The sequence below is a fragment of the Tuberibacillus sp. Marseille-P3662 genome, from assembly GCF_900178005.1.
GTDB lineage: Bacteria > Bacillota > Bacilli > Bacillales > Sporolactobacillaceae > Marseille-P3662.
This window is the reverse complement of record NZ_FXBS01000002.1, coordinates 55,869-113,539: the sequence shown is the minus strand read 5'-3', so window position 1 is coordinate 113,539 and position 57,671 is coordinate 55,869. Positions and strand designations below refer to the sequence as shown.

General features: G+C 41.6%; 63 protein-coding genes, 1 tRNA gene, 2 pseudogenes and 1 other annotated feature (2 of these 67 cut by a window edge). Of the genes and pseudogenes, 43 read left to right on the top strand and 23 right to left on the bottom strand.

From position 1 onward, the window contains the following. The 4 genes from phnD to B9Y89_RS18875 all read right to left on the bottom strand — a co-directional run. Positions 1-687, bottom strand: the 5' portion of a protein-coding gene (phnD, locus tag B9Y89_RS00745) for a phosphate/phosphite/phosphonate ABC transporter substrate-binding protein (RefSeq protein WP_085520654.1). 231 nt of this gene lie to the left of the window's left edge; only the first 687 of its 918 coding nucleotides appear in the window; it begins with the start codon at positions 685-687; its stop codon lies beyond the left edge, outside the window. Between the two features lie 364 nt (positions 688-1,051). Continuing rightward, positions 1,052-2,098, bottom strand: a complete 1,047-nt coding sequence (gene selD / locus B9Y89_RS00740) for a selenide, water dikinase SelD (RefSeq protein WP_441351458.1) — start codon at positions 2,096-2,098, stop codon at positions 1,052-1,054. Between the two features lie 20 nt (positions 2,099-2,118). Beyond that, on the bottom strand, positions 2,119-3,117 hold the full coding sequence (locus B9Y89_RS00735) for a glycosyltransferase (protein WP_176222052.1): 999 nt from the start codon (positions 3,115-3,117) through the stop codon (positions 2,119-2,121). 25 nt (positions 3,118-3,142) lie between these two features. Then, positions 3,143-3,239, bottom strand: a tRNA-Sec gene (locus B9Y89_RS18875). Between the two features lie 278 nt (positions 3,240-3,517). Here B9Y89_RS18875 and selB point away from each other — a divergent pair. The 6 genes and pseudogenes from selB to B9Y89_RS00705 all read left to right on the top strand — a co-directional run bounded on the left by selB (position 3,518) and on the right by B9Y89_RS00705 (position 8,443). Beyond that, entirely contained in the window at positions 3,518-5,413 is a 1,896-nt protein-coding gene (gene selB / locus B9Y89_RS00730; RefSeq protein WP_085520650.1) for a selenocysteine-specific translation elongation factor, read from the top strand. Between the two features lie 171 nt (positions 5,414-5,584). Beyond that, a pseudogene (locus B9Y89_RS18870) lies at positions 5,585-5,773 on the top strand (Rdx family protein); the annotation flags it as partial. An 88-nt stretch (positions 5,774-5,861) separates the two neighbouring features. After that, positions 5,862-7,283 (top strand): L-seryl-tRNA(Sec) selenium transferase, encoded by a 1,422-nt coding sequence (gene selA, locus B9Y89_RS00720; RefSeq protein WP_085520647.1) that lies wholly within the window; start codon positions 5,862-5,864, stop codon positions 7,281-7,283. 36 nt (positions 7,284-7,319) lie between these two features. After that, positions 7,320-7,433, top strand: coding sequence for a peroxiredoxin family protein (locus B9Y89_RS00715; protein ID WP_085520646.1), 114 nt, complete (start codon positions 7,320-7,322; stop codon positions 7,431-7,433). 36 nt (positions 7,434-7,469) lie between these two features. Continuing rightward, a complete protein-coding gene (locus B9Y89_RS00710) occupies positions 7,470-8,069 on the top strand; it encodes a thioredoxin family protein (RefSeq protein ID WP_254901146.1) in 600 nt (199 codons plus the stop codon). A gap of 146 nt (positions 8,070-8,215) precedes the next feature. Beyond that, on the top strand, positions 8,216-8,443 hold the full coding sequence (locus B9Y89_RS00705) for a hypothetical protein (RefSeq protein WP_085520644.1): 228 nt from the start codon (positions 8,216-8,218) through the stop codon (positions 8,441-8,443). Positions 8,444-8,537: 94 nt separating this feature from the next. On the opposite strand, the gene B9Y89_RS00700 is transcribed toward B9Y89_RS00705, so the two are convergent. After that, positions 8,538-9,602, bottom strand: a complete 1,065-nt coding sequence (locus B9Y89_RS00700) for a sulfotransferase (RefSeq protein WP_085520643.1) — start codon at positions 9,600-9,602, stop codon at positions 8,538-8,540. A gap of 163 nt (positions 9,603-9,765) precedes the next feature. On the opposite strand from B9Y89_RS00700, the gene B9Y89_RS00695 reads away from it, so the two are divergent. Continuing rightward, a complete protein-coding gene (locus B9Y89_RS00695; RefSeq protein ID WP_085520641.1) occupies positions 9,766-10,488 on the top strand; it encodes a 3-ketoacyl-ACP reductase in 723 nt (240 codons plus the stop codon). 57 nt (positions 10,489-10,545) lie between these two features. Here B9Y89_RS00695 and B9Y89_RS00690 read toward each other — a convergent pair whose 3' ends face one another. From B9Y89_RS00690 to B9Y89_RS00680, 3 genes are all read right to left on the bottom strand, one after another. Beyond that, positions 10,546-11,097, bottom strand: a complete 552-nt coding sequence (locus B9Y89_RS00690; RefSeq protein ID WP_085520640.1) for an NUDIX hydrolase — start codon at positions 11,095-11,097, stop codon at positions 10,546-10,548. Positions 11,098-11,150: 53 nt separating this feature from the next. Beyond that, the gene (locus B9Y89_RS00685) at positions 11,151-11,738 is read right to left on the bottom strand and encodes a YdeI/OmpD-associated family protein (protein WP_085520638.1); all 588 of its coding nucleotides are present in this window, start codon (positions 11,736-11,738) and stop codon (positions 11,151-11,153) included. Between the two features lie 252 nt (positions 11,739-11,990). Next, complete coding sequence (locus tag B9Y89_RS00680) at positions 11,991-12,953, bottom strand: helix-turn-helix transcriptional regulator (RefSeq protein WP_085520636.1); 963 nt, start codon at positions 12,951-12,953, stop codon at positions 11,991-11,993. 112 nt (positions 12,954-13,065) lie between these two features. On the opposite strand from B9Y89_RS00680, the gene B9Y89_RS00675 reads away from it, so the two are divergent. Beyond that, entirely contained in the window at positions 13,066-13,545 is a 480-nt protein-coding gene (locus B9Y89_RS00675; protein ID WP_085520635.1) for a GyrI-like domain-containing protein, read from the top strand. A gap of 333 nt (positions 13,546-13,878) precedes the next feature. On the opposite strand, the gene glmS is transcribed toward B9Y89_RS00675, so the two are convergent. From glmS to mnmH, 3 genes are all read right to left on the bottom strand, one after another. Next, positions 13,879-15,714: a glutamine--fructose-6-phosphate transaminase (isomerizing) gene (gene glmS, locus B9Y89_RS00670; protein WP_085520633.1), complete on the bottom strand. Its 1,836-nt coding sequence runs from the start codon at positions 15,712-15,714 to the stop codon at positions 13,879-13,881. A gap of 139 nt (positions 15,715-15,853) precedes the next feature. Continuing rightward, complete coding sequence (locus tag B9Y89_RS00665; RefSeq protein ID WP_085520631.1) at positions 15,854-16,861, bottom strand: zinc-dependent alcohol dehydrogenase family protein; 1,008 nt, start codon at positions 16,859-16,861, stop codon at positions 15,854-15,856. A gap of 63 nt (positions 16,862-16,924) precedes the next feature. Then, entirely contained in the window at positions 16,925-17,974 is a 1,050-nt protein-coding gene (gene mnmH, locus B9Y89_RS00660) for a tRNA 2-selenouridine(34) synthase MnmH (protein WP_085520630.1), read from the bottom strand. 235 nt (positions 17,975-18,209) lie between these two features. Here mnmH and B9Y89_RS00655 point away from each other — a divergent pair, with 235 nt between their 5' ends. From B9Y89_RS00655 to B9Y89_RS00575, 16 genes are all read left to right on the top strand, one after another. Next, the gene (locus tag B9Y89_RS00655) at positions 18,210-18,593 is read left to right on the top strand and encodes a hypothetical protein (protein ID WP_085520628.1); all 384 of its coding nucleotides are present in this window, start codon (positions 18,210-18,212) and stop codon (positions 18,591-18,593) included. A 200-nt stretch (positions 18,594-18,793) separates the two neighbouring features. Next, positions 18,794-19,543 carry an SDR family NAD(P)-dependent oxidoreductase gene (locus B9Y89_RS00650; RefSeq protein WP_085520626.1) on the top strand — a complete coding sequence of 250 codons (750 nt, stop codon included), beginning with the start codon at positions 18,794-18,796 and terminating at the stop codon, positions 19,541-19,543. A gap of 55 nt (positions 19,544-19,598) precedes the next feature. After that, on the top strand, positions 19,599-20,183 hold the full coding sequence (locus B9Y89_RS00645) for a TetR/AcrR family transcriptional regulator (RefSeq protein WP_176222051.1): 585 nt from the start codon (positions 19,599-19,601) through the stop codon (positions 20,181-20,183). Between the two features lie 19 nt (positions 20,184-20,202). Continuing rightward, positions 20,203-20,511, top strand: a complete 309-nt coding sequence (locus B9Y89_RS00640) for a putative quinol monooxygenase (RefSeq protein WP_176222050.1) — start codon at positions 20,203-20,205, stop codon at positions 20,509-20,511. A 233-nt stretch (positions 20,512-20,744) separates the two neighbouring features. Beyond that, positions 20,745-21,890: an NAD-dependent epimerase/dehydratase family protein gene (locus B9Y89_RS00635; protein ID WP_085520621.1), complete on the top strand. Its 1,146-nt coding sequence runs from the start codon at positions 20,745-20,747 to the stop codon at positions 21,888-21,890. Positions 21,891-21,922: 32 nt separating this feature from the next. Then, positions 21,923-23,080 carry a glycosyltransferase family 4 protein gene (locus B9Y89_RS00630; protein ID WP_085520619.1) on the top strand — a complete coding sequence of 386 codons (1,158 nt, stop codon included), beginning with the start codon at positions 21,923-21,925 and terminating at the stop codon, positions 23,078-23,080. Positions 23,081-23,137: 57 nt separating this feature from the next. Continuing rightward, the gene (locus B9Y89_RS00625) at positions 23,138-23,560 is read left to right on the top strand and encodes a GtrA family protein (RefSeq protein WP_254901145.1); all 423 of its coding nucleotides are present in this window, start codon (positions 23,138-23,140) and stop codon (positions 23,558-23,560) included. A 248-nt stretch (positions 23,561-23,808) separates the two neighbouring features. Further along, entirely contained in the window at positions 23,809-25,014 is a 1,206-nt protein-coding gene (locus B9Y89_RS00620) for a M20 family metallopeptidase (protein ID WP_085520615.1), read from the top strand. 57 nt (positions 25,015-25,071) lie between these two features. Next, a complete protein-coding gene (locus B9Y89_RS00615; protein ID WP_085520614.1) occupies positions 25,072-25,890 on the top strand; it encodes a DUF3100 domain-containing protein in 819 nt (272 codons plus the stop codon). Between the two features lie 2 nt (positions 25,891-25,892). Then, the gene (locus B9Y89_RS00610; protein WP_085520612.1) at positions 25,893-26,348 is read left to right on the top strand and encodes a hypothetical protein; all 456 of its coding nucleotides are present in this window, start codon (positions 25,893-25,895) and stop codon (positions 26,346-26,348) included. Positions 26,349-26,491: 143 nt separating this feature from the next. Beyond that, on the top strand, positions 26,492-27,316 hold the full coding sequence (locus B9Y89_RS00605; protein ID WP_085520610.1) for a DUF4037 domain-containing protein: 825 nt from the start codon (positions 26,492-26,494) through the stop codon (positions 27,314-27,316). Positions 27,317-27,465: 149 nt separating this feature from the next. Beyond that, positions 27,466-27,975: a GrpB family protein gene (locus B9Y89_RS00600; protein WP_085520609.1), complete on the top strand. Its 510-nt coding sequence runs from the start codon at positions 27,466-27,468 to the stop codon at positions 27,973-27,975. 571 nt (positions 27,976-28,546) lie between these two features. Continuing rightward, positions 28,547-28,897 (top strand): DUF2200 domain-containing protein, encoded by a 351-nt coding sequence (locus tag B9Y89_RS00590; protein ID WP_085520605.1) that lies wholly within the window; start codon positions 28,547-28,549, stop codon positions 28,895-28,897. Between the two features lie 225 nt (positions 28,898-29,122). After that, on the top strand, positions 29,123-29,668 hold the full coding sequence (locus B9Y89_RS00585; RefSeq protein WP_085520603.1) for a hypothetical protein: 546 nt from the start codon (positions 29,123-29,125) through the stop codon (positions 29,666-29,668). 106 nt (positions 29,669-29,774) lie between these two features. Then, a complete protein-coding gene (locus tag B9Y89_RS00580) occupies positions 29,775-30,269 on the top strand; it encodes an Lrp/AsnC family transcriptional regulator (protein WP_085520602.1) in 495 nt (164 codons plus the stop codon). Next, positions 30,266-31,441 (top strand): aminotransferase, encoded by a 1,176-nt coding sequence (locus B9Y89_RS00575; protein ID WP_085520600.1) that lies wholly within the window; start codon positions 30,266-30,268, stop codon positions 31,439-31,441. The genes B9Y89_RS00580 and B9Y89_RS00575 overlap by 4 nt, the downstream gene beginning before the upstream one ends. A 95-nt stretch (positions 31,442-31,536) precedes the next feature. On the opposite strand, the gene B9Y89_RS00570 is transcribed toward B9Y89_RS00575, so the two are convergent. Continuing rightward, positions 31,537-32,325, bottom strand: a complete 789-nt coding sequence (locus B9Y89_RS00570) for a DeoR/GlpR family DNA-binding transcription regulator (RefSeq protein ID WP_085520598.1) — start codon at positions 32,323-32,325, stop codon at positions 31,537-31,539. 184 nt (positions 32,326-32,509) lie between these two features. Here B9Y89_RS00570 and yfkAB point away from each other — a divergent pair, with 184 nt between their 5' ends. Beyond that, positions 32,510-33,631: a radical SAM/CxCxxxxC motif protein YfkAB gene (gene yfkAB, locus B9Y89_RS00565; protein WP_085520596.1), complete on the top strand. Its 1,122-nt coding sequence runs from the start codon at positions 32,510-32,512 to the stop codon at positions 33,629-33,631. 40 nt (positions 33,632-33,671) lie between these two features. On the opposite strand, the gene B9Y89_RS00560 is transcribed toward yfkAB, so the two are convergent. Beyond that, positions 33,672-34,934: a glycosyl hydrolase family 18 protein gene (locus B9Y89_RS00560; RefSeq protein ID WP_085520594.1), complete on the bottom strand. Its 1,263-nt coding sequence runs from the start codon at positions 34,932-34,934 to the stop codon at positions 33,672-33,674. 93 nt (positions 34,935-35,027) lie between these two features. Next, positions 35,028-35,471, bottom strand: a complete 444-nt coding sequence (locus B9Y89_RS00555; protein ID WP_085520593.1) for a DinB family protein — start codon at positions 35,469-35,471, stop codon at positions 35,028-35,030. Positions 35,472-35,633: 162 nt separating this feature from the next. On the opposite strand from B9Y89_RS00555, the gene B9Y89_RS00550 reads away from it, so the two are divergent. The 9 genes from B9Y89_RS00550 (at position 35,634) to B9Y89_RS00510 (ending at position 43,158) form a co-directional block, all read left to right on the top strand. After that, positions 35,634-36,350, top strand: a complete 717-nt coding sequence (locus B9Y89_RS00550) for an ABC transporter ATP-binding protein (protein ID WP_176222049.1) — start codon at positions 35,634-35,636, stop codon at positions 36,348-36,350. Further along, positions 36,340-37,470: an ABC transporter permease gene (locus B9Y89_RS00545; protein WP_085520592.1), complete on the top strand. Its 1,131-nt coding sequence runs from the start codon at positions 36,340-36,342 to the stop codon at positions 37,468-37,470. Before B9Y89_RS00550 ends, B9Y89_RS00545 begins: the two co-directional genes overlap by 11 nt. 171 nt (positions 37,471-37,641) lie before the next feature. Beyond that, a complete protein-coding gene (locus B9Y89_RS00540) occupies positions 37,642-37,971 on the top strand; it encodes a Rossmann-fold NAD(P)-binding domain-containing protein (protein WP_085520591.1) in 330 nt (109 codons plus the stop codon). A 194-nt stretch (positions 37,972-38,165) separates the two neighbouring features. After that, a complete protein-coding gene (locus tag B9Y89_RS00535; RefSeq protein WP_176222048.1) occupies positions 38,166-38,540 on the top strand; it encodes a VOC family protein in 375 nt (124 codons plus the stop codon). A 318-nt stretch (positions 38,541-38,858) separates the two neighbouring features. Beyond that, positions 38,859-39,059, top strand: coding sequence for a helix-turn-helix transcriptional regulator (locus B9Y89_RS00530; RefSeq protein WP_085520589.1), 201 nt, complete (start codon positions 38,859-38,861; stop codon positions 39,057-39,059). Continuing rightward, positions 39,043-39,624 (top strand): peptide deformylase, encoded by a 582-nt coding sequence (gene def, locus B9Y89_RS00525; RefSeq protein WP_085520847.1) that lies wholly within the window; start codon positions 39,043-39,045, stop codon positions 39,622-39,624. Before B9Y89_RS00530 ends, def begins: the two co-directional genes overlap by 17 nt. Positions 39,625-39,788: 164 nt before the next feature. Then, a complete protein-coding gene (locus tag B9Y89_RS00520) occupies positions 39,789-40,541 on the top strand; it encodes a (S)-benzoin forming benzil reductase (RefSeq protein ID WP_176222047.1) in 753 nt (250 codons plus the stop codon). Positions 40,542-40,667: 126 nt separating this feature from the next. Next, positions 40,668-41,651, top strand: a complete 984-nt coding sequence (locus B9Y89_RS00515; protein ID WP_085520587.1) for an ABC transporter ATP-binding protein — start codon at positions 40,668-40,670, stop codon at positions 41,649-41,651. Beyond that, positions 41,644-43,158, top strand: a complete 1,515-nt coding sequence (locus tag B9Y89_RS00510) for an ABC transporter permease/substrate-binding protein (RefSeq protein ID WP_085520586.1) — start codon at positions 41,644-41,646, stop codon at positions 43,156-43,158. The genes B9Y89_RS00515 and B9Y89_RS00510 overlap by 8 nt, the downstream gene beginning before the upstream one ends. Positions 43,159-43,214: 56 nt before the next feature. On the opposite strand, the gene B9Y89_RS00505 is transcribed toward B9Y89_RS00510, so the two are convergent. Continuing rightward, entirely contained in the window at positions 43,215-43,598 is a 384-nt protein-coding gene (locus B9Y89_RS00505; protein ID WP_085520585.1) for a DUF4183 domain-containing protein, read from the bottom strand. A gap of 114 nt (positions 43,599-43,712) precedes the next feature. Beyond that, on the bottom strand, positions 43,713-44,093 hold the full coding sequence (locus tag B9Y89_RS00500; protein WP_085520583.1) for a DUF4183 domain-containing protein: 381 nt from the start codon (positions 44,091-44,093) through the stop codon (positions 43,713-43,715). A 196-nt stretch (positions 44,094-44,289) separates the two neighbouring features. Beyond that, positions 44,290-44,513: a binding site (T-box leader), on the top strand. Positions 44,514-44,570: 57 nt separating this feature from the next. Here B9Y89_RS00500 and proC point away from each other — a divergent pair. Next, a complete protein-coding gene (gene proC, locus B9Y89_RS00495; RefSeq protein ID WP_085520581.1) occupies positions 44,571-45,395 on the top strand; it encodes a pyrroline-5-carboxylate reductase in 825 nt (274 codons plus the stop codon). 86 nt (positions 45,396-45,481) lie between these two features. Here the strand turns inward: proC and B9Y89_RS00490 are convergent, their stop codons facing one another. Next, positions 45,482-47,152 (bottom strand): ABC1 kinase family protein, encoded by a 1,671-nt coding sequence (locus tag B9Y89_RS00490; protein ID WP_085520580.1) that lies wholly within the window; start codon positions 47,150-47,152, stop codon positions 45,482-45,484. A gap of 21 nt (positions 47,153-47,173) precedes the next feature. Continuing rightward, a complete protein-coding gene (locus B9Y89_RS00485; protein ID WP_085520578.1) occupies positions 47,174-47,488 on the bottom strand; it encodes a phasin family protein in 315 nt (104 codons plus the stop codon). Positions 47,489-47,687: 199 nt separating this feature from the next. Between B9Y89_RS00485 and B9Y89_RS00480 the strand changes: the two genes are divergently transcribed. The 3 genes from B9Y89_RS00480 (at position 47,688) to abc-f (ending at position 51,161) form a co-directional block, all read left to right on the top strand. After that, positions 47,688-48,353, top strand: coding sequence for a type 1 glutamine amidotransferase domain-containing protein (locus B9Y89_RS00480; RefSeq protein ID WP_085520576.1), 666 nt, complete (start codon positions 47,688-47,690; stop codon positions 48,351-48,353). A gap of 204 nt (positions 48,354-48,557) precedes the next feature. Next, positions 48,558-48,977 (top strand): organic hydroperoxide resistance protein, encoded by a 420-nt coding sequence (locus B9Y89_RS00475; RefSeq protein ID WP_085520575.1) that lies wholly within the window; start codon positions 48,558-48,560, stop codon positions 48,975-48,977. A 351-nt stretch (positions 48,978-49,328) separates the two neighbouring features. Further along, positions 49,329-51,161 (top strand): ribosomal protection-like ABC-F family protein, encoded by a 1,833-nt coding sequence (gene abc-f, locus B9Y89_RS00470; RefSeq protein WP_085520573.1) that lies wholly within the window; start codon positions 49,329-49,331, stop codon positions 51,159-51,161. 82 nt (positions 51,162-51,243) lie between these two features. Here the strand turns inward: abc-f and B9Y89_RS00465 are convergent, their stop codons facing one another. Together B9Y89_RS00465 and cudC are read right to left on the bottom strand one after the other, a co-directional pair. Next, positions 51,244-52,161: a glycine betaine ABC transporter substrate-binding protein gene (locus tag B9Y89_RS00465; protein ID WP_085520571.1), complete on the bottom strand. Its 918-nt coding sequence runs from the start codon at positions 52,159-52,161 to the stop codon at positions 51,244-51,246. Between the two features lie 51 nt (positions 52,162-52,212). After that, positions 52,213-52,776 carry a choline uptake/conversion transcriptional regulator CudC gene (gene cudC / locus B9Y89_RS00460; RefSeq protein ID WP_085520570.1) on the bottom strand — a complete coding sequence of 188 codons (564 nt, stop codon included), beginning with the start codon at positions 52,774-52,776 and terminating at the stop codon, positions 52,213-52,215. A gap of 159 nt (positions 52,777-52,935) precedes the next feature. Here cudC and B9Y89_RS19240 point away from each other — a divergent pair. Next, a pseudogene (locus B9Y89_RS19240) lies at positions 52,936-53,022 on the top strand (hypothetical protein); the annotation flags it as partial. A gap of 128 nt (positions 53,023-53,150) precedes the next feature. On the opposite strand, the gene B9Y89_RS00450 reads toward B9Y89_RS19240, so the two are convergent. Continuing rightward, on the bottom strand, positions 53,151-54,098 hold the full coding sequence (locus B9Y89_RS00450; RefSeq protein WP_085520566.1) for a D-alanyl-D-alanine carboxypeptidase family protein: 948 nt from the start codon (positions 54,096-54,098) through the stop codon (positions 53,151-53,153). A 222-nt stretch (positions 54,099-54,320) separates the two neighbouring features. Here B9Y89_RS00450 and B9Y89_RS00445 point away from each other — a divergent pair, with 222 nt between their 5' ends. Both B9Y89_RS00445 and B9Y89_RS00440 read left to right on the top strand, forming a co-directional pair. Further along, positions 54,321-55,004, top strand: a complete 684-nt coding sequence (locus tag B9Y89_RS00445) for a response regulator transcription factor (protein WP_176222057.1) — start codon at positions 54,321-54,323, stop codon at positions 55,002-55,004. Further along, positions 54,994-56,094, top strand: coding sequence for a sensor histidine kinase (locus B9Y89_RS00440; RefSeq protein WP_085520562.1), 1,101 nt, complete (start codon positions 54,994-54,996; stop codon positions 56,092-56,094). The genes B9Y89_RS00445 and B9Y89_RS00440 overlap by 11 nt, the downstream gene beginning before the upstream one ends. Before the next feature lie 35 nt (positions 56,095-56,129). On the opposite strand, the gene B9Y89_RS00435 is transcribed toward B9Y89_RS00440, so the two are convergent. Then, on the bottom strand, positions 56,130-56,327 hold the full coding sequence (locus B9Y89_RS00435; protein ID WP_085520560.1) for a DUF5370 family protein: 198 nt from the start codon (positions 56,325-56,327) through the stop codon (positions 56,130-56,132). Positions 56,328-56,536: 209 nt separating this feature from the next. Here B9Y89_RS00435 and B9Y89_RS00430 point away from each other — a divergent pair, with 209 nt between their 5' ends. Together B9Y89_RS00430 and B9Y89_RS00425 are read left to right on the top strand one after the other, a co-directional pair. After that, the gene (locus B9Y89_RS00430; RefSeq protein WP_085520559.1) at positions 56,537-57,031 is read left to right on the top strand and encodes a GNAT family N-acetyltransferase; all 495 of its coding nucleotides are present in this window, start codon (positions 56,537-56,539) and stop codon (positions 57,029-57,031) included. A gap of 114 nt (positions 57,032-57,145) precedes the next feature. Then, complete coding sequence (locus tag B9Y89_RS00425) at positions 57,146-57,499, top strand: hypothetical protein (RefSeq protein ID WP_085520558.1); 354 nt, start codon at positions 57,146-57,148, stop codon at positions 57,497-57,499. A gap of 65 nt (positions 57,500-57,564) precedes the next feature. Here the strand turns inward: B9Y89_RS00425 and B9Y89_RS00420 are convergent, their stop codons facing one another. After that, positions 57,565-57,671, bottom strand: the final stretch of a protein-coding gene (locus B9Y89_RS00420; protein WP_254901144.1) for a hypothetical protein. The gene runs 193 nt beyond the window's last position; only the last 107 of its 300 coding nucleotides appear in the window; the start codon falls outside the window, past its right edge; its stop codon occupies positions 57,565-57,567.

The window sequence follows — 57,671 nt, the reverse complement described above, 5'->3', positions numbered from 1 at the left end:
ATCGATCTTACCTGCTTCGACGAGTTGATTGAAAATGGCACTGTCGATCGCTCCAGCATCAACTTGCTTGTTTTGGACAGCTAAGGCTGTTGCGTTATGCGATCCTGTAAATCGAACGGAATTAAATTTGTGATTTTGTTCTGACGTATATACACCGCGTTCTTCCAGTTCGATCGAAGGAATTAATGAACCTGAAGTCGAGTTAGGATCACCGAATGCAAAATCAATGTTTCCCGGATTTTTTAGTAATTCATCTAGTGAGTCCCACTGATTATCACTGTTTGTAATAATATAAGAATGGTAAAAAGGTTCTCCGTCGATTAACTGGGTAATAATGGCCTTGGCACCACTCTTTTCGTGAGCAATCACATAGGTTAACGGTCCGAAATAAGCCATATCAATTTTATCATAGTTCATGGCTTCAACGACGCCGTTATAATCCGGATAGACTTTCACTTTCACTTCACGGTCTAACTTATCATTTAAAATCGATTGTAATTTGTCCATAGCATCACTCATGGCACCTTCAGTCTGAGCTGGAATCACGCCAATTGTGAAGGTCCCGCTTGATTGCTCGTTTCCTTCGCTCGAATTTGAAGATTGATCATCGTTCCCGCTTCCTTGGCCGCATGCAGCAAGAAACATGGTTAAGCAAAGAATTAGACCAATGGACATCCATTTTTTCATTCATCACACCTCATTTTCTTTGGCTGTTTTGGTAAACTTTGTTGCTATTTGAGAGGAGGGAGTTGATGTCCGCTCCAGGATGCTCGCTTTCCGCGGGGCGGGCGGTGAGCCTCCTCGGCGCTCTGCGCCTGTGGGGTCTCACCTGTCCCGCTCATCCCGCAGGACTCTAGTAAAGGCATCTTGAGTAAGCGGCGCTGAGGAACACACTAAGTTTAAGTGTTCCGAACCTCAACCACCTTCCGCTCCCATCAGCGATTTTTTGACACTATAGGTTTTATCAATCCTATTTAAAAAATAATCTTTTAGAAAGGAGCCTTTTCTTATAATTGCTCAAGTGTAAAAAAGGACTCAAGTGAGAGTCCTTTTAGATGACTTTAATACGTCCTGAATGTTCGCTGGTGACTTCACCGATAATAGCTGATTGAACGTTGTTTTCTCGTAGTTCATGTTGCAGGGATTCTGCTTGTGCTTCAGGTACGGAGATAAGGAGACCTCCCGATGTGACGGCATCACACAGGATCAGCTGATCGATGTCACTAATGGCATCGTCGTAGTCAATACTCTCAGACAGCCATTGATGATTGCCACGTGTGCCGCCTGGAATGACGTTTTGTTCGGCAAGCTCTCTTGTCTTGGTCAAGACAGGAACGTCCTTGCTAGATATGGTGATCCCCACTTGACCTCCCTGAGCAATTTCAAGGCTGTGACCAAGAAGGCCAAAGCCGGTGACATCCGTACAAGCATTGACGGAATAATTGGCCATAGTTTCGGCGGCATATTTATTTAATGTGGCCATGGTGTCCATCACTTCGTTCAATTCATCCTTAGCCAGTAGATCTCTTTTAATGGCAGTTGTTAAAATGCCAACGCCGATCGGTTTAGTTAAGATCAATCGATCGCCTGGTTTCGCACCGGCGTTCGATATAATCCGCTCGGGATGAACCGTTCCAGTGACAGATTGTCCAAATTTAGGTTCTTGATCGTCAATGGAGTGTCCGCCGACTAAAGCAGCCCCTGACTCAGCAACTTTGTCGGAGGCGCCGGATAAGATATCTGCTAATACACTTTGATCGAGTGTGTTAATCGGAAAGCCAACGATATTCATCACCGTTATCGGCTTGCCACCCATGGCGTATACATCACTTAATGAATTGGCGGCTCCGATTTGACCGAACATATAGGGGTCATCCACAATTGGAGTAAAATAATCCAACGTTTGAACGAGAGCAGTATCATCATTAATTTTATAAACACCAGCGTCATCGGACGTATCTAAGCCGACAAGCAGGTTGGGATCAGGTACAGATTGTGGTAGATGACGCAAAACTTGCGTCAGGTCTTCAGGACCAATTTTGCATCCTCAGCCACCTTTGCTAGATAAAGACGTTAATTTAATTTCTTCTCTAGACATCATATTCACCCCTTTGTCTCTCATGAAATTATAAGCGAATGATAAATATTTAACAAAGATTCAGCTTCATATCGGCTCGAATGGTGGCCGGTAATATATTGTTGAGCTGATTGGCCAATGGTTTGTCTTAATTCGTTATTATTTATGAGTTCTTCTGCATGATCAAGAAATTCGCTGGATTCGTCATACAATAGACCCGTTTCTTGGTGAGAGATAATATTACGATTCCCTAGATTATTAGAAGCTATGACAGGGAGGCCATAACTCATGGCTTCCAAGATTGAAGAAGGTTGTCCTTCTGAATGCGACGTGTTGAGAATAACATCCGCTTGCTGATACATTCCGCCCATTTTGTTATGAGGAACTTGACCTATATATTGAACCCAGTCTGAATTTTGTTCCGCGAGTATTTTAACCATGTTTCCTTCCTCGTCTTCAATAATAGGGCCGACTAACCAGAGGCGAATGTTCGGCCTTTTTTCATGAAGGGTGCTCAGCATCTGAATCGCAAACGGGATGTTTTTTACTTTTCTAATTCCCGCAGGAAGCACAAATAAAAATGTATTTGGCTCTTTTTTTATGTTTAAGTTCGTATCAGGGAAATCACGGGTTCCCTGATGAATGGTGAAAGTTTTATGGTCTATATTAGGAACTTCCTTGAGTAAAACGTGTCTTGCTTCATCATCAAACACATGGATAGCTTTAGCACCGGTTAGACAACGCAGGACGTCTTCGCGTCTGTTTTGATCAAACAAATCGTGATTTAAATCTGTTCCTGTTAAAGTGACAATATAAGGTTTTAATGGCTTATTTAACGTCTGCATGAATTGATAAAAACGGTAGGCATGAAATCCATGGACAACATCCGCTGATGGAAGCGAAGGTGAGGGTGTGTCTTCTGTGATTGAAATAATCTTCGTTTCAACACCTAAGTTTTCTAATCCTTCCGATATTCGTCGAACGGTCACGGTATTGCCACGGGGTTGATGAAAATTAGGGGCTGCCAATACAACTTTCAATGCGCGTCATCCTTTAGATCTTGTATGGCGGGACTGTGTGGGAATCGAACCCACCGGAGACGGCACGCGCCTCCCTCAGGGTTTTGAAGACCCAGGAGGACACCAGTCACTCATCCAGCCCCATGAAAAGCACATTTCACATTATACACAGAACGAAATTTTTAATTCAAGTTATGAAGACTATCGTTGTCACTGCTCGCACTTAGAAAGATAGCGAGTACGGGACAAGCGCGTTCCAGAAATACTGTTTTATTGGACACGTTTGTTAAGTTATGGGACAGAAAAATGACAATATGGGACATGTATGGGACAACAGACATATAGGTCAATAAACTTGAATCAGGTTTCTGTCCCTATTAAAGTATAGATAACATGCAAATGAAAAAGCAGGTGAAGCAAAATGGATGAGGCCTATTATACGATTGGCATGGCTGGCCATATCGATCATGGCAAAACCACACTGACAAAGGCGATGACTCATGTAGATACGGATCGTTTAAAAGAGGAAAAGGAACGAAAGGTGTCAATTGAGTCAGGCTATGCCCCTTTAGAAGTGAAAGATGGCCGCCATGTTTCCATAGTGGACGTACCGGGTCACGAGCGATTTATTCGCCAAATGATTGCCGGCGTTGCGGGTATCGATCTTGTCGTTCTTGTGATTGCCGCGGATGAGGGCGTTATGCCGCAAACGAAAGAGCATTTACAAATTCTCGAGTTCCTGGGTGTTCAGCGGTGCATTGTTGCGGTTTCTAAAATCGATCGTGTCGATCAAGAGTTGCTCGATATCGCAACGGAAGATATTAAAGAAGGGCTTGAAGGGACGATCTTTGCCGAGGCGCCATTCGTTCGTGTTGACAGTGTGTCTGGACATGGCGTTGACGAATTAAAACAAACGATTTTCTCGGAACTGGGGAAAGTTAATCACCGGGATGCCTATGGTTCATTTCGGTTGCCGATTGATCAAGTGTTTACAGTGCAGGGACAAGGTACCATTGTTAGAGGGACAATCTATGAAGGGGTTGTTCAGAAAGGGAGTCAACTGACGATCCTTCCTGAAGGTCTTAATGTGAAGCCGCGACAAATTCAAGTCCACCATAAAGATAAAGATCAAGCACGCGCCGGTCAGCGAACAGCGATTAATCTTGGCGGTATTGACAAGAATCAGATTCAGCGAGGGGATGTCTTGGTCACTTCAGACCACTTTTTGGTGACGAACACGATTGATGTGAGTCTGCAATTTGTCGATGACCTAACTTCGCCCGTTAAACAACGATCGCCGGTAAAGATTCATGTGGGTACGTCCGAGGTCATGGGGAAAATTGTTTTTTTTGATCGGAATGAAGTGAACCAGACAAATGACACCGTTTTATGCCAAGTCCGTTTAGAAGAAGATATCGTCGTTCGTCGTGGCGATCGGTTTATTTTACGGCGCCCGACCCCTGTTGAAACCCTAGGTGGTGGCTGGGTGATTCAGCCCAAAGGCGGCAAATATCGTTTCGGTGAAGCAACGGTCGAGATGTTACGAAAAAAGAAGGAAGGAACGCCAGAAGATCTCATCGAAGATGTGTTAACCAAGTATAAGTTACTGGATGTGAAGCAACTCATTCAGTACACATCGCTCGACGAACCCGAGATAAAAGCTGCGATATATAAGGAGGTCGAAGCAGGGCAGCTGTTTGAGATGGCTGGAAATAGATATGGCTTGATGAAAGATTTTACTAAGATTAAGGACGAAGTGACAGAGCAGTTGCACGGCTATCATGAAAACTATCCGATGAGATTAGGCATTAGTAAAGCCGAAGTGGTTCAAACATTCAGTGGAGTGTATCCAAAGTTGTTCATTGAACATACCTTGAATACAATGATCGCTTCCGGAGATATAAAAAAAGACGAGCAATTCCTTGCTTGGCCAGACTTCAATCCTCATTTACCGGCGAAGTGGAAGGTGCGAATGGAAGAGATCATCACTCATCTTGAGAAGGATGGCTTGAATGTGATGAAGTGGGATGATTATGTTAAGGATACGCCGTTGTCGAAGGAAAATGCGACTGAGCTCAATACTTACCTTATTAATACGAAACAGGCTTATCGGTTAACGGATGAGATGTTGATCCATCATACTGCTTTCGATGCCGCTCTATCGCAGCTAAGAGCGCAAACGGATGAGGCGTTTGGGTTGAAAGAAGCGAAAGATGCCTTAGGTGTATCGAGAAAGTACTTGATTCCGTTCTTGGAGTTACTCGACCAGTTTAAAGTAACCACTCGAGTTGATGACAGGCGAAAATGGAAAAAGTGAGTGATTGTCGCTAAAACTGAATTCAAGTGTCGAAAAAAGTGTCTCGGATACCAAAGGATTTAACATCATCGATTGAATTTGCAAGAATGGGGATAAAATGCTGTAGGAGGACATTATTTTATGAGTCTTAAAATGGCGATTGAATTTTGTATGCAATGAAACTACTCACCTAAAGCCGCAGGTCTTGCGGAACAACTATTTACGCATTATCGCTCAGCTATCGATTCGATAGAGTTAGTCCCTAGTTCGGGAGGGGCGTTTGAAGTGACGGTTAATGGCGAGAAAATTTATTCAAAGAAGGAAACGGGACAATTTCCGGATACCGAACAGATAATTGAACTCATAGACGAGCAGTCATGATGATCAGTAGAGGTGCCTCACGATTTGAATGGGAGGCACCTTTTGTGTAGGATAAGTCTAAGTTGTTAGGCCAACGGAGGATTTAAAAATGAAACAATACTTACGACAGCTCCCCCCGGTTCATGAATTACAAAGGGATGGACGCTTTGAGAAAATCTTAAGAACGTCGGAACTATCACAGGACCAGTTAACGAAAGTCATTCAAAATGAGATTAATGATTTACGAGAACAGATTTTAAGTGAAAGTCTGGCAATAGAAAGTTTAGCCGACCAAAGTTTGACGGACCTCATTTTTCAAAACGCCGAGGGAAAGGTGATCCGTGACAGTCAAGACCGCTTAACGAAGGTTATTAATGGGACGGGCACGGTTTTACATACCAATTTGGGACGGGCGCGTTTGAGTGACAAAGCGATTGAGCACGTGGCTGACGTTGCTAGAAACTATTCTAATTTAGAGTATCAGATTGAGGAGGGCAAACGTGGCTCGCGTCATGACATTATTGAGGATTTGCTAAGAGAGGTCACCGGTGCAGAAGCCGCCATGGTCGTCAATAATAATGCCGCAGCGGTTTTTCTTGTATTAAGAGCATTAGCTAAGGATAAAGAGGTTGTCGTTTCCCGGGGCCAACTCGTTGAAATTGGCGGTTCGTTTCGTATCTCCTCGATTATGGAGGAAAGTGGGGCCCAACTCGTTGAGGTGGGGACAACCAATAAAACCCATCTATATGACTACGAAAATGCTATAAGTGAAGACACGGCGATGATGATGAAAGTTCACACGAGCAATTTTAAGACGATTGGTTTTACTGAATCTGTTGCCACTGAGGAGCTTGCTACTTTAAAAGATCAGTACAAGCAACTTTTATTATATGAAGACTTAGGCAGTGGGGCATTATATGATTTGAAACAGCATGGCATAGGAGACGAACCGGTCGTTAAAGATACGATTCAAGCAGGGATCGATGTTGTGACCTTCAGTGGTGACAAGCTTTTAGGGGGCCCACAGGCCGGCATCATCGTTGGCAAAAAGGATATCATTACACAGTTGAAGAAGCACCAATTAGCCAGGGTCCTCCGAGTGGACAAGATGACCCTAGCGGCGCTTGAACAAACATTAAAGACGTATTTAATGGGGGATGAAGCTAGAGAATCGCTACCAACGATTCGGGATATCACTCGAACGGCTGATGAGATTAAAGAACAAACGGAAGGCTTTGTCCAGGACATTCAAGCGGCCACGACGGATTATCGAATGGCCATTCAGAAAAGCACCTCACAAATTGGCGGCGGGACAATGCCAGGCGTTGAGTTACCAACGTTTGTCGCGGCCATCACTCATGAGAAAATGTCCGCTAATGAATTAGCAGCCAATCTCCGAGGAGCAAAGCCAGCCATTGTGACACGTATTCAAGACGATCAAGTCCTTATTGATTTTCGTACGATAACAAGGGAAGACATGCCAGACCTTATTAACGGTTTTCTACAAGTGACACATTTGGCTGAAATATGATATAAATAGTCTAACAATTTATGAGGAGGCATGAACGTGTTATTAGAACAGATTCAAGACCTTCAGTTAAAAGATGTTAACGGCAATATCGTATCGATTAGTGATTATCGTGGCAAAAATACCTTAATATTTATGTGGGCATCCTGGTGACGATGCCGCGAACAACTGCCTGGATGGCAGTCGGTATTGGAACAGCACAAGGATAAGAACTTTGGTATCCTCTCGGTTGCGGTGGACGGCCAGGGACCTGATGTGGTTCAACCTTATATTGAAGGAACAACGTTTACAACCGTCGTGGATGCGGACAACAAGTTAGTCAACATGTTTAATTTCAAAGTAGTTCCTAATGGAATTTTTATCGATGAGGACGGTGTCATTCGTCTGCTTAAAGCAGGGTTCAGCGTTGATGACCCTGATCATGTTAAGGCAGTCGAACAACTCATTAACAAAGAAGTGGAAAAAGTTGAATTTGATGATGATGCTACAGGATCTGGGGAATCTGATCTGCAACTTCAACTCGCACAGACCAAATTCAAACTCGGTATGGAGTACGCCAAGCAGGATAAAAAGGATGAGGCGTTAAAAGAACTGGATGACGCGATCTTGCTTGACCCAGAGAACTTTACCATCCGTAAACAACGCTGGTATCTCCGTTACCCCGAAAAATTTGCACCGGACATTGATTTTGATTGGCAAAAAGAACAATTGAAGAAGGAAAAACAAGAAGAAGAACAACGTCGAAATGAAGGTCTCGTTTGCGGGCCAGATGGTTGTTTTATTTCCTAACTATAAGTAAGCGGCTAACTCATTTGAGTTAGCCGCTTTAAAGTAGACTGATGGTTGTTTCACAGGATATGGTTGGATAGGAGGTTGCCAAGTCTATTAATTATACAAAATATCCCAGTGAAATTTATAAAGTAAGGATGGAATTGATGGATAAGACAAACCAATTATTACGAGCTTATTTAATTGCCTCAGTCGTGCCCCTTTTGACACAAATTAGAGAATGGATTAGTATGTCGGAGGTTGAGGCATTCGGTTTTCGTGTTTTATTTGTTATATTATGGATGTATTTAGTCGTCAAAATAACACAAAAGTTTTCTTCACATACTTTACTTCACATTTTTGCCATACTAATGATTATTTTAATCTTTGTATAAAAGAGGTGGCTAGGAAGGGTACGTGTGTATATCATCTTGGGAAAAAACGTGCGTGCCGTGAAGTTTCATCGAGTACTTCAGGCACGCTTTTACATTATACATATTCTAGCAACTTCAAAGCCGGCTCACAGGCTTCTTCAAGTCGTTGGCGTTTTTCATCAGGTAAGTCCTTCCAAGTATTAGGTTTCGAGCGGATGGTCGCTGCGGCCTGCTCGATCCATTGTTCATTTGTTGCCTTTGTGGCGGATTCAGGCTGAATAAAATCAATCACACGTCTCAGTTGATCCTTTGGTGCATCGACGAGCGTTTCGTAGCGTAGGTTAAGCACTTGATGTGAAGGTAATTTGTCAAGCTCCTCGGAAGCTGAAACCATCGCCTGCGATAATTTGGCTCCAAATGTTTCATAGGGAATTTCAAATTGATTCAATTTCTCGACGTCAAAGTAATCGGGATGCAGCCACTGATATTCACCCAATTGTTCTGGATCGGTGTCGGGATCGGCAGGGTTCACCCCGGTCTTTTTATTCGCCTCTTTAATGGCCATACCCATTTTAAAACCTTGAAAACGGTTAAAGGCCATCACATTTTCACGAAGGTCGCGATATAGAAAGATGAATTTTGCATTTGGAAACATATTAATGAGGCGATCGACAAAATAGACAGACATGCCGGATCTTTCCACGCAAACATCCCGCCCGAATCTTTTAAGTAAATAATCAAATAACCGGCGGTACTGACGATCAAGTCTGTCTTTAGGATATTGGGTGACTACCGATTCAAGTTCTTCATATAATTCGTCTGGATGATCTGTCAAATGGGGAAGGGGTGTCATACTAATTCCCGGTATCCCGGTTTCCATATTGAACCGTGATGTTGGCGTCACCTTATACAAAAGTTCCTTAGGCATGATGCCTTTATCGAAATAACGATGCATATGAGTGGGTGATTTTTTCGAAATAAAATCCCAAAACTGCTGGCCATCCCATCTTTCCAAAGACAAACCAGGCCAATGGCTTTCGTCCTCTTGAAAATCGGTATGAAAGTGAATGAATAAAAAGAACTCAGAGAGGCTGAGTAAGTTTGGATGTGAGTTGATGCAGTTGGAGAGAGCTGTTGATCCGCTTCTCCCTGTTGATATAACAAAAACAGGTTCCGTCATGATTTCTCATCTCCCGTATAAAAATGAACTCGATGAAAATTTTACCTTATCCATGATTTGATACAAGAGGCGAAAGGCTTATGAATAAAGCAAACCGTTATTTTTGAATCTCAACTCTCCAGACATTACACTGACAGTAGAAACGGTAGAGAGGATGGTTCAAATGGGGCAAGATATCCAAGGAAAAGTCGCCTACATCACAGGTGCGGGTAGTGGCATCGGACGGGCTACTGCACTGCAATTGGCAAAAGAGAGCGTCAACGTCGGATTGATCGCTCGTACAGAAAGCAAGCTGAAAGAAGTTGCAAAGGAAGCCGAATCACTTGGCGTGAAGGCGAGTGTCGCCGTAGCTGATATTGCGAATATGGATGAAGCGAATCAGGCGATCGATCACTTACAACATGAGCTAGGTTCAGCTGATATTCTCATCAATAATGCCGGCATTGGTTTACACGGCTCGTTCTTAGAAACGGATCCAAAGGACTGGAAGCACACCTTTGAAGTCAATGTTTTTGGTACATATCACATCACACGCGCTGTCTTGCCGCAGATGATTGAAAAAGACCAAGGGGACATCATCAATATCTCCTCGAGTAACGGTCTTAAAGGTACCGCAGGTTCAACGGCCTATAGTGCTTCAAAATTCGCTGTGCAGGGGATGACTGAAGCGCTTATGCAGGAGGTGCGACGACATAACATCCGCGTCTTTACACTGAATCCGAGTCTCGTAGCTACAGAGCTTGCCTTTGGGGATAAGCTTGATGAACAAGATCAAGAGAAGTTCATGCAACCAGAAGATCTTGCTGAATATATGGTATCTCAGCTGAAGCTGCATCCACGTATATTCATTAAACAATCTTTACAGTGGGCGACGAATCCGTTCTAAATAATGGCTATAAAAGGGTGGCTGTGGAAACCAATCCAGGGTCACCTTTTTAGTTGGTTATTTGATAAAGGAGTCGGATTTCATGTACTTATCTAAATATTCAGCTTCAAGGTCTTTGTCCTCTTCGATTCTAGCATCAATCACTGTTGATATTTGATCAATCAACCGATCATTATTAAAGGTACTGTGATGATTAAAACAATGGTCGTCGTAAAGGACTTTTTCAAGGCAACGCGAAATATTCGAAGCAATACCGTCATTTTCAGGATGCAATATCCAATCAATGTCTTTCCAATCCAAGATTCCTTCATCTGTTTTTATTGGTGTCTGATAGACATCATTCTCCGGGATGTCAGCCAGATATAAGTACAGGCCGCCAAACTCTCCGCCCTCTGAGTTTGTCCAGGTTATCAACCCTTTAAAATATAAACAGGATGGATTAATTTGTGTTTCTTCATGAATTTCTCTAATCATAGATTCTCTAGGTCGCTCATCCTTCTCTAATTTTCCACCTACGCCATTCCAACGCCCCAGCCATGGCGAAAATTCACGGTTGAGTAATAAGATTTTTGTATCCTGTCTGATAAAGCATAAATTGTATTTTAGCATTGGATCTCCTTGTTTTTTAGTGATTGTTCAACTCAAGAGCTGCATCGAATATACTAATCATTTAATCCCTTTCCATTAAGAATGTGCTGCATATATTTTTCAATCCTTGACTCTCGAGTTTTGGATTGTTTGGCTTTAGAAAAATAAAGAATGTATGCTCTTTGCCGTCCCGGCGTCAATGCTTCAAAAGCCGTTTTCAAGGCAGGGATTTCATCGAATTTATTTTGAAGTTCCTCAGGAATGATGAATTCTGTATTCATTTTTACTTCCAAACCGGCTTTTTCAACTTCAATGGCTTCATAAATATAGGATCTCAAGATGGGTTCCATTTCAACTATTTCTTGAATATTGGTGAACCGAATCTGGCGCGCTGCCTGTACATTCTCCGTTTGTTGGATTAAAATCCCATGGGGGTCCTGTAACAAGGCACCTTTGTGAAACAGAAGTGCACAATATTCTTTAAATCCATGTATTAAAACGATGTTTTTTTTCTCAAACGTGTAACAAGGATGCATCCATTTAAATGCTTCGTTCAGCTCACAGTCAAGAACGATATTTCTCAACTTCTCATATTCTTCCTTCCATTTTTGGGTTTTACTTAAAAATTCATCAACCTTAGGATTCATTCTACTATTTGTCATCAAGGATCACCTTTCTTCAGTTTTTCAACAACTGACTATCAAGTAGACCTGGCTTGGAAAGTTATAGGGAGTTTATGTCGCTATTCTGCCCGTTCAAGCATAATCTTCCACAATCTCAATTATTATTCTACACGAATACGTGAAAACTTTCCTCCACAATCTGCGCCGTTTAGAAGAAATACGGGCGCAGATCTTTATTCCAAAAAGTCGCCCCGTACTATAACGTAACTATATATGGTTTAACTGCATTGCTCATGGGCAATATAGTAATAATCTCTCTTGTAAAATTTCTAAGACCTCTTCTGGTACTTCCCTGACCTTGATATCTCCACCTAAGAAAAGTAGCCAATTTGTTATTTCGGTCAATTCTTCGGGATGATTAACATTAATAAAAGTCTTTAGAATAGCAGTGGCTTGGTAAGGATCCATATAGGAAATTGAAACTTTTAAAGGATGATATTTTTTGAACTGGGCAATCGCCCTTGGACCAAGTTCAATGATCAGGTTGTTTTCTTCTTCCTGCTTACTTAGTTTTTCTAAAATTTTTTTCTTACTTAATCTTTCTTTCGTAGGATAAGTTTCTACATCGGTGAGGTTATCGACAGGGAAAATTTGTTTCTTTTCTTCCTTTAAGTCAAAGCCTTCAATCAGCCAAAGGCTTTTTTCTCGATAAAGGTGTAAGAGATAAATTGGATAAGACTTTATTACCTTCCCTTCTGTGAGGGTAATCAATAAATAGCTATCCAAAAGGAGGATTTGGAAAAGTTGTTCTAACATAGGATGGGGAAGGTCTGACAGTTCAAGCAGGTCGGGATTATTAGGGTTGGTCCCTTCAAAGAGTAAGATTTGATTTAATAAAATTAGGTCATCCTGCTGGTTTTCTGAGACGAGGCCTAGTAATTTTTCAGCTAAAGACTGACGACTCTTAAGATAAGGGAGTTGTTGATTTCTTGTGGCCATAAAAGCAATAAAAAGAGCTTTGACCTCATTATCAGTAAAACGGACAGTGGGTAAGACAGAGTTGTTCATGACAAAATAACCCCCATCTCTTCCAGCTTCAGCGACAAGCGGCATCCCCATGGCTTCTATTTCTCTGATATCTCTAATAGCGGTTGAACGCGAGATGTTAAATTCTCGCATGATTTCAGAAATGGTAAAGTGGGACCGGTTGTTGATATACCTCATGATGATATTTATTCGCTCAACTTTTTTCATCGGGACCTCCAAAAACAGTATCATTTTTTGACATGATTTATGGTTATTATAAACCTATCAGGTGAATATACAAATCATTTAATCAATTTAACAAAAAGGAAGGTTTTTTAATATGACAAATTATAACCTAGAGTATAAAGATAGCTTTACCGTTTTAGGTTTGGGTACAGAGCTTAAGAGCAATTACACAGACTACGCTGGCATAAACAAGGAAAAGTCCGACTTTTGGCAGGCCATTAAAAAAGATGGAAGGCTTGACACTTTAAAAGCCATAGCCACAAATGGCTACATTTTTGCTGTGAACGAAGCGGTGAATAACAAGATGATGCATTATGCAGGAGTCCTGACAAAGGTATCCTTACCAGAAGAACATAGAATGATCCAATTTCCTAAAGGAGAATACCTCGTTGTTAAAGGGGAAGCGACAACCGCTGAAGAGTTGAGTAATAAGCTTACTGGCATTGCCTTTGGTCAGGTCTTGCCAGAAACAAAAGATTTTGCCTATGTTGGCGGGCCAAATGCAACGGTTGAGATGGGCCATGAAAACGGCTTAGTATATGGTGAAATGTGGATTCCTGTTGTAAGGAAATAATGGGAGGTATGGAAATGGACTATATCGTTTTAAAAATGTGTCCACAGTTGGCCTAGGACTTAAATAACAAAACAGCACTTCTCTATCTAATTAGAGGGTGCTGTTATCTGTTTAAAGCCTCGTTTACTTATACGGTTACCAACATACTTTTAACTCATTTACCTAACACCATTTTCTGTTCTATTTAAAAGTTTGTGAATCACAAATATCATATCAAACCATGCCACAAACTGGCTCTATTCCTCGAATAACCCATTCTTTTAACATGAACATGTATCCCCTCAGGCGCCTTAATTTGATTACTCAACGATATAAAAAACGGGTTTTATAGTGTCATTCCACAGTCAAGCTTTTCGCTAGATTACGCGGGCGATCAACGTTGTAGCCGCGGACTGTGCCGGCATAGTAGGCTAATAGCTGCAAAGGAATCGCGGCGATAATCGGCATAATAAAGGGATGTGCTTCAGGGATATAGAGCACTTGGTCAACGATGTTGCTGACGGCCGCATCACCGATCGTTGTCACGCCAACAACAAAGGCGTCCCTCGCCTTGACTTCTCTAATATTGCTAATGATTTTGTCCCGTAATTTGTCCTGTGTGGCGAGGGCAATGACAGGAACCCCTGGGGTAATTAAGGCCATCGTGCCATGTTTCATTTCTCCCGCAGCATAGGCATCAGCGTGTAAATAAGCGACTTCTTGTAATTTCAATGTACCTTCTAATGCAAGCACATAATCAAGGCCTCGGCCGATTAAAAATAGGTTATCTTGATCGTCAGTGACTTGAGCAAATTCATCAATCGCATCTTGGGTCATGATCAGTGATTGTTCGGCCGTTTCCGGAAGCCTATGTAAGGCATCTAAGAGTTCGGGCACAGGTGTGCTCTCTGACGGCTTAGCCTTATCAGCCAAGGCAACGGCTAATAGTAATAAAGCCGTGATTTGTGTTGTATACGCTTTGGTTGCGGCAACGGCGAATTCTGGTCCAGCATTTGTACAGATGGTGTAATCCGCTTTGCGCGCAATGTTTCTTCTTCTATTATTAGTAATTGCGATCGTAGGACTTCCGTATGCCTTCGCTTCTTTCAAGGCGGATAAAGTATCAGCGGTTTCACCTGATTGGCTTAACACAATAACGAGATGATCGTCACCAAGTGAACCATGCTCAGAGCTAAACTCCGAGGAAATAGAAACTTCAATGGGCCTATCCAGCACTGTTTCCAGAACTTTTTTGCCGACGATGCCTGAATGATACGATGTGCCGCTACCAACAATATCAATCTTTTTATATTGGTGAATATCGTGGTTAAGAAAAAAGGCATCAAGTTCAGGTAAACTGACACCGCCTTGAGTCAAACGATTTTCCAGCGTTCTTTTGATCGCTTTTGGTTGTTCCATGATTTCTTTTAACATGTAATGCTCATGATCCTGAAGGTGAAGGTCCTCGCCATCCCACTCAATGAATGCTTTATCCGGATTGACAAGCTCGCCCTCGATGGTTTCCACTTTGACCGATTGATGTGTTAAGATCGCTATTTCTCCGTTCTTGATCGGATAAATATCTTTGGTATAAGAGAGGAGAGCAGGGATATCAGATGATAAAAACGCTTCTTGCTCCCCAAATCCCAGAATGAGCGGGTTTTCTTGTGAAACAGCGATGATTTTATCAGGCTCAGCTTTTGACATGATGGCCAGCGCGAACGCACCTTTTAACTGAGGTAAGACTTGTCGGACAGTCTCCACAAAATTCCCAGTATCATAGTGAACTAATAGATGAGGGATTACTTCTGTGTCCGTTTCTGTTGTAAAGGTGTGTCCTTCAGAGATGAGATGTGCTTTCAGATCCTGATGATTTTCAATAATGCCATTATGGGCGACAAAAAAACGTCCCTGATCGTCACTTAAAGGGTGTGAATTCGGCGCGCTTGGTGGCCCGTGTGACGCCCATCTTGTATGCCCGATACCAAGGTGTCCCCTGGTGATCGGATCGAGCAGAAGGGAAGCCTCTAAATCTTCAATCCGTCCCATTTCTTTGCGAACGTTAATGGTCTCTTCATTGGAAATGGCTGTTCCGGCTGAGTCATACCCTCGGTAATCAAGTTGTTTGAGACAATTTAACAGAATCAATTGGGCCGAGCGATTGCCGATGTAGCCAACGATGCCACTCATTCTCGTCACCTCGCATCACTTGAATCAACGTACTTGTATCATATCTCTATTTTACTATAATTGTCGGACTTTTAATATTATGAAATCATGAGGGAAAGGGAATTTAGGGGGAGGTCGTCCCTTAGATAACCTAAGGGACTTACTTACTAAAATTTGGGTTGGTTAAAGTGACTTTGCCAATGGCTTCTCCAGACTCGAGGTATTGATGGGCGTCAGCGACTTCACCAAAGTTAAAGGAACGCTTATCAACTAACGGTCGAAGCTGTCCTTGCTCCACAAGTTCAGCAGCCTTAGATAGAACCTTTCCATGATGATCACGCTTCATGTTATGAAGGAGAGGAATCAACATGAGGACCCCATGAAGGGTGATTCCTTTAGGGCTCAAAAGGGATAAATCGTGTTCAGAGCCTGATAGAATGTTAATCACATCACCATAAAGGGCTGCGGCCTCAATAGATTGGTCCAAATTTTTGCCGCCAACGGTATCGAATACAACGTCAAAGCCTTTTCCATCCGTATATTTTTCTACATAATCTTGAACGCTTTCTGCTCGGTAATTAATCACATGGTCAGAACCCAAGTCTTTTGCTATCGCCAATTTATCCTCGGAAGAAGCGGTCGCATAAACAGTGGCACCTGCCCACTTGGCAATTTGGATGGCAACATGGCCAACACCGCCCGTGCCGCCGTGAATTAACACTTTTTGTCCAGCTTGGATATTAGCTCGATCAATTAACCCTTCCCAAGCTGTTAAAGTGACCAACGGGAGACTAGCGGCCTCTTTCATTGATAGAGAATGAGGTTTATGGGCGACTAAGTCGGCGTCAGCCAGCATATAATCCGCGAGGGCACCACCGGCAGTCCCCCTAACTCCTCCTGCACAGGCATAGATTTCATCACCAGGTTGAAATTGGGTCACACCTTCACCGACATTTTCAATCACACCTGCGACATCTCCATGAATAACCGCAGGCAATTCCGGGGCAAAAATGCTAGGGGCGCCTTTACGGATGCCGACATCCAAGGGGTTCACACTTGAAGCCGCAACTCGGATTAATACGTGTCCCGACGTCGTTTCTGGTCGAGCCATTTCAACCGTTTCGAATGTAGCCGATTCACCATAAGTGTTAAGAACATGTGCCTTCATAGGAATGCCTCCAATCCTTTTAAGTCAAGCTTGCTAGGTCATTATGCACAAAAATATAGGAACCTACTCACTCATGTTAGCATTTGTCTGAACCTTGTCGCGAATCACTTGAACCGCTTCATCAATATTCTTGACTTGAATGGTAACGCTACGGTCATCTGGGTATTGCTCCGCAGCGTGTTCATAGCGGCGGTCATAATAATAGTCAAGCATGAGACTAACGGCAGATTCATAATGGCCAGCTTGTAAATCGTTGTCTATTTGTGTTGCGATGGGTGTGTGAATGCGCTTTTTAATAATACGAAATGCTTCAAGACATTGGTTGTGATGCTCCCAAGGACGGTATTCTTCTAAAATATTCTGGACCCGTTCTTCTAAGGGCATGTCTATAAATATTTGTGTTCCCTGTTCTTTTTTCTTAAGGAGAAACTCTGGGAGGACCGATTTACCGATCCGTTTGCTTTCCGCTTCTAACAGCACATAGGGCGATGCTTGCAGATGGAGCACTTTTTCAACGAGAAGGGCGTCGAAGGTTTTTTGGTTGTGGGGTTCAAGACCAATTTGTCCAAAGACAGAGCCTCTGTGATTAGCCATGCCTTCCAAATCTAAGATAGGGTGGCCTTCTTGCTCGAGGCGCTGTAAGATTATCGTCTTGCCGGTTCCGGTATAGCCATTGAGGACGAAGGCTTCTGGCTTGAAATCTATTTCTTCAAGCGTCTTTACAACCCACTCTCGGTAGGCTCTGATACCGCCTTGTAAACGATAAGCATGGATCCCCATTAAATCGAGAACGGTTGCGGTGGTTCGACTGCGCATACCGCCTCGCCAGCAGAATACAGCCTTATGCTCTGTATTGATCTGACCAAATTGTTTAATGAACTGTGGAAGTTTGGCTGAGACAATTTCAAGCCCCCGTTCTTTAGCCGCTTCCTTACTGACTTGCTTATAAAGCGTTCCAACTTCAGCTCTTTCTTCGTCAGAAAATAAAGGTATATTATAGCTGCCAGGGATGGTGGCATCCTTATATTCAGAAGGTGAACGTACATCAATTAATGCAAGTTCTTGCTTATTTTCTAAAGTGAATAACTTATCTAACGTGATATCTTGAAACAATCTATATCCACCTTTCTATGCTACGAACCATTTATAGCTACGATAAATTATAGGCTCATTATATTAATTTTAATGAAAAAAGTATGGTTTGTAAAAAAGAGGGTCTCGGCTCAGATCATGAACCAATCTATGATTTTTTTATGAAAGTATATTCTATTAAGAGATTGGTGAACATAGAGATAGAGTAAAAGCACTGTTCGGGAAAAATGGTGCAACCCTTAGGGAGGTTATGACAATGGGAGCGTCAGTCTATCAATTACTTGTAGAATCTATCATGAATCGGATGCCAAGTCGGGAAGAAGACCCGGGAGACTTTTTTATCGGATTCGATCGATTGGACCATCCTTATTTGTTATTGCCGACACCGATCAGATTATTGCCGCAAAATGAAGTGTTTACCGTTCGTTTTGTTTGTGATCCGCTCAATAAGTTTCGCTATACATTAGATCATCATTTTACGAAAGTGTCTTACACAAACCTTGTGAATTATCACAATGATAAAGCGTTTTTCTTCGGGCCTGAAGATAATATGTTAAAGCAATTTCTACAAAGTGACATGTATCAAACATATGTTGAATGGTTGGAGCACCTTCATACAGATCTTAGCAGTTGGGTGTAAGAAAGTGATTTAAACACAACCTCATGATCAACTCATTTCTTGTTTAGTTTTTAAACCGTATACTTCAGTTAACTTATAATTTGGGCTTGTTTGGCATAACAAGCCCAATAGCTTGTGCATCATAGTCAAGAAGCATATAATGGGCCTTATTAAAAGTAAGTATTTACTTACTTTTTTATTTTGGACAGGAGGTTATAATTGTGACAACAAAGCGAGTAACAGTCGTAACAGGTGGTGCCAGCGGGATAGGTCGAGAAGGATGTTTAAAATTTGCTAAAAAAGGTGACCAAGTGGTGGTTGCCGATTTTGATGAATCAGGCGGTCAAGAAACAGTTGACATGATTCAGTCAGAGGGCGGTGAAGCGACGTTTGTTAAAACGGACGTTTCCAAGCCGGAAGAGGTTGAGGCCCTTGTGGAGAAAGCCGTTGAGACATACGGCCGCATAGATGTTATGTATAACAATGCGGGTATTGGTGTTCAAGGGCCGCTGTTAGAGCAAAAAATTGAAGACTATCATAAGGTGATTGGCGTTAACCAACATGGTGTTGTTTATGGGCTGATTGCTGCTGGTAAGAAAATGAAAGAACTCGGTATCAAAGGTGTGATTATTAATACAGCTTCTGTTTTTGGGTTCTTAGCGTCTCAGGGGACTTTTGCCTATCAAGTTTCCAAAGGGGCTGTGAAAATGGCGACACAAACCGGTGCGCTTGAGCTTGCAGAGTATGGCATCCGTGTCGTTGGTGTCGCCCCAGGCGGTGTTGATACACCGATTATTCAAGGTTATAAAGATGCAGGTCTGACGGAAACTTTAGAAAGTCATCAAATGAGACATGAATTGATTCAGCCAGAAGCTATTGCTGATGCTGTTTATCTACTGTCATTAGATGAAGCTAATGTTATTAACGGTAGCATTGTCATGCTTGATGATGGCTATGCTGAATTCAAATAGCTATGTTAATAGACCAGCTGATCAGCTGGTCTAATGATTGTCTAGGGGGATGAGTGTGAATAAAGGTGAAAAAACAAAACAATTCATTCTTAAGCATTCAAGGGCGTTGTTTGCAAAAAAAGGTTTCGACGCAACAAAAACAAGTGAAATCGCAAAGGTTTGTGATATATCAGAAGCCACCATCTACAAATATTTTGAGAGCAAGAAGGCGTTGTTATTAGCCTGTGTCACGCCGAAAACAGAGTTAACCACTTCTACAGAAGACGTGAGTCACCTCTCTCTTGAGGCCCTAATTGAGCGGTATGTCACAAATTTGCTAGCCCTAATTCAAAACAACCGGGAACAGTTTGAGATATTATTTAATGAAACCTATCATCACCCTGAATTATCCACGCAATATGTGCAGCAGATTCACCGTGAACGTCCAGAAGAGATGGAAATTGAACGAAGAATTCGTCAAGGTGACATTCATACAATTTCCGACTTCTTTTTATTTACTGTTGGCATGATTTCGGCTGTATTAGCGATGACTACGCACAAAGAAATTCATGACAAGACTGAAGTCAATCACTTTACGCCTGACATGATTCGCGAAGTTAGTAACTTCGTTTTATACGGAATTAAGGGGAATAAAAGTTGAAATGCTGGAGGTAACTACAATGGTGATCATACATGGATGGATAAAAATTAACCCAGAACATCGGTCTGAATTCCTTGAAAAAGCAGACCGGGCTGTGAAGCAATCGCAAGCAGAGGAGGGTAATCTCGGTTATCGTCTTTTTGAAGCGGTGGACGAGACAAATACGTTTATGACCTTAGAAAAATGGGCTGACCAGGCTGCTATTGACAAGCATAAGAGAAGTGAGCATTTTAACAACTTTTTAGAGTCAACTAAGGGATGGATGCTTGAACCCCTTCAAATTGATGCCCATGTCATCCCTAATAATGATGAAAAAGTTGAGGGATAAAGTATAACAACAGAGGGAATCCTTACAAAAATTAAAACTTATGATAAGCGTCCCCGCATAAATACTAGGCGTATGTTAAAATGAGAACGAACTAGATTAGCTTTGACACTAGCAGGATTCTATGGCATAAAAAGAGCAGTGCACCATAAAACGATGTTTGAATCATTTGTGGTTATGTTATCTAAGTCTGAAAATGACTTATTTTATCAAAGATAAGCCAGGAGGAAAATGAAATGAAAATACTAGTTGCAGGCGGGGACGGCTTTTGTGGATGGCCAACGGCATTGTATTTATCCAACCAAGGTCACGATGTCGCTATCTTAGATAGTCAAGCTCGACGGACATGGGACGATGAATTAAAGTCGAATTCATTAACTCCCATTGAGTCATTGGAAAATCGGGTGGCTATTTGGAAAAAGATAACAGGTAAAAACATTGATATTTATAAAGGCGATCTCACGTCTTATGATTTTTTACGTGAGGTCATGAAGCAAACAAAGCCTGAGGCTTTTGTCCACTTTGCAGAACAGCGCTCGGCGCCTTATTCAATGATTGACCGTGAACATGCTGTGTTCACACAAACCAATAATGTTGTTGGTACATTAAATGTGATTTACGCGATTCGCGAAATGGCTCCTGATTGTCATCTGATTAAATTGGGAACAATGGGAGAGTATGGGCAACCGAATATTGACATTGAAGAAGGTTATCTCCGTGTCGAACATAATGGCCGGGAAGATGTCCTTCCTTATCCAAAACAACCTGGATCAATGTATCATTTGTCTAAGGTTCATGATAGTCACAATCTCATGTTCGCCTGTAAAACGTGGGGACTTCGTGTCACAGATTTGAACCAGGGGATTGTTTACGGACTGCATACCGAAGAAACAATGATGGATCCAGGCTTAGTCAATCGTCTGGATTATGATGCCGTGTTTGGTACCGCGCTTAACCGCTTCTTAATTCAAGCGGCCATCGGACACGATTTGACTGTATATGGCTCGGGAAAACAAACACGTGCGTTTTTAAATATTGCTGATACGGTTCGGTGCATTCAAATTGCCGCAGAAGAACCGGCTGATCAAGGGGAGTTTCGGGTATTCAACCAGTTCACTGAAGACTTCTCTGTCCTTGATCTTGCTGAAAGAGTGCAAAATATCGCCAAAGAAGAGGGGCTTCAGGCAGAGATTGGCCGTCTGAATAATCCTCGTGTCGAGAAAGAAGATCATTACTATAAAGCCATTAACACGAACTTAATTGATCTAGGTTTAGAACCCCATTTACTAACAGATGATGTGTTAAGGAACATTCTCAAAACTGTGATTAAGCATAAGGATCGCGTGATTAAAGAAAATGTTATGCCGCAAATTACTTGGTAGACCTGAAAGACCATTAAGGCGGGGAATTAAGTATGAAAATTGCAATTGTAACTGAAACCTTTCTACCTTCAACCGATGGCATTGTGACTAGGCTTTGTCATTCGATTAGATGGATTCAAGAACAGGGGCATGAGGTATTGATTATCGCTCCGGACCTAGGTGTCAAAGAATTTGAAGGAGCCAAGGTCGTTGGTATCCCAGCTCGTTCGTTTTTCTTATATAAAGGACACAAAAAATTTGCCTATCCAAACAGAAAAATTGGACGAGCTCTGAAGCAATTTGCCCCTGATCTTGTTCACGTTGTTAATCCCGCTTTAATGGGGGCAGCGGGCATGTTTTATGGGCGATGGGGGAAATGGCCGCTTGTCGCTTCCTATCATACTCATATACCCAAATATGCTGATTATTACCGTGTATCTTTTGTCAAACCGGTATTATGGTGGTATTTTCGGCTGTTACATAATCGGGCTGACTTGAATTTATGCACCTCCCAGTCTGTTGCGTCTGAATTAAAGGAACAACGATTTAAGAATGTTGAAGTGTGGAAACGCGGGGTTGATACGGAGCGGTTTCATCCTGACTTTTACAGTGAGGATATGAGGCATCGCTTATCAAACGGTAATCCAGCTAAAACATTGCTCCTATATGTCGGCCGGTTAGCGGCAGAAAAAGAAATAGAAAAAATCCGCGACTGTTTAGATCGTAACCCCGATTTTGGCCTTGCCATTGTAGGGGATGGACCCTATAGAGCATCCTTGGAGGACCATTTTCAAGGAAGGAACGTGGTGTTTACTGGGTTTCTTCATGGTGATGAGTTGTCTCAAGCCTTTGCTTCTTCGGACGCTTTTGTTTTTCCGTCAACAACGGAAACGCTAGGATTGGTGATTTTAGAGGCTATGGCGTCCGGACTGCCAATGGTCGCTGCCAAGAGCGGGCCGACATGCGAGCAAGTTGAAGACGGTGTATCCGGATTGTTATATGATCCTGAGGTTCCAGGTGATTTTGTTAAAACACTCGAGAAATTGAATGATAAATCTTTGCGTGATGCCATTTCTGAACAAGCCCGAGAAGTGAGTGCTGATTTGGGATGGTCGGGTCAATCAAAACAGCTGCTTGATTTTTATCATCAAGTCCTTCAAGAAAAGGGCGCAGAGTGGGTCTATGAGGTCAAAGGCGAGAATGATCATTAAAGCAGGTCGGAGCTGTTACAGAGTATGACATTGACAGACCGTTTAAAGAAGGTCATCATGCAATACACACAATTTAATTTAATTGGTATCACTAATGGGATCATTGATATTGCTAGTTTTAACCTGCTTTTGTGGTTATGGCCAACGGAGCAGGGTGGATTACTCCTGTTATATAACTCCATTTCCTACTTTCTTGCGGTATTAAATAGCTATATATGGAATGCCCGTTTTACATTTCGTGATAATGTCAAAAAGGGCTGGTCCAAGCAAAAAATTTGGTTTGTTTTGCAAGCGATAGCCAGCTTGTTCATTAGTAATCTGACCTTTTTTCTAGGTAATCAGTTATTGAATTGGATCGGCCTACCTAAGTGGTTAGTGGACAATGTCGCGAAAGGCTTGGCGATGTTTGTTTCGGCAACTGCCAGCTTTATATTTATGAAATGGATTGTCTTTCGGAAAGGAAAGGCAAGATCTAATTAAAGAAAAGGATTTCCCTTTGTGCAACGATAGCGCAAAGGGATTTTTTTATATTAGAAAAATAAGCGGAACTGTCCAAACTTAATCATACAAATCTATGCAACGCAAAAATATTTCCGTGTGTGCCAGCGCATTTTCTCTATTTATTTTTTAATCATATGAATACATAGAAAAAAACATATTTTTTCTATGGTATTGTCTGAATCTTTATATTAATATAAGTGTTAAGATTTCAAAAGAGGTGAGGAAAAGTGGAACAGTTATATAGCCAATTGGATGCTGTTTATGATGAGATTGTAGAAATTCGCCGATATCTTCATCAAAATCCTGAGTTATCTTTTAAGGAAGAAAAAACGGCCGCCTATATCGCTGATTATCATAGGAAATTAGGTCATGAAGTTCGCACCAACGTCGGAGGCAATGGTGTTTTAGCCTATTTAAAAGGAGAAAAACCGGGGCCAACGGTTGCTTTACGTGCAGACTTCGATGCGCTCCCAATTCAAGAGCAAACCGATGTCTCATTTAAATCAGCTAATGATGGCGTTATGCATGCCTGTGGCCATGATGGGCATACCGCAACTTTATTGGGACTTGCGAAAGTGCTGAATGGGATGACATCTGATATAGAAGGTACGATTGTTTTTCTTCATCAGCATGCTGAAGAGCTGCCGCCGGGTGGTGCTATTTCGATGATTGAGGATGGCTGTCTGCAGGGGATTGATGTCATCTTTGGTACCCATTTACAAGCACAGATGCCGCTGGGTGAGATTGGTTACCGAACCGGTGCCCTGCAAGCCGCACCCGACCGTTTTGATATTAAAATACAAGGTGAAGGTGGACATGGAGCCTATCCACACGATACAAAAGACAGCATTGTTATTGGTGGACAGCTCATCAACAATTTGCAGCAAATTATCAGCAGAGGCGTGGATCCCCTGGATTCGGCTGTTGTGTCAATTTGTAATTTTGAAGCAAAAAATCCTTATAATGTGATTGCAGATTCAGCCGAATTAACAGGAACGGTTCGTACTTTTAAAGAAAAGACTCGTAATTTCATAGAAAAGGAAATAGAAAAGGTGGTACAAGGGACTTGCCAAGTGTCTGGTGCTGACTATGAGTATACGTACACGCATGGCTATCCGACTTTAGTCAATTACAAGGAAGAAACAGAATTTGTCGCAGAAGTCGTAAACGATGTGCCAGGTATTGAATCGGTGAATGAGACACCGCCGATTATGGGTGGGGAAGACTTTTCTTATTACTTACAGCATGTAAAAGGAACATTTTTCTTTACGGGTGCGAAAAATCCGGAATGGGAAAAAGCTTATCCGCATCATCATCCGAAATTTGATATCGACGAGCGTGCATTGCTGCATGCTGCGAAGGCCCTTGGGAAGGCTACATTGCAATATATGAAAGAATATGCGAATCAATCATTTAATGAAGTGATTAAATAGTCTTTAAGGAGCCAATGATCGAGCTCTTGTTTTGTCAAATAAAGGAGGCATGGGAAGATGGGCGGACAAGTACTTAATATGTGGAAAGATTGGCGATTGCACTTACTCGTATTTGCAATTGTGATTGTAACAGAATTGATGGGTACACATGAAATACAAATAGGGTCAGGCGTTATTCTATTATTGCCGATGCTTTATGCTGTTGTCATTGGAATTGGGTTATTCTTTACGCCACTTATAAAGGACAAGCAATCCAGCAATGCGGAATCACTTGTCTTTATTTCGGTGACATTACTTGTTGCAAAGTTTGGTGTACAAGCAGGTCCAGCATTACCGAAGTTAATTGAAGCAGGCTGGGCCTTGGTTTTTCAAGAATTAGGAAATTTAGGTACCCTATTTTTGGCTCTTCCTATTGCATTATTTCTTGGGCTGAAACGCGAAAGTATTGGAATGACCCACTCCATAGGGAGAGAACCGAATTTGGCATTAATTGCGGATAAATATGGGTTATCTTCTCCGGAGGGCCGTGGTGTTATGGCCGTCTATATATTTGGTACCGTATTCGGATCCATTTTTATGGGACTAGCTTCAGGTTTTTTGGCAACCATCACCCCCCTTCATCCGTATGCCTTTGCAATGGCAACGGGTATAGGAAGTGGAAGTATGACCGCTGCATCATTGGGACCGCTTGTTGCTGCTTATCCAGAGATGGCTAGTACAATAACAGCATTTTCTGGCGCAAGTAATCTTCTGACATCAGTAACAGGATTATACGCCAGTATTTTCATAGGGTTACCATTAACCGAAAAGCTTTATCAAGTCATAACAAGGAATGGAAATGGGAATTCCGGAAAGAAATCGAAGGTGGTGTCGTAACAGTGCTGAAAAATATTCAAGAGTGGGTTTTACTTTTTATCATTATTGGCTTCATGATCGTTATAGGGAACTGGATTGGATACAATGTTATGCCACTTGAAGCACTTCCGGGTATAATCACGCTAGCTTTGATTAGTTTGGCAGGCTTAATGATACATAAGCTTATCCCTTATAAAAAAATTCCCAGTATAGCCTATATTGGTATTCTAGCGTTCATTCTTACGATTCCAGGTGTTCCAGGTTCCGGGCAAATTGTTGCCTGGACTTCTGAGGTCAATCTCTTAGCGATTACAACACCGATACTAGCTTACGCAGGTATTTCAATCGGTCGTTCATGGGATGATTTTGCTAAATTAGGCTGGAAAACCATTGTTGTTGGCATGTGTGTGTTGCTTGGAACGTATTTAGGATCGGCTGTTGTTGCGGAGATTATTTTGAGATTTCAGGGGGTTATTTAGAATATAGTGGAAAATTAGAGTGTGCGATTGAGGTATGTTCTTGTTTTATGTCTAATAAAGGAAAATTATTGTTACATAGTAATGTTAAAAAATCGGTACAGATTGTTGAATAAATAAATGAATTTGTTAGGAGTCAGCTTGAAATGAACTTATTTCAAAAAGCAAAAGAAATGTCAGCGATATACAGAGATAATCCAAAGGTAGAAGCAATCATTCTGGCTGGTTCTGTATCAAAGAATTTACAGGATGAGCACTCGGATATTGAACTACATATTTTGTGGTCGACTTCTCCAACAGATGATGACCGTCAGCATCCCATCGAAGAAGTTAAGGGATCAATCTTATCGTATGAGCCTTATGAGGAAGAGGAATGGTCTGAAGCGTACATCAGTCAGGATGGGGTGAAGTTTGAAATTAGCAGTTTTTTATCAGCAACTGTTGAACGTTTCATTTTCGATGTGGTAGACAAGTTTGATACAGACTATGATAAACAGTGTATAGTGGCTGCCGTTAAAGATGGCGTAAGTCTTTTTGAGGAAGGAAAGATTAATGAGTTAAAAAATAAGGTTGCAAACTATCCATTGGATCTGGCCGAAAGAATGGTTTCGGAAAATCTTTGGCTAGGTAATCGGTGGAATAATCGTGAAGCACTTTTGAAGCGACAAGACTGGTTAATGCTTTATGATGTCATTTGTGACGTTCAAAAGAAACTATTTGGTGTATTGTTTGGTCTGAATCGTATGTATGTTCATCACCCGGTATTTAAGTGGATGCAGTTCAATATAGAACGCATGACGATAAAACCAGAAAGCCTTGATGACCGCATTACCCGTATCCTAACGGGTGAGCCACAAGATTCAGTAGCGGAGTTGGAAACGTTGGTTAACGAGGTTATTGTTCTAGTCGAGAAATATATTCCCGAATTGGACATCAGTGAACAAAAGAAGCACATTGAATTTGCGAAATAACAAATCAGATATGAAGTGAATGTCCATTAAATCGTGTCTTACGAAATCGGGCGCGGTAATCTAATGACTGCCTTCATGAATCGGACCATTTTGCGAATAAAAAGGAGACTGAACGGATCAATAAAATGCTGTAGCAAGGGGAGATTCATTTGAAAGTTCGGCTGTCGGAGTATGATGAAAATTGGGTCCGAATGTTCGATGATGAAACTCAATTTTTAAAAGGAATATTTGGGGATGAAATAATCAAATTTGAACATTTCGGAAGCACCTCTGTTCCAGGCATGAAGGCAAAGCCCGTTATTGATATGATGTGTCTTGTAAAAGATATCAAGAAAATCGATACATTCAATGAGCAGATGCATTTGTTTGGATACGACGTTGCTGGCGAATGGGGCATTCAAGGCAGACGATTATTTCGCAAAGGTGGGGAAAATAGGACCCATCACATTCATGTTTATCAGTATGACAATCCTCAAATTAAACGACATCTAGTGTTACGAGATTATTTAAGATCTCATCCCGAGGAAGTTGAACAATATAGATGTTTTAAAGAAGAACTGGCTCAACGATATGACGATACAGCTTTCTACAGCAAAGCAAAAAAACCTTTCGTGAAGGAATTGGAACAGCGGGCGTTAAATTGGTTTGAAAACCAATAACCATAGAAATTAAATTAGTGATTGTTCAATCAACGGGTGCATATCCGGAATAGGTTTCGTCCCCTTTTGATTTATAGGACAATCTAATTGAATGAGGTGTTTAATCATAAAACAAGGTTATCATAAGAAAATGGGGATGGGCACGATTTCATTATTGTTATTTATATTCGGGATATTATTTTCCTTTTCATTCGGCAATCGTGAGGCTCTTGGAGATATTATATTAAGATTCTTGGGGCTAAATCCTTGGTCAGACGGCGATACAGGAACGCATTATACAATAATTTATTCGCTCATTTTCTTTATACCTGCATTAATACTGGGGTATAAGTTCAAAAATAACTTGGGAGCTAAATTAGGTAGAATGTTGTCTTTAATTGCAATTATCCCAGGTTTATCATTAGTATTTTATATAATAATTTAATACTGTTAAACGGGCGCGATTCCTTAATATGAATCTCGTCCGATCTACATATAAGAGAGCCATTTAATTAAATTAGAAAAGGACAATCGAGAAGAAAACCTTAGCTGTTATATGTGATAAACTTAAGAAAACGAGGGATGATGTATCATGACCAAACACAAGATCTATACAATGAGTGTCGCAAGTGTCTATCCCCATTATGTTACGAAGGCGGAGAAAAAAGGACGTACGAAAACAGAAGTCGATGAAATCATCCGTTGGTTGACAGGGTATAACCAGGAAGAGTTAGAAGCGCAACTGGGAAAACAGACAGATTTTGAGACATTCTTTGCGGAAGCTCCCCGACTGAATCCTTCACGGACTTTGATCAAAGGTGTGGTCTGCGGTGTCCGAGTGGAAGACATCGAAGAACCAACTATGCAAGAGATTCGCTATTTGGATAAGCTGATCGATGAGTTAGCAAAGGGAAAAGCGATGGAGAAGATTTTGCGGAAATAATCATTAAAATTCCGATTACCCGAAAAATATCATGGTTAAAGGTTGTAGCCCTTAGCTTTTATTGATGGCTTTTCTCTATGTTAACACCTGTCTTTCTTAGTACCTGTATCTTGGCAACGTTTCTTTTTTATCCTATTAGTCAGGTCGCCTATTGAATTGAAATGACTCAAATTTTTTAGTATTTACATAGAATGGCTAGGTAGACATCAAAGGGAAGGTGACGGTATGAGTTTGATCTTATTGCTTGGTATAGGGCTTATCATTATGGTTCTATTTTCTAGACAAAGGATTATGAATGGGGTGAATGCCCAACATCCATTAGGACAGAAATTAATGCGGGCTTCGTGGTTTCAAAACCACTGGCTCAGCGGATTACTTTTATTCTTTATCAATACTGTTTACTTCTTTTCAGTACTTCTCATTATTTTTTACCTATTAACAATCTTCACAATTCCAGGTATCCATCTGGTTGTTATGTTGGCGGCGGTCATCTTAAGTATCTATACTTGGGTGTTCTTAAATGTGATATGGATCGGCAGCAACCGTGACCGTCTGAAGATGGGAAGTGTTGGCAGCAGTTTTTACCTTTTTTTATTCGTTTATTTCCTATACCGTTTTGTCACATTAGAACCTTCTTATCCAGGGGAAGATATGGTTATGGCAGCCGTTGGCTTGCTGTTTGGCATGATCGTGGCCATTGTTGCTTATTTAACATGTATGGCTTTTACGGCTTTTCCGAGAAGAGAATTACCTCTAATCCAACTAAAGTAACGATCGGAAATGACTGAACCGTCTTGATGGATGTCTTGTATTACGAATATAATAAAGGAAGTAATTTAAAACCTATTTTTTGAAATTTAGAAAAGCGGTGATGGGAATGGAACAGCAAGACATTGATTTGCTTGATCTGTTAGAGAAAAACGGCCGTATGCCTGTGGACATGATTGCCAAAATGTTAGATATGGATGAAGAAGAGGTTTCTAAACGGATAGACAAACTTGAGAAAAATAATGCCATTCTTGGATATTCTGCGATTGCCAATTGGTCGAAGGTGCTGGATTATGAAGGCGTCACAGCCATGATTGATGTTCAAGTGACCCCGAAAAGGGAGGTCGGGTTTGATACTATTGCAGAACGTATCTACCGCTATCCGGAGGTCAAAGCCGTTTATTTAATGTCGGGCGCTTATGACCTATCAGTCTCCATACAAGGGAAAACGATGTCAGAGGTCGGGCAGTTCGTCTCTGAAAAACTATCAACACTAGATTCAGTCATCTCAACAACGACGCATTTTGTGTTAAAGAAATATAAACATGATGGGGTCATTTTTGATTCTGATGATGATGACAAAAGGATTGTGGTGTCACCTTGAGCCGTTTAAAACATCCCGAGTCTTACATATCAACGCAAGCCAGGCAGTTACAACCTTCAGGGATACGTCGTTTTTTTGATTTGGCATCTACTATGGAAGGGGTGATTTCTCTAGGTGTGGGCGAACCTGACTTCGTGACACCGTGGCATGTAATTGAAGCAAGCTATCATTCGCTTGAACAAGGTTATACAGCTTATACAGCTAATGCGGGTATAATGGAGCTCCGCCAAGAAATTCAGCGGTACTTACAGTCCAATTTCAGTGTGAACTATCAACCTGATCATGAGATTATGGTGACCATTGGTGCGAGTCAAGCTATTGATTTGGCGTTAAGAACGATTACGGATCCTGGTGATGAAATCATTGTCGTTGAACCAAGCTTTGTGTCTTATGCGCCGGCTGTAACACTTGCTGGAGGTATTCCCGTTGCAGTTCACACAAAACCGGAAGATGAGTTTAGACTGCAGCCGGAACAAATTGAAGCGGCCATCACAGAAAGAACGAAGGCGATCATGTTATGCAGTCCCAATAATCCCACTGGGACGGTACTTACAAAAAGTGATCTTGATAAGATTGCTGACGTTGTTGAAGCACATGATTTACTCGTATTATCCGACGAAATCTATGCTGAGTTGACTTATGATGACGTGTATACGAGTTTTCCATCCATTCAAAGGATGAAGGAACGGACAATCTTAATTTCCGGGTTCTCCAAGGCGTTTGCGATGACGGGTTGGCGATTAGGGTATGCTGCGGGGCCTGCTGACATCATACAAGCCATGCTGAAGGTTCATCAGTATACGGTCATGAGTGCACCAACTATGGCCCAACACGGAGCTTTAGAGGCATTGAAAAATGGTCGGCGCAATGTTGATGATATGAAGCAAAGTTATAAACAACGCCGGAACTTTGTTGTTCGTTCTCTAAATGACATGGGACTTGCCTGTCATCGTCCAGGTGGGGCTTTTTATGTCTTTCCATCTATCGAAAAGACCGGGCTTACATCAGAGGATTTTGCTGAACAGCTGTTACATGAGGAAAGGGTTGCCGTAGTGCCTGGAAATGTCTTTGGGAAAAGTGGGGAGGGACATATTCGCTGTTCTTACGCGACGTCACTCAAACAACTGGATGAAGCGATGAAGCGAATGAAGCGATTTGTCGAGTCACTATAAGCATAGCAAAAGCCGTCACGCCCCTCAGGTTACGCCGGCTTTTGCTGATTAAACACTCATATCGTCAAAGTTACAAGTAGCTTTCGACCAATCTGTTAGTAGGGTTTATTAAGATTTTCTTTTCGTTGGTCTACTGCCAACACTTCGACCCCATGTTGATCAAGCATCTCTAATATCTCCTTATTAGGTTCAATATCGGTTATGATAAGATCAATGCTTGTAAGGCTAGCGAACTTATAAAAACCAGATAAACCAAATTTTGAATGATCCGCTAGGACAATCACTTGGTCAGCTTGCTCCATCATCTTGTTCTTGACGAAGCCATCGTCCTCATGAGCACTTGTAATCCCTCTTTCGGTAATCCCTAATACACCGATGAAAGCTTTATTAGCACGGTATTCATCCAACTTTTTAATAACGGAAGGCCCATATAAGTATCGATGTTGTTTATTTAATTGACCGCCAAGCAAATGAATGTTAACTCCTAGATGCTCAGTTAATCGGTCGGCTAAGTTAATTGAATTGGTGACAACGGTAAAATTAATATTGGAAAGGTACTCCGCACAAGCTTGAACCGTTGTTGACGTATCCATAATGTTGTTGTCGTCATCACTGACGAGCTGGGCTGCCAACTGACCAATGCCACGTTTTTCTTCAGATACGGCATGTAAACGATCTTCAAAGCCTTTGACTTCTTTTTTCAACGAGGGAAGTAAGGCGCCCCCGCGCGTACGGATAATTGCGCCTGCTTCATCAAGCTTGACTAAATCTCTTCTTGCCGTATCCCGTGAAACTTCACAGAGCTGGCAAATGTCTTCAATCCGAACCCGTTTATGTTTTTTTAAGTAATTTACAATTTCAATCATTCGCTCTGCTTGATTCAAAGCTGTTCAATCCTATTATAAGTGATTTTATGCACAATTATAATTGATAATAAGTTAATATGCAATTATTAATAAGTAAAATTGAGTAATTTTAAGTTGTTTTAATGATTTACATATGTTGATGGACATATACCATTGTGGCTTTTATGATGAGTGAAGATATTCTAAAAAGGGGGAGACATGCATGCGGGCTGTTAACAAGCAACCGATGACACCAGATCATGATCCGTGGGAGCCCTATCTAGATGTCCGCCAATATGGAGGTATGCGGCTATCAAATGTTGAATTCACAACAACCACACTTTGTAATATGCGGTGTGAGCATTGTGCGGTTGGTTATACTTTACAGACGAGGGATCCTGATGCGCTTCCTGTTGAACTCATGATTCAACGCCTTGAAGAAGTGCCCGATCTTCGTGCTATCAGTATAACCGGCGGTGAACCGATGTTGTCGTTAGCATCGGTCAAGAATGATGTCGTGCCCTTGTTAAAATATGCTCATGAACGGGGGATATGGACGCAGATTAATTCCAATCTAACGTTAGATTTAAAACGGTATGAGCTGATTACACCCTATTTGGATGTTTTACATATCACGCATAATTACGGCAGTGTTGAAGATTTTACTGATATTGGATTTGGTGCTTCAGAAACCAAGCCCTCCCTTGAAGTTCGAGAAAAGTTTTTCAATCAAATGGTCTCGAATGCGAAAGCATTGAGTCAGAGGGGTGTATTTATATCAGCTGAGACGATGTTGAACAACCGGACGCTTCCGAACATTGAGGCGATCCATGAACAGATTGTAGCTATGGGGTGCAGTCGCCATGAGGTTCATCCGATGTACCCGAGTGACTTTGCCAGCGCTTTGAACGTTGCCTCTCTAGAGGACATTCGCGACGGTATTCATCGTTTACTAGACGGCCGTGATCAAAATATGTGGATGTTGTTCGGTACATTACCGTTTTATCCGTGCAGTGCTAGCTCAGAGGATCTTGAACTTCTGTCGCGTTTATACAAAGAAAAAAACGTCACGGTCCGAAATGATCCTGATGGCAGGTCGCGGTTGAACGTTAATATTTTTGACGGTGAGATCACTGTAACAGACTTTGGCGATATTCCTTCACTAGGTAATGTGAAGACAACGCCGCTAGCAGAAGCCTATGACAAATGGATGAATACTGATGCAGCTAAAAGCATCAACTGTCATTGCCCGGCTGTCCAATGCTTAGGTCCGAATCTGCTCGTTAAAGAAACATATTATCAAGATGTCGATTTTACCCAGCGTCAAACGAACTTAACGCGCTAAATTTTAAGGAGAAGTAGACACGCATCAACGCATCTACTCTTTAGGTTACTCGTCTTATCTTGAAAAATTCGGTAAGAAGCCATGTCCCTTGGGGAAACCCAAGTCCAATTTGCCATGCACCAATGCCGTTGAGACGTTGGCCGATAATCAATTGCATTTTTTCAGCTATGCTGCGTGAATCCTCAAACCAGACGACATGTGTTTGTCCGTTTTGATCAACGTAATAAAAGAATGGCGATTGGGCTGCTTCTGAATATTGGATCGTCGCGCCTTGCCTAATAGCCAAGTTGGCGGCATCTTGATTAGAAATTGCTGAGGCAACATTTCCTGGGTTATAAGGTAATGTCCAATCATATCCGTATAGAGGGACTCCGAGCTGAATTTTGTCGCTGCTGACGTTTTGTAAGGCGAATTCAACGGTTTTCCTGACTTGATCAATCGGTGCAACAGGACCAGGTTCACTTCCTTGGTAATGCCAATCGTAAGCCATGATGAACATGAGGTCGACAACGGAACCAATGGCACCGTAATCATAGCCCTGCAGCCAGGAGATGTCTTCGCTTGTTTTCGGCGGTATAGCGATTGTGACGGAATATCCTTCAGGTTTTAAACGATCACTAAGGTGGTTTAAAAAAGTTGAGAAAGCATCACGACTTTGATTTGAAATGTTCTCAAAGTCAATATTGACACCGGCGTATCCGGCGTTCGATACAAGTTTATAAATATTCTCAATCAGATTTTGTCTTATGGAAGGATGATGTAGCACCTGGTCAGTTAATTCTGCCTCAAACCCTGAGGACGTTAAATTGGTGATGGTGGCAAGCGGCGCGGTATTACGGCGCCAAGATATCTCAATCGCTTCCGATGCATTAAGCTGACTCAACGATCCATCACTAAAGAAATGATATTCAAAAAATGAAAAGTATGTCGAATAAGGCGTGAAGTTTTGAATCAAATCCTGATCGCCTTGATCACCTGTAATATAGAGATAACTAAATGTTGAGGCCACGTAGTCTGGTGACTCCGGAAGGGTAACTTGAGTTCCGGGCTGCAGGTTGCTTGGGTTTAATGATGGATTTGCGTTCATTAACCGATCTAAAGACACATAAGCTATCCTGGCAATTTGATATAAGCTATCCCCAGGTTGAACGACATAATTTGATTGAGTGATAAGTAATGCGAGACCAGGGACAATATTTGGCTGTACCAAACCGTTAACAAGTTGAAGTTGATTGATAGGGACATTAAATTTTTGGCTGATCGAATACAATGAATCCCCGGATTTAACAGTATAGATAAACATCCTAACCCTCCTCTTTTGGGCTCACTAGCTAACATATGGCCTAAGGAGGGTTTTGTTGATAAAAATTATGTTAGGCTACTTCTCTGACCGTAATTAACCGCGTTTGACGAACATTGGCAGGTCGGTGTGTCCCAATTCTCGAACGTAGACAAATAAGTTGCCCTTATGATTGATCTCATGATCCATGGCTATTTGCAGGAGTTGTCCTGCTGGCATTTGCGCCCCCATAGCTTCTACGACACGATCAAAATCCTCATCGTGCATATCTTCTAGTAGCTTCTGAGTTGCCTCTGTGTAAATATCGGCAAGTTTAGCGAGATTAGTCTCATTGGTTTCTAGTGGTTTCGCTTCACCTTTTTTAGCCAATGAAGCAAATTGATAGAAAGAAGTCAAGATGTGCGTAGCCAATTCTTGAGTTGACATTGATGTTGGTGTTGGTTTGTAGTTATAGTTTTCCTCTTCAATTTTACCTATAAGCTCGACTGTAACATTTCGGTGGGATAAAAAATGCTGGACAAGTTGTTGTGTGCGATCCATCATCGCGCCTCCTTTTTAATTATTCTATCTTTAATTTATGCGATTTCATCGAATGGTTCAAGCCAAAGGCATTCGTGCCGAGGGTATGGGGAGGCGTTTCATTGCAGAATGGATAGGATAACTATACAATTAAGTCAGATATGATATCTATTAAACAAGCAGGTGAATCAATTGTTAGCTGTTAACATTGACCAATTTTCGTATCATGAAGATGAGATGATTTTAAAGGACGTTCACTTTAGTGTTAATCAAGGAGAAATCGTCGGTTTAATCGGGGAAAATGGTGCTGGGAAAAGTACGACAATCAAAATGATCTTAGGATTGAATGATGCTCCAGAAGACGCCGTGACGATTGCCAATGACCGGACACTTGGTTATATTCCAGAACGGCCGATTATCTATGAAGAAATGACGTTGTGGGAACATATCGAGCTTTGTGCTGCGGCCTATGGCATGCAGAACTGGGAAACTGAGGCCAGGCGGGTATTGCGGCTGTTTAAATTACAGGGTAGGGAAAAGGACTATCCTAAGGATTTTTCAAAAGGCATGCAGCAAAAAGTCATGTTAACGCTAGCCTATTTACCTCGGCCAGATATGTACGTCATTGATGAGCCCATTATGGGGTTAGATCCTGTATCGATTAAGATTATTCTTAACGTCTTGCAGGAAGAAAAGGAACGTGGTGCGGGGATTTTAATGTGTACACATGCACTAGATACAGCTGAAAAGTACTGTGATCGACTTGTTATTTTAGCCGATCAAACGATTAAGTTTCAAGGAGACCTTGATGAATTGAAGGGTGTGACTGGGCAAACGGACGGGGACCTGCTTGATTGCTTTACAACGTTATTGGACGGAGATCATAGCTATGATGCTTGATTATTTATTTACTCAGCGGAGAAAACAAGACGCACGGGAAAAGTGGCACTTAATCAAATCTATGCTTGATTGGACGTATGTTTTTTATGGCTTATTGCCGTTAACGGCTTTGTTCATCTATGGTTACATTCGAACATTGCGGCAGCAACCCGTTTGGATGGCTGATATTCCTATTTCTGTTATACATACCATTATCATGATCTTTATTGTCGCCAACGCCCTAAGAACTTATATCAAGCCGGCTGACCAACTATTTTTGGTTCGGCGCTATCAGGCAATGGCTACGTTGGTGAAGCATGGGATACGCCGGTTACTTGTTGTTGAAATTATCCGGATGTTGCTTGTCGCGGCCGTGATTTTTCCTTATCTTTTTAATCATTATAGTTATATTAACCTATTCGTTTATAGTTTTATGTTATTGGCCTTTAATGTTTTTTTTACTCTTTATTTGTACAGTCCATGGCGGAATAAGTGGCTAACCACTTGTTTATTGATCCTTTACATATTGTCAGGGTTCTTGCAGGAATTTTGGTTGTTTGCAGGTATTGCATCATTCGGTTTGGCGGTCTATCTATATAAAATAATCCGTTATAATCAGCAACCGTTCATTCAGTGGTTGGCATTGGAGCAGAAGAAAGGTTCAAGATTGCTCGGCGCCATGTACCGTGCAGCTACCATATCCATGAGCCGGAGTGGTATAGAAAAGGAGTACCAATATTCCATTATAGACCGGTTCATTCAATATCGTTTACCCCTTAAGCGCCGGCTGTTTTCTACCCGTACGCAAAATTGGGTCTTACTTGAATCGTTCATAAAATGGTTCTACCGTCGCCCCCATTATTGGTTCTATTTTCCCGGTGTGTTCGTCGTTAATGCCTTGTCGTTGTATGTTGGTGTGACATGGGTCGTCGCTATTGTGTCGGTTGTATGTTACTTCGTGATGTTGTCAATTCTAAGCTATCTGTGGCGGCGTTTTTTCGATCATCCATTTATGAAGATCTATCGCTGGGAGCAAGCATCGGTCGACCATGCTAAGAGTATGACGCAGACTGTTCTATTTGGTATCTTTGCGGTGTTTTTTGTTGGGCTTATGTTATTACAAGACGGATCAGTATTTTAAGAGCATTCAATTCTATAGAAAGTGGTAGTCTAAATGAAAATCATTGTATGATGATAATTTAAAAGTAAATAAAGCGCTTCCCGTCCAGAGAAGCTGACCGTCGTCTCATCCGACTACCTTAACAAGGAAGCTTTCCTGAGTGATATTGCTGCCGTTTTTAAACGGAGACAGGTGAACAAGGTCATCGCATGGATTCATTCAGAAGGCAACGACGCTTTGCAGGACCTATGTAATGTGACCGGTCAGTTGAATAATGGGGAGTGGGAGATCTTTGACATTAAAGGCAGTCGTGCGTCTAGGCCTACGGAAAATGTCATCCCTAATTATCCAGATCAGTGTATTTACCGGGAAATTATTTTGGGTTTTGTTTATCGCGAGGAAAATGATCGTTCTCGTTGGTTAACACATGAGGAGATATCTGAAGGCGTACTGAATGCTATTCGCTTGCAGCAAGACCGATATATCATAGGGCAGATTGAACCGTGGGTTAAAAGGCCATGACGAGCTGTGGATACTTCGGTCGCAGACTAATTTTTGGGAAGCCGCTTTAGTGTTGATTCCGATATTTCGTATTATTCACAAATCATGTTAAAATAATTTTCAAGAGATTGAATTTTCAATAGAATAAGCTACTCTATTTTAAATGACAAGACCGCTGGAAAAATCATGAGTTAAGAAAGAAGGGGAGATTCATCGTGCCATCATTTGATATTCAAGGTGTCAGTACTGTTGTGATTCAGGTTAGAAATGTTGAAGTGTCAAAAGTCTTTTACAAAGATACGCTCGGCCTTAGTGAAGATTTTGCGGACGGTGGAATGGTTTGGCTGAGTATAGGGGCTGGAGAGCATGCAACGCCGCTACTTCTACATCCAACGGAGCAACCGGAACCCGTGGCAAATGGATTAACGATTGAAATTTCAGTTGATAATGTTGACGCAGTTATTGAAGCAATTCGAACCTCAAAAGGCCGTGTAGTTCAAGAACCGGTTGATCGTGAGTGGGGTGTACGCGAGGCGGTCATAGAAGATCCTGATGCCTATCGGATCTGGATTGTGCAGTCGATCTCCTAAGAAAAAAAGCTTCCCCTCCATCAGATAAATAATTTTCTACCCAAGCATTTCACATATCTTAATATATCACCATATGAAGAATGTAGTAAAATCCGAGGATGATAACTAGAAAAATAACCAAAGAAGACAGGATGTATATAAATTTTTTATTTTTGAACGATCGGGTCATTCCTTGTCGCAAAATCATTCCTCCTTTCAAAATTAATATTTCCGACTCAACTGATCTTTATTACAAGGGAGTCCAATTGATTTGACATTCCCATATTGTCAAGAATATAATCGCAATGTCCAAAGGATTAGACTTTTCATGGTGATGATATGGATAATAGGATTAAGGAATTACGCATCAATAAGGGTTTGACTCAAGGGAGCTTAGCCTATGAATGCGATGTCGTGAGGCAAACCATTAACGCTATAGAAAATAATAAATACGATCCAACGCTTGAATTAGCTTTTAAAATCGCTAGGATATTACAGACAAAGGTAGATGAATTATTTATTTATGACTCACCAAGATAAACACAACTTGTTAACAATGAAGGATATCGTTAAGGAAGGGGACCCCATTTTACGGACGGTTACTGATAATGTCGCTATCCCTCCATCTGATGAGGACAAACAGATTTTAAATAAAATGATGCAGTTTATAAAAAACAGTCAAGATGAAACAATGGCCAAAAAATATCAATTAAGGCCGGGCGTAGGGTTATCTGCTAATCAGCTTGGATTTAATAAAAGGATGTTTGCAGCTTACCTGACAGACGAAAAAGAACAACTGCATGAATACGCATGGATCAATCCAAAAATTATTAGCCATTCAGTGCAAATGACCTATATGCCTTATGGAGAAGGATGTCTCTCTGTGGATCGGCAGGTACCCGGTTATGTTCCAAGATATGATCGAATAAAAGTGAGAGCCTATGATATAGAAGGACAAGAAGTAACCGTCAAATTAAAAGGACATGTTGCGATTGTTGTCCAACATGAAATTGATCATTTAAATGGCATCATGTTTTATGACCATATTAATCAGGACAATCCTTTTGAGTTGCCAGATGACGTTGCTATCAAAAGTTTATATTAATTTTATAAGAGTTATGCACTCTGTATCGCCGGTGAGTGTAGCTCTTTTTTAGATCATCGGCCATCGTCCCACATATGCGGATCGTGTAGAACGTCATTTGATGAGAAATATGCCGCTCCGTTCTTATGAATCGCTTGTTCTTAGAATATGAAGGAGGTAATAAGATGCGTTTAGCGATTGTAACAGGGGCATCACGTGGGTTTGGTGCCGCGGTTGCCCAGCAGTTCTTAGATCAAGGTTTTGTCTTATACACAGTGGCACGTAATGAGAATCAAACATTGAAAGATTATGCGAAAAAACAAAAGGCTGATTACACGCACTTTGTTTGTGATTTATCGTCGCCGGAACAGCAAGTCCAAGTGCTTCATGAATTGACGGCCTCAATCAATGGATTGAAAGATCTGGAAGAGATTTATATTATTAATAATGCAGGGGTTGTTGAGCCAATTAAACCCGTTGGCCAAGCCGGGCCTGAAGAATTGCAGCGTCTCATCAATATTAACGTATTGGCTCCGATGACGCTGACGAACGGATTCGTTCATGAATATCCTTCTGTTCCCTTGTTTGTGGTTAATGTGAGCTCAGGCGCTGCCGAACGGCCTGTTCACGGTTGGAGTGGTTACGGTAGTTCTAAGGCAGCCATCAATTTATATACCCAAACAGCCGCGGTTGAAAATGAGATCGGGGATGCGTCGCATCGCTTTATTGCCTTTAATCCCGGTGTTATGGATACCGATATGCAAGGCGTGATTCGTTCAACTGATCAGGCTTCTTTCAACGATGTTGAACGTTTTAAAGACCTTAAAGCAAATAATAGACTTCGAAGTCCGAATGTCGTTGCTGATGCGCTTATGACATTGATTCTAGGTGATCAAGTCGAGAGTGGTCGTGTCTATGATGTGAAAGAATTATTGTAGGACATGAAAGTTGTGTTGATGAGCACTGGTTGGACAGGTGCTCATCTTTTTAGTATTTTCATTGACGAAGGAACAGGTGTGTTATAAAATAATGGGAACATATGTTTTATTCTAAGGGGATCAATCATGATTCAATTTACCAACGTGTCAAAGATATATCAAGATGGGACAAAAGCGGTGCGCGGCCTCGATTTAAGCATTCAGCAAGGAGAGTTTTTTGTTTTCATCGGGCCGAGTGGCTGTGGGAAAACGACAACATTAAAAATGATGAATCGCTTGATTGAGTTATCGGGGGGAAGTATTGCGATTAATGAGCAAAATATTAGCCAATTTGATATTCATGAACTGCGTTGGAATATTGGTTATGTTTTACAAAAAATCGCACTTTTTCCGCATATGACAATCGAAGAGAATATTGCTGTTGTTCCTGAGCTGAAGAAATGGTCTTATAAGCGTACTCGGAAACGTGTGGATGAGCTTTTAGATATGGTTGGGTTGAATCCGGAGATATATCGAGACCGTAAGCCTAGGGAATTATCCGGTGGAGAGCAACAGCGTATTGGCGTTATTCGGGCGTTGGCTGCGGACCCCGATATTATTTTAATGGACGAGCCTTTTAGTGCCCTTGATCCGATCACTCGAAATAAATTGCAGCATGACATTCTTGACCTGCAGCAGCGGATTAAGAAGACCATCGTATTTGTCACGCATGATATGCAGGAAGCGCTTGCCTTAGGGGACAGGATTGGGTTGATGCAGGAAGGTGAAATGGTTCAAGTTGACGAACCGGAGGCGTTGATTCAGCATCCAGCCAATGATTTTGTTCGAGATTTTATTAAAAGCGGAACATGGGAGGGTCAAATCGGACTGTTCGGTGAACAAGTGCTGCTTTCTGAGGTTTTGGATCCGGAACCGTTGGATGGTGGTGTCAGTCAAAACGTAACTCCTCTACCTTTTGATACCCCATTAAGTGACGCGTTAGGCCGCTTAGCGGAAGAAGCGATGATACCTGTTGAACAGAATGGTAACATTATTGGAACCATCTCTCACCAATCGGTTGTCCAGTACCTAGCTGATCAATCTAAGGATAGGAGGGGCGATCATGGTTGAGTTTTTTGAAGTAATGCGGGAACGACAGGATCAGCTTGTTCATGCACTGGTTGAACATATCCAAATCTCGTTAATAACTCTCGTGATCGCGGTTGTTATAGCGGTTCCTCTGGGTATTTATTTGAGCAAAAAGGATAAAATGGCCGAAAGTGTGATTGGTACATCAGCAGTTCTGCAGACGATTCCATCATTGGCATTGCTCGGGTTAATGATCCCGTTGGTTGGTATTGGCAAGGTTCCGGCGATTATAGCGCTTGTTATTTATGCTTTATTGCCCATTCTGCGGAATACGTTTACGGGTATTCGTGGGGTTGATCCGTCGTTTATTGAAGCGGCCAATGCGATGGGCATGAATAGCCGTAAGCGGTTAATTAAAGTCGAGTTGCCGCTGGCATTGCCCGTTATTATGGCGGGGATTCGTACAGCCATGGTGCTCATTGTTGGCACAACAACATTAGCAGCGCTTATCGGTGCAGGCGGATTAGGTGACATTATTTTGTTAGGTATTGATCGTAATGATCATTTGTTAATTATTCTTGGAGCCATCCCTGCAGCGTTGCTCGCGATTTTGTTTGATGCTGTTTTGCGTCTGATTCAAAAAGTGTCTAAGCGATCTTTAAAAGCGATTGGTGTCGTCGCATTAGCTGTGATAATCATTGGCATAGTGCCATTTCTATGGGGAACGCAGAAAAAGGAAATTGTTATTGGTGGCAAAATCGGTTCAGAACCAGCTATTTTAATTAATATGTATAAACTACTGATTGAACAAGATACAGATTTAGATGTCGCTTTAGAACCTAATCTTGGGAAAACGTCTTTTGTTTTTAATGCCCTTAAATCAGGAGATATTGACATCTATCCGGAATTTACTGGAACAGTGATCACGACTTTTTTAAAAGAAGAGCCGGTAAGCACGAAACGTCAGGCTGTTTATCAGCAGGCTAAAACAGGATTGCATAAGGACTTTGGCATGGCCTTATTGAAACCAATGAAATACAATAATACCTATGCTCTGGCCGTTACTGAGAAAATAGCGGAACAATATAGTCTCAATACGATATCCGATTTAAAACAAGTTGAAGATAAGGTTAAAGCGGGCTTTACCTTGGAATTTACCGATCGTCAGGATGGTTATCAGGGTATCCAAGAATTATATGATCTGCATTTCTCGCATTTAAAAACGATGGAGCCCAAATTACGCTATATTGCTGTGAAGTCCGGTAATATTAACCTTGTTGATGCCTATTCAACAGATAGCGAGCTTGTTCGTTATCATCTTAAAGTGTTAAAAGATGATAAAAATCTGTTTCCACCTTATCAAGGGGCGCCATTGTTCCGGGAAGAGACACTTGAAAACTATCCAGAATTAAGGTCAATATTGAATCAGCTTGCTGGTAAAATAACGAACGAAGAAATGCAGACAATGAATTATGACGTCAATGTTGAGGGACAGTCACCTCGAAGCGTAGCGAAGGACTATTTAACAGAGGAAGGCTTGCTTAACTGATCTAAGAACGAATAAAAAAGGCTATCGATCGTCATGATTCGATAGCCTGGCGTGACTTACGTCGTAAAGTCGGTTGTTGATGATGGCGTGAAGTTAACAACTTCTACGACAATGGGGGTGTCTGCAATAATCGGATCACCTCCAGCTGGAACATCGATCGCTAATGATCCGACGCCGGTTGCTCCTGGTGTATAGGTTGACAAATCATTCATTTGCGGGATGCCGTTTACATATACCTTAAAGTAACTATTATCAGCAGCTAGCTCAGGTAATTCAGTGACAGCCGAACCATCGTCTTGGAAAAAGTCAGCAGCATCAATCGTTAGGGTACTGCCAGCATCGGTTTGTGCTGTCGTGTTATTGAAGAATTTGGTTGCAGTCGGTTCAACATTGGTGGTGATCGATCCACCGATTTGCAATTTCATTAATTGAAGCGCCATAGATTTTCACCTCTGCTTTATCATCAAGTTATGATTATCCTATGAAGACAAAATAATAATGTCTGGACAGAAGCAATAACTGTAGTTAAAAAGTCACAATTACATGAAAAATCATCAATTGTCTGGATATTCAATGATAATAAATTGCAAAATGATCGGCGCTCCTTTTATCGGAAGATCCTTAGATTTTAAGTGTAAAATGCCTTTCTCAATGTCATAAAGGATTTCAGGTTGGAGCACACCGTTAATAAATAGATTAAAATAGGACACCTCAAGTGGATTCAGGATTCCGCATTGACTATACTCTGTTAATTTATCATCATTAGTGTAAATTCGGCGTTGGCCATCCGAAATGGCATAATACGTCTGGGTTTCTACAGGAAGCACATTCGGATGTTGGGTATCATATCGTGGATAAATGCTGCGACATCCTGAAGGTGGTAGAAGTGAAGGACAACGGTGAACTGACGTATATTGCTTTATCTTATTTGCCATGCATGGATCCCTCCCAAACGGTAGATGAGTAAAGCGTGCCAATGTATGTAATTTCTTCTAAGAGACATATCACTATGATATTCATGCAAGTGTTTTTTGTATGGGCATGTGTTAAGTCATCCACAATTATAGGTGCCAGAAAGCTCCCGTATTGACATCTTTCTAATTTCCCTGCATAATACTCTAAAATAAGCAGATATCGGCAGAGAACAGGCTAGTACACCATTTTTCGAGTGTAAGAGATTGGGATTCACCGGCTGAGAGATCCCATCACTATGAGGTGGTCGAACCTACCTGGGAGCCGTCAGGCAAAAACCTGACCGCACCGTGCGTTATCGGATGAAGAGGGGACATCACATGAATGTGTATGATGTCAATCAAGGTGGTACCGCGGAATTTAGATCCCATTCCGTCCTTTGTGATAAGGGCTGAGTGGGGTTTTTTTATGTATAACAATGACGATAGGAGGTTGTTCATATGTTTCAAAAAGTGGCTTTTATCGGTGCAGGTTCGATGGCAGAATCGATTATTACAGGTGTATTGGCAAAAGGATTCTTATCAACTGAGCACATTTGGGTGACGAATCGGGATAATCAAGACCGGCTTGAGCGAATGAAAAATGTTTATCATATTCAAGTAACACAGGACAAACAGACAGCGGTGAACGATGCGGATATTATTATTCTGTCGATGAAACCTAAGGATATCAGTGAAGCAATCCAGTCAATCAAACCATTTGTGAACAAGGAGCAAATGGTTGTATCCGTGTTAGCGGGCGTCTCGACTGACTATATTTCAGACATATTAGCATCTGGATCACCTGTTATTCGAGCGATGCCAAACACATCAGCGGCGATTGGCTTTTCCGCGACGGCCATTGCTGGTGGCCGTTCGGTTAGCGATCATCACATAGATTTGGTTAAAACATTATTTCAAACGATCGGCACCACAACGGTTGTTGACGAGGATGATTTGCATACTGTGACGGGACTATCAGGCAGTGGTCCGGCTTATATTTACTATTTTGTTGAGGCCATGGAAGAAGCGGCTGCTGAAGCAGGATTGAAGCAGGACGTTGCAAAAGAGCTGATTGTTCAAACTTTGGTCGGGGCGGCGGAAATGCTGAAAACATCAGAAGATACCCCTTCAGTATTAAGAGAGAAAATCACCAGTCCAGGTGGCACAACACAAGCTGGACTCGAAACGCTTGAAAAATATAAGTATCAAGAAGCCTTGATGGCATGTATCAAACAAGCCGCTGCACGGTCCATCGAACTTGGCAGTCCATTTCAAAAGAAATAGAACAGTTAAAAGTCGTTTGAAGCGAGTGATATCTCTAACTAAAGATTGAATCACTCGCTTTTTATATAAATTTATTACTTTTTGTGTCAAAATCGACCAGAACGAAAGATCGAATAGATGAGCCATAGAAACATAAGAAAGGAGATGATGAACCCGATTTCGATAGCAGGAATTTTTGCCAAAATACTATTTCCGAACGTGGCGCCTACAATTAAGCCAACCATAATAATGCTGAAGGCAAGTAAGGTGATGCTGAAAGACAAGCGGTTGCCGACACGATCAAGTTTCCGCAGCAATTGATCAATTTGCGGCAGCTGCATTTCAAATTTTGTTTCGCCTCTGTTCATTTTCGTTAGGGCATCACTCACTTGATAAGGTAATTGATATAACATTTTCGTCAAATCTGTTAATTCATCCCATAGTTTTGCAGCGGCATTTTTAGGATGTAAACGCTCTAAAAGCAATTTCTTACCATAAGGCTCAGCCAAATGAATCATACTTAACTCGGGATCCAATTCTGTGACGATCGATTCAATGGTCATGAGTGATTTGCCAAGTAACGTGTAATCTTTAGGAATGATGATCTGATGTTTCTGCGTCGTGTTAAAGATGTCTGTTACGGCACTTTGGATATTGATTTCACTAAGTGGCACGTCGTAATACTTATCACGGAGTTCATCTAAATCAGCCCGCAGTTTTTTTTCATCAATGTCTTCAGGCGTGATACTCATTTCGCGGACAGCATTCATAAGGATATCCGTATCCTTTTTCATTAAGCCAATCACGAACGAGGCAAGATTGTGTTTCATGCTATGACTCAGAATCCCCACTTGTCCAAAATCTATATAAGCGACTTTATTTCCCGGTAAGAAAAACATATTTCCGGTATGGGGATCACCGTGGTAAAAGCCGCTGAGCAACACTTGATTTAAAAACGAATGGACAATACGGTTAGCGAGGACTTTTCTGTTAAATGAATCCGCAGGTAAGTCCTCTAAAGCTCTCAATTTTTTACCCTCAATAAAAGATGTGGTTAACACTTTTTTAGTTGAATATTCCCAGTAGACAGACGGGATTAGGATATTACGGTCGTTAGCAAATTGCTGGCCAACTTTCTCCGTATTCCGTCCCTCTTGGGTATAGTCCATTTCATTCTTTATTGCTGTCGCCACCTCATCCACGATGTCTCTCAATTGATAGTGTCTGGCCCAAGAAAAATGTTGCTCAACAAGCCGGGCTAGATCTCTTAAAATCTCAATGTCGTTTTCGACTTGAGCTTCAATCCGCGGACGGCGAACTTTAACGACGACGTCTTCGCCTGTTTGTAAAGTCGCTTTATGAACTTGGCCAATGGAAGCGGCTGCGGTAGATGTGTTTTCGAACGTTTGGAAGAGTTCTTCCGTCGGTGCACCTAATTCTTCTTCAATCGTTTGCTTAATGAATTCGCTATCAACAGGTGATATCTCATCTTGAAGTTTCTCAAGCTCCTGCGTCAGTTGCCGAGGGATTAAATCGACCCTTAAGCTTAATAATTGGCCGAGTTTGATAAAAGTCGGCCCAAGCTCTTCCATTAATAAGCGTACCCTTACACCAATAGATTTGGCGTTGTCAGTTCTTAGGTCAGCAGCCATTTTCTTTGGCAAAGACAACAGGTGGAATAAGCCTACTTCTTTAACAATGTACCCAAAACCATATTTAACAAGGGCTGTTGCCACTTCCCTATATCGGTTGATATGTCTCATGCGTTTCATGAGCATAACGATTCACCTGCAATAATCTTATTCTTCGTCATGGGATTGACCGTCAAGTTTCGCCTCTAGTCGATTCAGCCGTTCTCTGAGTTTGTCAGCTTCTTCTGTGGTGACAAATCCAAGTTGCTTTAATGATGAACGAATCTCATCGCGAAATGATTCACTCCATTCTTCTTGCTTGCCTTGACCTTTTTCACTCAGTTCGTGAATCATTTGTTTTGCTTCGTTTGGCGCGATATCTCCTTTTGCGACAAGATCATTGACATACTTCTCCGCTTTTTCTTTGCTAGCATAAGCCGCCCCTAATCCAAGGGAAAATCCCTTTTTGATCCAATCGTTCATAATTCGTCATCCTTTCAAGAACAGTCCTCTGTAATAGATACCCGAAAACCGACAAATTTATGCTTCAATGCTATTAAGAATAATTTTATTAACTTAAGGATATCTTAACAAGCATCTTAATTGCTACATAGGGCTGTTATCTATTACTTTTGGTGTGTAAGTGAGATATGAGCAAACATCCTGCATAGGAGGTTATAAGATGGCTAATAAAAAAGTACTTATGGTTGTGACCAATCATACCAAAATTACAGATGATCATAAAACAGGTCTTTGGTTAGAGGAATTTGCCGTGCCTTATAATGTCTTCAAAGAAAAAGGTTATGACGTTAAAGTCACGAGTATTGATGGGGGTGAAGTTGCCCTTGATCCAAACAGTCTTCCTGAAGAGAAAAATGAAGCCTGGGAAGCAGCCGAAAATGAACTGAAAGATACAGCTCAATTAAGTAAAGATGATGCGCAAGGTTTCGATGCTGTGTTTCTACCAGGTGGACACGGAACGATGTATGATTTTCCGGACAGTGAAACCCTGCAATACGTGCTGCAACAATTCGCCGAGGATGATCGGGTCATTGGTTCTGTGTGCCATGGTCCTGCCGGCCTTGTTAATGTGACGTATCAAAACGGTACACCGCTTGTTGAAGGTAAAAAAGTGAGTGCCTTTACTGACGAGGAAGAGAAAGATATGGGTCTTGATCAACATATGCCATTCTTACTAGAATCTAAGCTCCGTGAGAAGGGCGCTGACATCGTTAAAGGCGACAGCTGGAGCGACTTTTCTATCCGCGACGGCCATCTAGCGACCGGACAAAATCCAATGTCAAGCCGGAGTACAGCAGAAAAAGTGGTAGAAGCATTGGAAAGTTAAAATTAAAGTCGGGTGCTCCAAAAGCATGTAGAAAGCTTTTGGAGTACCCTTTTTTGGAAGAGGGCGCAATTGTATGTAAAAGGAGCGCAATTCCAAGTCAAAACGCCGCAAACCGGTTGATATGTTTGGAACTTCTCGAAAAAAGGAATCATGGATTATGGACAAGCCAATATAACGTTACACTAATTGAAGGAGTGTTTTGATATGAGTAATGCATTATTCACAGCCCATGCAACAGCTAAAGGTGGACGTAATGGCCATGTAAAATCGGATGACGGCTTGATTGATTTGAACCTGTCCATGCCGACTGAGAATCCGAATGAAGAAGGCTCTAACCCTGAGCAATTGTTTGCGGCAACGTACGCGGCTTGCTACGATGGGGCGCTCAATCTTGTCGCATCGAATAAGAAGAAAGACATCGAATCGACGACCACGGCTGATGTCAGTTTCTTAAAGGATCCTGAAGACAACGGTTTTAAAATTGGTGTGACCTTAAACGTAAATATGAGTGGTGTCAGTCAAGAAGAAGCTGAAAAGTTGGCGGAGAATGCTCACCAAGTGTGCCCTTATTCAAAGGCAACGCGTGGCAACATTGAAGTCACATTGAACGCAAAAGCTGTTTAAGTAGAAGTCAAGCGTAAAGCCAAGACATAAATGACATAGTCTTGACTTTGCGCTTTTTATTTGTTGTAATGAATTTAATTACCTAATGGAGGCGATTTCAGACAATGAAGTAAACACACAGTCTCGTTCAAGCTACTTAATAACATACGGCGAAAGCCTATGGTCCGAATTAACGGGATTCGTGTGTCTGAAATGAATAGCCTCATTTTATCGATTTTTTAAGTGTACACCCATATCATTGGGCGCACTTTGTAACACAATTAGGCGTCTTTTCATGTCCATCTCCTCAGTATCTGACCACAGGCCAACGCCTGTGTTTTTTTAATGCAAAAAAGATACGGAGGGGTTTGTATGTCTGTTTTTAAAGCCAATGGACTGAGTATGGAAATCAATGGTCAAGCGTTATTTCGGAATGTCGATATAGAGGTTGGAGCAGGTGAGCACATTGCGTTGTTTGGTCAAAATGGCTCCGGCAAAACAACGCTGCTGAATGGTGTGCTCGGACGACATTCATTTGATGAAGGAAGACTGCAGCGGTTCGTCCCATTAGATGAGTGGGGCTGGCTTGAGCAAGCACCGACCACTGGTGCAAATTTAACGACAACTGAATTTGTCCAGTCGGCAGCCAAAGAAAGGTTTGAACTGAAGCAACAGCTGGAATCATTACAATCACAGTTAAAAGATGAGCAGAGTGATAGCTTATGGGAGCGGTATAGTACGGTGTATGACCGTTTCCTGCAACTCGATGGTTATGCTCTTGAATCTGAGGCGGAGGCCACTCTACAACGCGTAAAACTTAATCCCTCAACATGGGCTTTGCCATTCCAGGCATTGAGTGGCGGTCAAAAAACCCGGGCACAATTAGCGCGTCTCATGATCGAAAAACCACAGTTCATCATCATGGATGAACCGACCAACCATTTGGACGGTGAAACATTGTCATGGCTGGAAGAATGGTTACAACATTATTCTGGTGCTGTATTGTTCGTATCCCACGACCGGCGCTTTCTCGATCGAACAGCCCACGCTATCTATGAATTAACTGTGGATGGAAGCCTGCGCTATACAGGTGGTTATACAGCCTATCAAGAACAAAAAGCGATTGAACGACAGACACAGGTTGCGCTTCATAAGAAACAGGAGAAAAAACGCCAAGAATTAATGGATGCGATTAATCGTTATCAAAAGTGGTTTCAGCAAGCGCATCAGGCGGCAGGCAACAATCCTGTTCTTAAGGCAAAAGCGAAAAAGAACGTGACACGATTTAAAGCGAAGGAGTCAGAACTGGAGCGATTGGAGAACGAACAGGTCAAAAAACCACGCGCTGATTCAAAGTTAAAAATACACCTAGATGCCAGTGAATTTAACGCCAGAAAGTTACTGAAAGCGGAAGAGCTTTCATTCTCGTATGACGATCAACCGATGTTTGAGAGAGTAAACTTGTCTATCAATCGGGGTGATCGTATCGCTGTGATAGGTCCCAATGGTTCTGGAAAAACAACGCTTCTTAAATTGTTAATTGGGGCACTGGCACCGACAGCTGGAAAAGTAGCAACACATCCGCAAACGAAGATCGGTTACTTTGCCCAAGAACTTGGTAACTTAAACAATCATCAAACGATTCTCGACAGTTTGCTATCTTTACCAGATATGACCCAGTCCGAAGCGAGGACGCTGCTAGGATGTTTTCTATTCAAGCAGGACGACGTATTCAAAAAAATGCGTGACTTAAGCATGGGTGAAAAATGCCGGGTCGCATTCTTGAAGTTGTATTTAAGCGACGCTAATCTACTTGTCCTCGATGAACCGACCAATTTCCTAGACGTTGACACGCGTGAAATCATTGAGGATATCTTGCAGTCTTATCCTGGGGGGATCGTGCTCGTCTCACACGACCGCTACTTGCTTAGCAAAATAGCCAACCGGGTGATCCAATTAAATAACCACACAGTCCATGATTACCCCGGAGGCTACGATGAATTTATGCAACAAGCTAAGCAGCTCGATCGCGGAGCTCGAGAACAGCATTGGGAAAATGAACGCCAAAGGCTGGAAATGACTTTGACGCAATTAATGACGGCAGATACCACGGGCATGTCCGAAGCTGAGCAAAGGGAACAACTGAATGACATTCGATCGATTCGACAACGGATTGGTGAACTTGAAAAAATGCTTGATAGTTGATAAATGATTCATAAACAAAAAAAACGGTTCAGAACGCGTGGAAACGCGTCTTGAACCGGTTTTGATTTGAATGCCTGTCCGTTTATTGAACACCTTTCGTCCATTCAGAGACAATGTCTTGATGGTTGTCGACCCATTTTCGAGCAGCTTCTTTTGGTTCCAGGCCATTATGGATCATGGACATGATTTTCTGCATATTTTCTTTTTTCCAATGGAATTGATCTAAAATCTTGTTAGCAGCCGGTGAATCTTCTTTTAACCCTTTGCGTGTTAATATTTTGATATCATCCGGGTCGCCGTAAAAGTTTTTCGGGTCTTTCAAGTATTTCAGGTCAAAATCTGAGAAGGCCCAATGCGGTGACCAAAGCGTCACGATAATGGGTTCTTTATTCTTGATGGCTTTTTGCAATGCTGCGGTCATCGCTGTGCCAGAACTGGATTTGAGATGCCACTTATCCAGACCGTATCCCGTCATCACTTTTTTTCGGGTTACTTGCATTTGCCCGGCACCAGCATCAATACCAGTAATCGTCCAATCCGTTTTCTCGCCGATGCCATTTTTATTCTTTGCTAAATCCTCAATAGAGTCAACGTCCATATACTCTGGAACAACGAGCCCAAGCGGTGCCTTGTGAATATGAGGACCAAGGTCAACAAGATTATCTTTGTATTTTTCCCAATAACTTTTATCTGTGTATGGTAGCCAAGCACAAACGGTGGCATCTGAGGTACCATCAGCCACACTCGAATACATGGCCCCTGATGTAATTTGTTTTAAGGTCACATTATAGCCCGCGTCTTCAAGGACAGCTTCCATAACATGGTTACTGGCAATCGCCGATACCCACGCCACATAAGAGAGGGTGATGTCTTTATTACCGAGATTGTCCGCCGTTTTTTGATCCGAATGGTTCGAACCATTACTGTTACCACATGCTGCTAGAGCGATTATAAGTCCTAAAATACAGACTAGGTGAATCAGTTTGTTCTTCCTCAACATAAATTTTAAGTGCCTCCTGGATAAATGAATATATCTCAACGTTGTTGAACATTAGTCGTATGGATGATTGTCATCAAAGGGAATATACTTAAATAAATCGCCGCTTTCAATCGAGTTTACAAGTTTTTTTAACCAATAATAATAAGGTTTTGACTCCTCGAACTGCTGAAAAATGTCTTGTGCCTTTTCTTTTGATGCATTGGGAGCATCGTTTGAATCAATCACTTTTTGTAGCCGTGCTTGAGCATGTGAAATAGCTTCTAAGTTAAGTTGCGCCTCGCGTTCCCATTTCTTAGTGAAAAAGTTTTCAAAGAAACGAAAAAAATCTTTCTCAGCAATATAAGTGTTTTTTCTCGTTCCCTTTTGGAACGTTTTTTTGACGATGTTGAATTCCTGTAATCTTTTAACCCCGGTGCTCATGCTTGGTTTACTCATACCTAGCTCTTCACGCATCTCATCTAATGTCATGTCATTTTCAAGATACATGGTTCCGTACAACGTACCAACGCTTCGTGTGACCCCGTATAAATCCATCGTTTCGGCAAGGGCGTCAATGACCAATGATTTTGCTTCGGAAATGGCCGCTTCAGCATCGTTAACATAAGCTTCACTCATATTAGCCCCCCTTTCATTATGCATTAAGAAAATTATATACGTTTGATACATTCTTCAATATTAACGGATCCTGTAAATATGTCAAAACCCAATATTTTTTAATTGTGTCTTAGCTTTGTCATATCAAAGGTTGAGCATTGTACGGATTTCATCAATCTAGAAGACTCTATTTTAGATTATGAAGCGGCAGAAGGCAAAAGGCCATTGGAAAATCGGATTCTACCACTTAAAACAATCCCAACAACTTGTACTGAAAACTGTTTAAATATGACACCGACACTCTCCTAAACCTGAAATAGATCAAGTGACGTTTTTACTTCTCCTCAGATTAGAAAACACGCGCCCTAAGGACGCGTGTTTTTTATAATGCCTAGTTACTCGTTAACCTTATTAAAGCCATAATTTAAAAGTTTTTTCGTCTCGGTAAATCTGGCTGTTTTCGTGTCTGTGCCAATAACAACGGAAATCACACGTTGGCCATGTCTTTCGACGGTTCCGACAAAACAATAGCCTGCTTGTTTGGTATAGCCGGTTTTCAATCCATCTAAGCCATGATAGGCCAGTTTTTCTATTCCTCTGTCTGGTAACATTAAGTTGGTATTATGATATTGGATGCTTTCTCCACTTTGCTGCATGACAGCGACCGTTTTTTGCGATATGTTCAAAGCCTCAGGATAGCTTTGTATCAAATGATGTGCCAGAACAGCAATGTCCTGAGTCGACATGACATTGCTGGCATTTGGAGAGCCTGTTGAATAAAAACGCTCTAGATCTTGGTTACTAAGACCTGTGCTATTCACAAATTGTGTCTGTTCTAATCCCATTTCATCCGCCGTTTGATTCATACGTTTGACAAATTGCTTCTCACTGCCGGCGACTTTCTCAGCAAGAGCGACTGTGGCGCCGTTAGCTGAATGAATCGCCATCGCCTGGTAGAGTTGTCGAACGGTATAGGTCTGTCCTTTTTTCAAGGGAACGCTTGAGAAGTCAGGGTGACTTGAAACCCAATAAGCATAGCGGCTGATCGGTACTTGTGTTTGCCAGTCTATATCGTGTTCATGAATCGCTTTTAATACGAGATATTCACTCATAATTTTTGATAAGCTTGCTGGTGGATAGGACTGATTAGAATGCTTAGTATAAATGAATTTTCCATTGTCATTGTTCATTAATACCGCAGACTTAGCATTGATGTTTAGCCCAGGTTGATGAGAGTCAGTATTTATTAAGGAATCAAGATTGAATGACTTAGGGTTGAATCCAAATACAATGGCACATATGAATGCACCGACGAGACATAATTGTGTTATTTTCTTGAACATGTAGTATAAACTCCTTGTTTCATGATTTCGTCTATTATTGTAAAGGAGCGTTTTTAAGAATACCGGAACATTTTCTTAAGATAATCTTAAGTTTATACAAACATTCTAACCATTAAACGGTGTTCTTAAATGATCTTAGATGCAACATCGAATTGAGCTGATTAAATCGATCAGTATATAATATTGAGGACTCAAAGGAGGGCTTTATCAGTGAAACAAATTATGGTTGTTGACGATGACCCCGAGATTGTTAATCTCGTTCATATCTATCTGACAAACGATGGCTACAATGTTATTCCGGTTTATAATGGGAACGAAGCGTTATCGGTGATCAGTCATCATCGTGTTGATTTGGTAATATTAGATATCATGATGCCTGATATTGATGGCATGGAAGTCTGTCGAAAAATAAGAAAAGATAATGTTGTGCCCATTATAATGCTTAGCGCAAAAACAGAGGACATGGACAAGATTCAAGGATTGATGACTGGGGCCGATGATTATATGATTAAACCTTTTAATCCCATGGAGTTATTGGCGAGAATGAAGTCTTTACTTCGTCGCTTTCATCTGTTCACTCAACAGGATGGCGACAATAGTAGCCATAAGGATGATGTGGTTCAGATCAATGATTTAAAGATTAATAAGGACTATCATGAGGTAACCTACAGAGATTCGCTTATTGATCTAACGGCTAAGGAATTTGATATTCTTTATTTGCTGGCTAATCATCCTGGTAAGGTTTATAGTGCTGAAGATATTTTTAACTTGGTATGGAATGAGCCTAATCCCTCCAATAATACAGTTATGGCACATATAAGTAATCTTAGGGAAAAGATGGAACGTGCCGCGGGATATAAAATGATTAAGACGGTATGGGGAGTAGGATATAAAATTGATCAATAATAGTCTTAGTGTCATCCAGAAAAGATTGGTGACTCTTATAATAAATGCGGTGTTATTGGCAGGTGGATTAACCTTCCTTTTGTTTCAATTAATATATACAATGGTTGATTATTTACCCTTTTATATGGCATCCATATTTTATTTTATTCATGATTTATTGGGTCAAGTAATCCCCTTTACTTTAATTTATATTGCCTTGTTCTTGGTTTTTATTTTGCTATTGAGTCGGAAATGGTCGTTGGAATTCCAACGGCTACAAGAGAGTACTGATCGCATGATGACCGATCAATTCGATGATCAAGATGCTCCGAAATTTTCTTATCCTGAATGGAGGAAATTATCAGATCATATCAAACAAGTGTCAGATCAGTTGCAAAGTGCTATGGCAGAAGAGCGCAGGGCAGTAGAAGGAAAAAACGAATTGATCACTAATGTTTCTCATGATTTGCGGACACCGTTAACCTCTATCATTGGGTACATGAGGTTAATTGAAGGCGACCAATACATCGATGAGGTTGAATTACGCTATTATACATCTGTTGTCTACGATAAGTCTTTACGACTGGAACGTATGGTGAATGACTTGTTTGAATATACCCGGTTGAACTTTGGCTACCCAAACCTCAATGACGATGAGATTGATCTAATTCAATTATTAATGCAACTGAAATCACAGCTGCATCCACAACTTAATGAAGCTGGGATGGATGTTCATTTATATAATCAAGTTGATCAACTAATCATAACTGCTGACGGTGATAAGTTGGCTCGGGTCTTTGAGAATTTATTAATGAACGCCGTGAAATATGGGAAAGGGACAAAGACGATAGACTTATCCGCTCAGACAAGGGGACATGAGGCCATCATAGACGTGACTAACTACGGTCCGAAGATACCAGAAGCTGAATTACCCCATATCTTTGAACGTTTTTATAGAGTGGAGAAATCACGGGCGGTGGAAACCGGTGGCTCGGGTCTTGGCTTAGCCATTACAAAAAGTATTGTTGACCTTTATGGTGGTCATATTGATGTCGTCAGTACCCATCATGCAACAACATTTAAGGTCGTTTTACCTTTAATTAATCAGTGAAGTATTATTAAAACTTGAAGATGTTGATGATGTTATTAATAAACTAAGTGCTCAAAAAAATAGTCAATCGCTTCTGTAACTTCCTCATCAGTCGGCTGATCACCTTTGCACGGGAAATGGAGTTCCCTGACAAGACTGCCATCAACATGGTTTTTGACACGTAGCATCCCGCTTTTATTAACGTCGCTATAGATGGGTTCGAATTCGTAACCATTTTTCTTAATATGTTCCAAATAATCGTCCTCCTTAGGCAATCGTAGTGTTAACTATTTTTCCAAATTGGCTTAAGTAATATACTGTAGTATTTTGTCGGTTGACACGGCAAATTGGAAAGGTAGTCACGTTAGTTTGGTATGTTATATTTTCTAACAATTGTTTTCGTGGATGAGAAGCACTCATGTAAACTCAACTTATTGATCATTAAGAAGGGAACGATGATTGCATGGTTTACATTCGCGAAGCTGTTCTAGATGACCTACCAGCAATGCTAGATATATATAATGATGCGATTCGGAATCTTACGGTGACGTTTGATTTAGAAGAGGAAACTTTGGAGGAGCGGCGAGGATGGTTTGAAAGTCATGGCGGCCAGTATCCGCTCATTATTGCGGAGCTCGATGGTGAGGTGGTTGGTTATGGTTGTCTAAGTGCTTTTAGAGATAAAGCCGCTTATGCTTATTCAACAGAGTTATCCATCTATATTTCAAGGTATCATCGTGGATATGGGATTGGTCATTCACTCATGAAAGAGATTATTTCTAGAGCTGCTCAGCTTGGCTATCATACTGTTATCGGGAGTATAACCGCTGGTAATGAGGCCAGCGTTCATCTGCATAAAAAATTCGGTTTCGAGTTTGTCAGTCGGTTTAAGGAAGTTGGGTTTAAATTTGGCGAATGGCAGGATGTTGACTTTTATCAGCTCATCATTACAGATTGATTTGTTGGAAATAGTCATTCCAGTTATCGCTACGTCAAAATTCGTCGCTTCCCGCGGGCACGGCCTCAGCTAACTTGGTCAAGAAAACCCCTTGACCAAGTGGATCTTCGACTCGTGCTCCTGCATCTTCAAGCCTATTCAGAGAAGCAAGATGCTTCGTCGCAGTCCAAAGAGGCCTATTCTAAGGCGTTCGTGCTCCTGCATCTTCAAGCCTATTCAGAGAAGCAAGGTGCTTCGTCGCAGTCCAAAGAGGCATATTCTAAGGCGTTCGTGCTCCTGCATCTTCAAGCCTATTCAGAGAAGCAAGATGCTTCGTCGCAGTCCAAAGAAGGATATTCTAAGGCGTTCGTGCTCCTGCATCTTCAAGCCTATTCAGAGAAGCAAGATGCTTCGTCGCAGTCCAAAGAGGCCTATTCTAAGGCGTTCGTGCTGTTCCCGCAGGCGTCTACGTATTTTGACGACGCTTAGAACTTGCCTTTATATCTTATTGTCTGGCTTCCTGAGTATCCTGTTTTAGATTTGTTCCAGCTCTTTCAATCACTCATTCGCTTAGTGCGTTTAAGAATCGTATGTTGTAAAGGAACACCACCCATGCTCACGTTGCGCTCAACAAGAACGTACGATTTCCCGTCTATATTAA

Excerpts from the sequence above, each read along its gene's own strand:
- selB (WP_085520650.1), top strand. The coding sequence starts at position 3,518 with ATGGATGAGGCCTATTATACGATTGGCATGGCTGGCCATATCGATCAT.
- selA (WP_085520647.1), top strand. The coding sequence starts at position 5,862 with ATGAAACAATACTTACGACAGCTCCCCCCGGTTCATGAATTACAAAGG.
- B9Y89_RS00705 (WP_085520644.1), top strand. The coding sequence starts at position 8,216 with ATGGATAAGACAAACCAATTATTACGAGCTTATTTAATTGCCTCAGTC.
- B9Y89_RS00700 (WP_085520643.1), bottom strand. The coding sequence starts at position 9,602 with ATGACGGAACCTGTTTTTGTTATATCAACAGGGAGAAGCGGATCAACA.
- B9Y89_RS00695 (WP_085520641.1), top strand. The coding sequence starts at position 9,766 with ATGGGGCAAGATATCCAAGGAAAAGTCGCCTACATCACAGGTGCGGGT.
- B9Y89_RS00690 (WP_085520640.1), bottom strand. The coding sequence starts at position 11,097 with ATGCTAAAATACAATTTATGCTTTATCAGACAGGATACAAAAATCTTA.
- B9Y89_RS00685 (WP_085520638.1), bottom strand. The coding sequence starts at position 11,738 with ATGACAAATAGTAGAATGAATCCTAAGGTTGATGAATTTTTAAGTAAA.
- B9Y89_RS00680 (WP_085520636.1), bottom strand. The coding sequence starts at position 12,953 with ATGAAAAAAGTTGAGCGAATAAATATCATCATGAGGTATATCAACAAC.
- B9Y89_RS00675 (WP_085520635.1), top strand. The coding sequence starts at position 13,066 with ATGACAAATTATAACCTAGAGTATAAAGATAGCTTTACCGTTTTAGGT.
- glmS (WP_085520633.1), bottom strand. The coding sequence starts at position 15,714 with ATGAGTGGCATCGTTGGCTACATCGGCAATCGCTCGGCCCAATTGATT.
- B9Y89_RS00665 (WP_085520631.1), bottom strand. The coding sequence starts at position 16,861 with ATGAAGGCACATGTTCTTAACACTTATGGTGAATCGGCTACATTCGAA.
- B9Y89_RS00655 (WP_085520628.1), top strand. The coding sequence starts at position 18,210 with ATGGGAGCGTCAGTCTATCAATTACTTGTAGAATCTATCATGAATCGG.
- B9Y89_RS00640 (WP_176222050.1), top strand. The coding sequence starts at position 20,203 with ATGGTGATCATACATGGATGGATAAAAATTAACCCAGAACATCGGTCT.
- B9Y89_RS00635 (WP_085520621.1), top strand. The coding sequence starts at position 20,745 with ATGAAAATACTAGTTGCAGGCGGGGACGGCTTTTGTGGATGGCCAACG.
- B9Y89_RS00630 (WP_085520619.1), top strand. The coding sequence starts at position 21,923 with ATGAAAATTGCAATTGTAACTGAAACCTTTCTACCTTCAACCGATGGC.
- B9Y89_RS00625 (WP_254901145.1), top strand. The coding sequence starts at position 23,138 with ATGCAATACACACAATTTAATTTAATTGGTATCACTAATGGGATCATT.
- B9Y89_RS00615 (WP_085520614.1), top strand. The coding sequence starts at position 25,072 with ATGGGCGGACAAGTACTTAATATGTGGAAAGATTGGCGATTGCACTTA.
- B9Y89_RS00605 (WP_085520610.1), top strand. The coding sequence starts at position 26,492 with ATGAACTTATTTCAAAAAGCAAAAGAAATGTCAGCGATATACAGAGAT.
- B9Y89_RS00590 (WP_085520605.1), top strand. The coding sequence starts at position 28,547 with ATGACCAAACACAAGATCTATACAATGAGTGTCGCAAGTGTCTATCCC.
- B9Y89_RS00585 (WP_085520603.1), top strand. The coding sequence starts at position 29,123 with ATGAGTTTGATCTTATTGCTTGGTATAGGGCTTATCATTATGGTTCTA.
- B9Y89_RS00580 (WP_085520602.1), top strand. The coding sequence starts at position 29,775 with ATGGAACAGCAAGACATTGATTTGCTTGATCTGTTAGAGAAAAACGGC.
- yfkAB (WP_085520596.1), top strand. The coding sequence starts at position 32,510 with ATGCGGGCTGTTAACAAGCAACCGATGACACCAGATCATGATCCGTGG.
- B9Y89_RS00560 (WP_085520594.1), bottom strand. The coding sequence starts at position 34,934 with ATGTTTATCTATACTGTTAAATCCGGGGATTCATTGTATTCGATCAGC.
- B9Y89_RS00555 (WP_085520593.1), bottom strand. The coding sequence starts at position 35,471 with ATGGATCGCACACAACAACTTGTCCAGCATTTTTTATCCCACCGAAAT.
- B9Y89_RS00545 (WP_085520592.1), top strand. The coding sequence starts at position 36,340 with ATGATGCTTGATTATTTATTTACTCAGCGGAGAAAACAAGACGCACGG.
- B9Y89_RS00530 (WP_085520589.1), top strand. The coding sequence starts at position 38,859 with ATGGATAATAGGATTAAGGAATTACGCATCAATAAGGGTTTGACTCAA.
- def (WP_085520847.1), top strand. The coding sequence starts at position 39,043 with ATGACTCACCAAGATAAACACAACTTGTTAACAATGAAGGATATCGTT.
- B9Y89_RS00520 (WP_176222047.1), top strand. The coding sequence starts at position 39,789 with ATGCGTTTAGCGATTGTAACAGGGGCATCACGTGGGTTTGGTGCCGCG.
- B9Y89_RS00515 (WP_085520587.1), top strand. The coding sequence starts at position 40,668 with ATGATTCAATTTACCAACGTGTCAAAGATATATCAAGATGGGACAAAA.
- B9Y89_RS00510 (WP_085520586.1), top strand. The coding sequence starts at position 41,644 with ATGGTTGAGTTTTTTGAAGTAATGCGGGAACGACAGGATCAGCTTGTT.
- B9Y89_RS00505 (WP_085520585.1), bottom strand. The coding sequence starts at position 43,598 with ATGGCGCTTCAATTAATGAAATTGCAAATCGGTGGATCGATCACCACC.
- B9Y89_RS00500 (WP_085520583.1), bottom strand. The coding sequence starts at position 44,093 with ATGGCAAATAAGATAAAGCAATATACGTCAGTTCACCGTTGTCCTTCA.
- proC (WP_085520581.1), top strand. The coding sequence starts at position 44,571 with ATGTTTCAAAAAGTGGCTTTTATCGGTGCAGGTTCGATGGCAGAATCG.
- B9Y89_RS00490 (WP_085520580.1), bottom strand. The coding sequence starts at position 47,152 with ATGCTCATGAAACGCATGAGACATATCAACCGATATAGGGAAGTGGCA.
- B9Y89_RS00485 (WP_085520578.1), bottom strand. The coding sequence starts at position 47,488 with ATGAACGATTGGATCAAAAAGGGATTTTCCCTTGGATTAGGGGCGGCT.
- B9Y89_RS00480 (WP_085520576.1), top strand. The coding sequence starts at position 47,688 with ATGGCTAATAAAAAAGTACTTATGGTTGTGACCAATCATACCAAAATT.
- B9Y89_RS00475 (WP_085520575.1), top strand. The coding sequence starts at position 48,558 with ATGAGTAATGCATTATTCACAGCCCATGCAACAGCTAAAGGTGGACGT.
- abc-f (WP_085520573.1), top strand. The coding sequence starts at position 49,329 with ATGTCTGTTTTTAAAGCCAATGGACTGAGTATGGAAATCAATGGTCAA.
- B9Y89_RS00465 (WP_085520571.1), bottom strand. The coding sequence starts at position 52,161 with ATGTTGAGGAAGAACAAACTGATTCACCTAGTCTGTATTTTAGGACTT.
- cudC (WP_085520570.1), bottom strand. The coding sequence starts at position 52,776 with ATGAGTGAAGCTTATGTTAACGATGCTGAAGCGGCCATTTCCGAAGCA.
- B9Y89_RS00450 (WP_085520566.1), bottom strand. The coding sequence starts at position 54,098 with ATGTTCAAGAAAATAACACAATTATGTCTCGTCGGTGCATTCATATGT.
- B9Y89_RS00445 (WP_176222057.1), top strand. The coding sequence starts at position 54,321 with ATGGTTGTTGACGATGACCCCGAGATTGTTAATCTCGTTCATATCTAT.
- B9Y89_RS00430 (WP_085520559.1), top strand. The coding sequence starts at position 56,537 with ATGGTTTACATTCGCGAAGCTGTTCTAGATGACCTACCAGCAATGCTA.